The organism is Micromonospora sp. NPDC002717, assembly GCF_040295705.1.
In the GTDB taxonomy this organism is placed as follows: domain Bacteria; phylum Actinomycetota; class Actinomycetes; order Mycobacteriales; family Micromonosporaceae; genus Micromonospora.
This window is the reverse complement of the sequence record NZ_JBEOVW010000003.1, coordinates 169799-225075: the sequence shown is the minus strand read 5'-3', so window position 1 is coordinate 225075 and position 55277 is coordinate 169799. Positions and strand designations below refer to the sequence as shown.

The 55277-nt window shown below is 74.7% G+C and carries 47 protein-coding genes and 1 pseudogene (1 of these 48 cut by a window edge); 31 read left to right on the top strand and 17 right to left on the bottom strand.

What is annotated here, in order from left to right:
- Positions 1–168: 168 nt before the first annotated feature.
- The 4 genes from ABT006_RS07455 (at position 169) to ABT006_RS07440 (ending at position 5186) form a co-directional block, all read left to right on the top strand.
- Entirely contained in the window at positions 169–1284 is a 1116-nt protein-coding gene (locus tag ABT006_RS07455) for an ABC transporter ATP-binding protein (RefSeq protein ID WP_350703896.1), read from the top strand.
- Positions 1281–2288 carry an ABC transporter permease gene (locus tag ABT006_RS07450; protein WP_350703894.1) on the top strand — a complete coding sequence of 336 codons (1008 nt, stop codon included), beginning with the start codon at positions 1281–1283 and terminating at the stop codon, positions 2286–2288. The genes ABT006_RS07455 and ABT006_RS07450 overlap by 4 nt, the downstream gene beginning before the upstream one ends.
- A gap of 10 nt (positions 2289–2298) precedes the next feature.
- Positions 2299–3285 (top strand): ABC transporter permease, encoded by a 987-nt coding sequence (locus ABT006_RS07445; protein ID WP_350703892.1) that lies wholly within the window; start codon positions 2299–2301, stop codon positions 3283–3285.
- Between the two features lie 158 nt (positions 3286–3443).
- Positions 3444–5186: an ABC transporter substrate-binding protein gene (locus tag ABT006_RS07440; RefSeq protein WP_350703891.1), complete on the top strand. Its 1743-nt coding sequence runs from the start codon at positions 3444–3446 to the stop codon at positions 5184–5186.
- Positions 5187–5321: 135 nt separating this feature from the next.
- Here ABT006_RS07440 and ABT006_RS07435 read toward each other — a convergent pair whose 3' ends face one another.
- Positions 5322–7463, bottom strand: a complete 2142-nt coding sequence (locus ABT006_RS07435) for a S9 family peptidase (RefSeq protein ID WP_350703889.1) — start codon at positions 7461–7463, stop codon at positions 5322–5324.
- 86 nt (positions 7464–7549) lie between these two features.
- Here ABT006_RS07435 and mshB point away from each other — a divergent pair, with 86 nt between their 5' ends.
- The 3 genes from mshB to ABT006_RS07420 all read left to right on the top strand — a co-directional run bounded on the left by mshB (position 7550) and on the right by ABT006_RS07420 (position 9484).
- Complete coding sequence (gene mshB / locus ABT006_RS07430; RefSeq protein WP_350703887.1) at positions 7550–8476, top strand: N-acetyl-1-D-myo-inositol-2-amino-2-deoxy-alpha-D-glucopyranoside deacetylase; 927 nt, start codon at positions 7550–7552, stop codon at positions 8474–8476.
- 17 nt (positions 8477–8493) lie between these two features.
- Entirely contained in the window at positions 8494–8937 is a 444-nt protein-coding gene (locus ABT006_RS07425) for a hypothetical protein (protein WP_350704161.1), read from the top strand.
- Between the two features lie 79 nt (positions 8938–9016).
- Entirely contained in the window at positions 9017–9484 is a 468-nt protein-coding gene (locus ABT006_RS07420) for a hypothetical protein (protein ID WP_350703886.1), read from the top strand.
- A 184-nt stretch (positions 9485–9668) separates the two neighbouring features.
- Here the strand turns inward: ABT006_RS07420 and ABT006_RS07415 are convergent, their stop codons facing one another.
- Positions 9669–10619, bottom strand: coding sequence for a GNAT family N-acetyltransferase (locus tag ABT006_RS07415; protein WP_350703884.1), 951 nt, complete (start codon positions 10617–10619; stop codon positions 9669–9671).
- A 79-nt stretch (positions 10620–10698) separates the two neighbouring features.
- Here ABT006_RS07415 and fdxA point away from each other — a divergent pair, with 79 nt between their 5' ends.
- From fdxA to ABT006_RS07385, 6 genes are all read left to right on the top strand, one after another.
- The gene (gene fdxA, locus ABT006_RS07410; RefSeq protein ID WP_089005361.1) at positions 10699–11025 is read left to right on the top strand and encodes a ferredoxin; all 327 of its coding nucleotides are present in this window, start codon (positions 10699–10701) and stop codon (positions 11023–11025) included.
- The gene (gene dapC / locus ABT006_RS07405) at positions 11022–12128 is read left to right on the top strand and encodes a succinyldiaminopimelate transaminase (RefSeq protein ID WP_350704159.1); all 1107 of its coding nucleotides are present in this window, start codon (positions 11022–11024) and stop codon (positions 12126–12128) included. Before fdxA ends, dapC begins: the two co-directional genes overlap by 4 nt.
- Before the next feature lie 271 nt (positions 12129–12399).
- On the top strand, positions 12400–13011 hold the full coding sequence (locus ABT006_RS07400; RefSeq protein WP_350703882.1) for a hypothetical protein: 612 nt from the start codon (positions 12400–12402) through the stop codon (positions 13009–13011).
- Positions 13011–14036 carry a prephenate dehydrogenase gene (locus ABT006_RS07395; protein ID WP_350703881.1) on the top strand — a complete coding sequence of 342 codons (1026 nt, stop codon included), beginning with the start codon at positions 13011–13013 and terminating at the stop codon, positions 14034–14036. Before ABT006_RS07400 ends, ABT006_RS07395 begins: the two co-directional genes overlap by 1 nt.
- Before the next feature lie 142 nt (positions 14037–14178).
- Positions 14179–14823 (top strand): SIMPL domain-containing protein, encoded by a 645-nt coding sequence (locus tag ABT006_RS07390; protein ID WP_350703879.1) that lies wholly within the window; start codon positions 14179–14181, stop codon positions 14821–14823.
- Complete coding sequence (locus tag ABT006_RS07385) at positions 14823–15470, top strand: nucleoside/nucleotide kinase family protein (protein ID WP_350703877.1); 648 nt, start codon at positions 14823–14825, stop codon at positions 15468–15470. The genes ABT006_RS07390 and ABT006_RS07385 overlap by 1 nt, the downstream gene beginning before the upstream one ends.
- 31 nt (positions 15471–15501) lie before the next feature.
- Here the strand turns inward: ABT006_RS07385 and ABT006_RS07380 are convergent, their stop codons facing one another.
- Positions 15502–18129 carry a hypothetical protein gene (locus ABT006_RS07380; RefSeq protein WP_350703875.1) on the bottom strand — a complete coding sequence of 876 codons (2628 nt, stop codon included), beginning with the start codon at positions 18127–18129 and terminating at the stop codon, positions 15502–15504.
- A 103-nt stretch (positions 18130–18232) separates the two neighbouring features.
- The gene (locus ABT006_RS07375) at positions 18233–18790 is read right to left on the bottom strand and encodes a sugar O-acetyltransferase (RefSeq protein WP_350703873.1); all 558 of its coding nucleotides are present in this window, start codon (positions 18788–18790) and stop codon (positions 18233–18235) included.
- A gap of 96 nt (positions 18791–18886) precedes the next feature.
- On the opposite strand from ABT006_RS07375, the gene ABT006_RS07370 reads away from it, so the two are divergent.
- Positions 18887–22267, top strand: coding sequence for a S8 family serine peptidase (locus tag ABT006_RS07370; RefSeq protein ID WP_350703871.1), 3381 nt, complete (start codon positions 18887–18889; stop codon positions 22265–22267).
- A 50-nt stretch (positions 22268–22317) separates the two neighbouring features.
- Here ABT006_RS07370 and dapD read toward each other — a convergent pair whose 3' ends face one another.
- Complete coding sequence (gene dapD / locus ABT006_RS07365) at positions 22318–23274, bottom strand: 2,3,4,5-tetrahydropyridine-2,6-dicarboxylate N-succinyltransferase (protein WP_350703870.1); 957 nt, start codon at positions 23272–23274, stop codon at positions 22318–22320.
- A gap of 130 nt (positions 23275–23404) precedes the next feature.
- Here dapD and dapE point away from each other — a divergent pair, with 130 nt between their 5' ends.
- Positions 23405–24478 carry a succinyl-diaminopimelate desuccinylase gene (gene dapE, locus ABT006_RS07360; protein ID WP_350703868.1) on the top strand — a complete coding sequence of 358 codons (1074 nt, stop codon included), beginning with the start codon at positions 23405–23407 and terminating at the stop codon, positions 24476–24478.
- Positions 24479–24632: 154 nt separating this feature from the next.
- Here the strand turns inward: dapE and ABT006_RS07355 are convergent, their stop codons facing one another.
- Complete coding sequence (locus tag ABT006_RS07355; protein ID WP_350703867.1) at positions 24633–24797, bottom strand: hypothetical protein; 165 nt, start codon at positions 24795–24797, stop codon at positions 24633–24635.
- Positions 24798–24952: 155 nt separating this feature from the next.
- Here ABT006_RS07355 and ABT006_RS07350 point away from each other — a divergent pair.
- The 7 genes and pseudogenes from ABT006_RS07350 to ABT006_RS07320 all read left to right on the top strand — a co-directional run.
- Positions 24953–25792, top strand: a pseudogene (locus ABT006_RS07350) (LOG family protein); the annotation flags it as partial.
- 162 nt (positions 25793–25954) lie between these two features.
- Positions 25955–26500 (top strand): LOG family protein, encoded by a 546-nt coding sequence (locus tag ABT006_RS07345; RefSeq protein WP_350703865.1) that lies wholly within the window; start codon positions 25955–25957, stop codon positions 26498–26500.
- An 89-nt stretch (positions 26501–26589) separates the two neighbouring features.
- Complete coding sequence (locus tag ABT006_RS07340; RefSeq protein ID WP_350703864.1) at positions 26590–30141, top strand: ATP-dependent helicase; 3552 nt, start codon at positions 26590–26592, stop codon at positions 30139–30141.
- A 103-nt stretch (positions 30142–30244) separates the two neighbouring features.
- Positions 30245–33721, top strand: a complete 3477-nt coding sequence (locus ABT006_RS07335; RefSeq protein ID WP_350703862.1) for an ATP-dependent helicase — start codon at positions 30245–30247, stop codon at positions 33719–33721.
- A gap of 206 nt (positions 33722–33927) precedes the next feature.
- Positions 33928–34131, top strand: coding sequence for a cold-shock protein (locus ABT006_RS07330; RefSeq protein ID WP_067374184.1), 204 nt, complete (start codon positions 33928–33930; stop codon positions 34129–34131).
- A gap of 222 nt (positions 34132–34353) precedes the next feature.
- Entirely contained in the window at positions 34354–35703 is a 1350-nt protein-coding gene (locus ABT006_RS07325; protein ID WP_350703860.1) for a DEAD/DEAH box helicase, read from the top strand.
- A gap of 227 nt (positions 35704–35930) precedes the next feature.
- Positions 35931–36119, top strand: a complete 189-nt coding sequence (locus ABT006_RS07320; protein ID WP_350703858.1) for a hypothetical protein — start codon at positions 35931–35933, stop codon at positions 36117–36119.
- Between the two features lie 199 nt (positions 36120–36318).
- Here ABT006_RS07320 and ABT006_RS07315 read toward each other — a convergent pair whose 3' ends face one another.
- Genes ABT006_RS07315 through ABT006_RS07300 form a run of 4 tightly spaced genes read right to left on the bottom strand, consistent with a single transcriptional unit; the run spans position 36319 to position 39484 of the window.
- A complete protein-coding gene (locus ABT006_RS07315) occupies positions 36319–36768 on the bottom strand; it encodes an RrF2 family transcriptional regulator (protein ID WP_350703856.1) in 450 nt (149 codons plus the stop codon).
- Between the two features lies 1 nt (position 36769).
- Complete coding sequence (locus ABT006_RS07310; protein ID WP_350703854.1) at positions 36770–37654, bottom strand: ABC transporter permease; 885 nt, start codon at positions 37652–37654, stop codon at positions 36770–36772.
- Positions 37644–38423 carry an ABC transporter ATP-binding protein gene (locus tag ABT006_RS07305; RefSeq protein WP_350703852.1) on the bottom strand — a complete coding sequence of 260 codons (780 nt, stop codon included), beginning with the start codon at positions 38421–38423 and terminating at the stop codon, positions 37644–37646. The genes ABT006_RS07310 and ABT006_RS07305 overlap by 11 nt, the downstream gene beginning before the upstream one ends.
- Positions 38420–39484, bottom strand: a complete 1065-nt coding sequence (locus tag ABT006_RS07300) for an ABC transporter substrate-binding protein (RefSeq protein WP_350703850.1) — start codon at positions 39482–39484, stop codon at positions 38420–38422. Before ABT006_RS07300 ends, ABT006_RS07305 begins: the two co-directional genes overlap by 4 nt.
- Positions 39485–39747: 263 nt before the next feature.
- On the opposite strand from ABT006_RS07300, the gene ABT006_RS07295 reads away from it, so the two are divergent.
- From ABT006_RS07295 to nudC, 3 genes are read left to right on the top strand one after another with little or no spacing between them, the layout of a single operon-like run.
- Positions 39748–41058, top strand: a complete 1311-nt coding sequence (locus ABT006_RS07295; RefSeq protein WP_350703848.1) for a M16 family metallopeptidase — start codon at positions 39748–39750, stop codon at positions 41056–41058.
- A gap of 55 nt (positions 41059–41113) precedes the next feature.
- Positions 41114–42457, top strand: a complete 1344-nt coding sequence (locus ABT006_RS07290; RefSeq protein ID WP_350703846.1) for a M16 family metallopeptidase — start codon at positions 41114–41116, stop codon at positions 42455–42457.
- A complete protein-coding gene (nudC, locus tag ABT006_RS07285) occupies positions 42454–43392 on the top strand; it encodes an NAD(+) diphosphatase (protein WP_350703844.1) in 939 nt (312 codons plus the stop codon). The genes ABT006_RS07290 and nudC overlap by 4 nt, the downstream gene beginning before the upstream one ends.
- A 164-nt stretch (positions 43393–43556) precedes the next feature.
- Here nudC and ABT006_RS07280 read toward each other — a convergent pair whose 3' ends face one another.
- The 3 genes from ABT006_RS07280 to ABT006_RS07270 all read right to left on the bottom strand — a co-directional run bounded on the left by ABT006_RS07280 (position 43557) and on the right by ABT006_RS07270 (position 45333).
- A complete protein-coding gene (locus ABT006_RS07280; RefSeq protein ID WP_350704157.1) occupies positions 43557–43829 on the bottom strand; it encodes a hypothetical protein in 273 nt (90 codons plus the stop codon).
- A gap of 214 nt (positions 43830–44043) precedes the next feature.
- Positions 44044–44280 (bottom strand): DUF397 domain-containing protein, encoded by a 237-nt coding sequence (locus ABT006_RS07275; protein WP_350703842.1) that lies wholly within the window; start codon positions 44278–44280, stop codon positions 44044–44046.
- Positions 44281–44352: 72 nt separating this feature from the next.
- Positions 44353–45333: a helix-turn-helix domain-containing protein gene (locus tag ABT006_RS07270; RefSeq protein WP_350703840.1), complete on the bottom strand. Its 981-nt coding sequence runs from the start codon at positions 45331–45333 to the stop codon at positions 44353–44355.
- A 225-nt stretch (positions 45334–45558) separates the two neighbouring features.
- Between ABT006_RS07270 and ABT006_RS07265 the strand changes: the two genes are divergently transcribed.
- Complete coding sequence (locus ABT006_RS07265; RefSeq protein ID WP_350703839.1) at positions 45559–46872, top strand: MFS transporter; 1314 nt, start codon at positions 45559–45561, stop codon at positions 46870–46872.
- A gap of 105 nt (positions 46873–46977) precedes the next feature.
- Here the strand turns inward: ABT006_RS07265 and ABT006_RS07260 are convergent, their stop codons facing one another.
- A complete protein-coding gene (locus ABT006_RS07260) occupies positions 46978–47220 on the bottom strand; it encodes a mycoredoxin (protein WP_350703837.1) in 243 nt (80 codons plus the stop codon).
- 92 nt (positions 47221–47312) lie between these two features.
- Here ABT006_RS07260 and ABT006_RS07255 point away from each other — a divergent pair, with 92 nt between their 5' ends.
- The 3 genes from ABT006_RS07255 (at position 47313) to ABT006_RS07245 (ending at position 50354) form a co-directional block, all read left to right on the top strand.
- The gene (locus ABT006_RS07255) at positions 47313–49472 is read left to right on the top strand and encodes an ATP-dependent DNA helicase UvrD2 (protein WP_350703835.1); all 2160 of its coding nucleotides are present in this window, start codon (positions 47313–47315) and stop codon (positions 49470–49472) included.
- Between the two features lie 126 nt (positions 49473–49598).
- Positions 49599–49856, top strand: coding sequence for a hypothetical protein (locus ABT006_RS07250; RefSeq protein WP_350703833.1), 258 nt, complete (start codon positions 49599–49601; stop codon positions 49854–49856).
- A gap of 132 nt (positions 49857–49988) precedes the next feature.
- Positions 49989–50354, top strand: a complete 366-nt coding sequence (locus ABT006_RS07245; RefSeq protein ID WP_350682265.1) for a WhiB family transcriptional regulator — start codon at positions 49989–49991, stop codon at positions 50352–50354.
- Positions 50355–50704: 350 nt separating this feature from the next.
- Here the strand turns inward: ABT006_RS07245 and ABT006_RS07240 are convergent, their stop codons facing one another.
- From ABT006_RS07240 to ABT006_RS07230, 3 genes are all read right to left on the bottom strand, one after another.
- Complete coding sequence (locus tag ABT006_RS07240; protein WP_350703831.1) at positions 50705–52051, bottom strand: ABC1 kinase family protein; 1347 nt, start codon at positions 52049–52051, stop codon at positions 50705–50707.
- 170 nt (positions 52052–52221) lie between these two features.
- A complete protein-coding gene (locus ABT006_RS07235) occupies positions 52222–53271 on the bottom strand; it encodes a ubiquitin-activating E1 family protein (RefSeq protein WP_350703829.1) in 1050 nt (349 codons plus the stop codon).
- 285 nt (positions 53272–53556) lie between these two features.
- On the bottom strand, positions 53557–53724 hold the full coding sequence (locus ABT006_RS07230) for a DUF5679 domain-containing protein (protein WP_012014940.1): 168 nt from the start codon (positions 53722–53724) through the stop codon (positions 53557–53559).
- A 513-nt stretch (positions 53725–54237) separates the two neighbouring features.
- Here ABT006_RS07230 and ABT006_RS07225 point away from each other — a divergent pair.
- Positions 54238–54768 carry a M48 metallopeptidase family protein gene (locus ABT006_RS07225; RefSeq protein WP_350703827.1) on the top strand — a complete coding sequence of 177 codons (531 nt, stop codon included), beginning with the start codon at positions 54238–54240 and terminating at the stop codon, positions 54766–54768.
- Positions 54769–54881: 113 nt separating this feature from the next.
- Positions 54882–55277, top strand: the 5' portion of a protein-coding gene (locus ABT006_RS07220) for a hypothetical protein (RefSeq protein WP_350703826.1). The gene runs 219 nt beyond the window's last position; 396 of the gene's 615 nt are visible here — the first part of the coding sequence; it begins with the start codon at positions 54882–54884; its stop codon lies beyond the right edge, outside the window.

The following is a 55277-nucleotide window of genomic DNA, read 5'->3' as shown; positions in this document are numbered from 1 at the left end:
CGCGAGGAATGCAGCGGAGCGGAGTCCCGCAGTCGCGAACAAGGGTCGCTCGGTGAGCGCGAGGAATGCAGCGGAGCGGAGTCCCGCAGTCGCGAACAAGGGTCGCTCGGTGAGCGCGAGGAATGCAGCGGAGCGGAGTCCCGCAGTCGCGAACGAAGGTGGGACCCGATGAGTGTCGAGACGGTCGAGCCGCTGCTGCGGGTGCGCGGGCTGGCCAAGCACTTCCCGGTGCGCAGCGGGCTGCGGAGCACGGGCCTGGTGCGGGCCGTGGACGGGCTGGACTTCGACGTGCGCCCGGGCGAGACGCTCGGTCTGGTGGGGGAGTCCGGCTGCGGCAAGACGACGACCGGCCGGATGCTGGTCCGCCTGCTGGAGCCCAGCGCGGGGAGCATCGAGTTCGCCGGGCAGGACATCACCCACGCCGGCCGGCGTGAGCTGCGTCCGCTGCGGCAGGACCTTCAGATCATCTTCCAGGACCCGTACGCCTCGCTGAACCCCCGGCACACCGTCGGCCGGATCGTCGCGATGCCGTTGCAGGTCAACGGGATCGATCCGCCGGGCGGGATCAAGGCCCGGGTGCAGGAGCTGCTGGAGCTGGTCGGGCTGAACCCGGAGCACTACAACCGGTACCCGCACGAGTTCTCCGGCGGCCAGCGTCAGCGCATCGGCATCGCCCGCGCCCTGGCGCTGCGGCCGAAACTGATCGTCGCCGACGAGCCGGTCTCCGCCCTGGACGTGTCGATCCAGGCGCAGGTGGTCAACCTGCTCCGCGACCTGCAGCGCGACCTGGGCCTGGCGTTCGTCTTCATCGCGCACGACCTGGCCGTGGTGCGGCACTTCTGCCAGCGGGTCGCCGTCATGTACCTCGGCAAGATCGTCGAGATCGGCGACCGGGACGACATCTACGAGCGCCCGCAGCACCCGTACACCCGGGCGCTGCTCTCGGCGATCCCGGACGTCACCAAGCTCGGCCCGGCCGGCCGGATCCGGCTGGCCGGCGACGTGCCCACCCCGCTCAACCCGCCGTCGGGCTGCCGGTTCCGCACCCGTTGCTGGAAGGCGCAGGACATCTGCGCCACCGAGGAGCCGGCGCTGGTGTCCCGCGACGGCGGAGGCCAGGCCGCGGCCTGCCACTTCCCGGAGCGGGGGCCCGTCGAGGCCGCCCCGGCAGGGCAGCCGGCGACGTCGGCCGCCGAGCCGGCAGACGGCGCGGGCGGCGAGCCGGCGGACGCGGGCGGCGAGCCGGCGGGCACGGGTGCGGGCGTCGAGGAGGTGTCGAGATGAGCATGTCCCCGGTGGAGGGCGTGGCGCTGGCCGAGATCGACTCGGGTGGCGGCGCCGACGCGCCGAAGGAGAAGGGCTTCGTCGGCCGATCGCCCGGCCAACTCGCCATGCTCCGGCTGCGCCGCGACCGGACGGCGATGGTCAGCGGGGGGATGCTGGTCTTCTTCGTGCTGGTGGCGCTCGCCGCGCCGCTGATCGAGGCGTTCTACGGGATCAGCCCGCGCGACCAGTTCCAGGCCAAGCTGGACGGCTTCGGCATGCCGCTGGGCTACGCCGGTGGCGTGTCGGGGGACCACTTCTTCGGGCTGGAGCCCAACCTCGGTCGGGACATCTTCATCCGGCTGGTGTACGGCCTGCGTACCTCACTGCTGATCGCCTTCGCGGCGGCGGTGATCACGGCGGCCATCGGCATCGCGCTCGGCGCGCTCGCCGGCTACCTCGGCGGCTGGCTCGACGCGGTGATCAACTGGATCACCGACCTGACCCTGGCCATGCCGTTCCTGATCATCGCGCTGGCCCTGACCCCGACCCTGACGCTGCGCTTCTACGGAGAGCGGGACGCGGTCTCGCCCGCCTTCGGGGTCGGGGTGCTGATCGCCGTCTTCGCGATCTTCGGCTGGACCGGCACCGCCCGGCTGGTCCGCGGCCAGGTGATCGCGCTGCGCGAGCGGGAGTTCGTGGAGGCCGCCAAGGCCAGCGGCGCCGGGTTGGCGCACATGCTCTTCCGGCAACTGCTGCCGAACATCTGGGCGCCGATCCTGGTGTCGTTCTCGTTGGCGGTGCCGCAGTTCATCACCAGCGAGGCCGCACTGTCGTTCATCGGCGTCGGGCTGACCGAGGAGACGCCGAGCTTCGGTCGGATGATCTACCAGAGCCTGGACTACCTCCAGACCGACCCGGCGTTCGTCTTCTTCCCCGGCATCACGATCTTCGCGCTCGTGTTCGCGTTCAACCTCTTCGGCGACGCGCTGCGCGACGCGCTCGACCCGAAGTCGTCCCGGTAGGGGGCATCCGATGGCGCGCTTTCTGATCAAGCGGATCTTCTCCGCGGTGCTCACCCTGTTCGCGGTGAGCGTGCTGACCTTCCTGATGTTCTTCGCGCTGCCCCGCGACCCCGTCAGCGGCATGTGCCCGAAGAACTGCAACCCCGAGCGGCTGGAGCGGGTCCGTGAGGAGTTGGGCCTGCGTGACCCGCTGATCACCCAGTACGCCGGCTACATGAAGGGCATCTTCACCGGGCGGGACCTGGGCAGCGCCCAGGGCGGCCGGTGCGACGCGCCCTGCCTGGGCTGGTCGTACGTCAACAACGAGGCGGTGCTGGACACCATCGCCCGGGTGTTGCCGGTGACGCTGAGCATCGTGATCCCGGCGGCGATCCTCTGGCTGCTGCTCGGCGTCGGCCTCGGCATGGTCTCGGCGCTGCGCCGCGGCACCTGGCTCGACCGGGCCGCGATCGGCTTCTCGCTGACCGGCGCCTCGCTCCAGCTCTACTTCGTCGGCGCGGTGCTGCTGCTGGTCTTCGTCTACAACCTGCGCCTGCTGCCCGTGCCGAGCTACACGTCGATCTTCGACAATCCCCTGAAGTGGGCCAGCGGCCTGGCGCTCTCCTGGGTCGCGCTGGCCTTCCTCTTCTCCGCCATCTACGCCCGGCTGTCGAGGGCGCAGATGCTGGAGACGCTCTCCGAGGACTTCGTGCGCACCGCGCGGGCGAAGGGCCTGGCGAAACCGAAGGTGTACGGGCGGCACGCGCTGCGCGCCGCGATCACTCCGGTGGTCACCATCGCCGGCCTGGACGTCGGGGCTGCGCTGGGCGGCACGGTGATCACCGAGACCACCTTCGGCATCCAGGGGCTGGGGCGGACCGCCGTCGAGGCGGTGCGCGCCGGCGACCTGCCCACCATCATGGCGACCGTGCTCATCTCGGCGGTCTTCGTGGTGCTCGCCAACGTGCTGGTCGACCTGCTCTACGCCGCCATCGACCCCCGCGTACGGCTCGGGTGACCCGCCCGTCCCGGCCGGCGCGCCCGCCCCGGGCGTCCGCCGGTCGGACGGCGGTGAAATTTATCGACAACTGTTACACAACTCGTAGGTTTTCTTCTTTACGATCCTCGGGACGTCGGCGTTCACGCCCGGCGGCACCTGGGTGGAGGAGGTAGGAGATGCGACCACGCGTGGCGGCCGCCGCAGGCGGCGCGATCGCACTGGTTGTGGCATTGGGTGCGTGCTCGGAGAACACGGGCGAGGGCACCACGGTGGACACCAACCGGCAGCAGACCGGGGTCATCGCGACCGACCCGAAGGACTCCATGGGTCCGGCGGCCGAGGTGCCGGGCGCCCAGAAGGGCGGCACCTTCACCATCATCCGGGAGACCCCCATCTCCCACCTGGACCCGCAGCGGACGTACTCGTTCGCCGGCCTGATGACGTCGCCGCTGTTCTCCCGTTACCTGACCACGTGGAAGGACGACGGCAAGGGCGGCCTGGTTCTCGTCGGCGACCTGGCCGAGACGCCGGGCACCAACGTCAACAACGACTGCAAGGTCTGGGAATTCAAGATCAAGGACGGGGTCAAGTTCGAGGACGGCCGCCCGATCACCTCCAAGGAGATCGCGTACGGCATCGCCCGATCCTTCGACCCGGACCTGTCGGGCGGCCCCACCTACATCCAGGAGTGGCTGGCCGACAGCCCGCAGTTCGACACCAAGTGGGACTTCAAGAAGAACAAGACCTCGCTGCCCCCGGGCCTGAGCACCCCGGACGCGAAGACCCTGCGCTTCGAGTTCGCCAAGCCCCGCTGTGACCTGCCGTTCGCGGTCTCGCTGCCGACCACCGCGCCGCTGCCGGCCGACAAGGACACCGGCGTCAACCTGGACCACCAGCCGTTCTCGTCCGGCCCCTACAAGATCGCCAAGAACCAGGTCGGCGTGCAGATCACCCTGGACCGCAACCCGCACTGGGACCCGAACACCGACCCGGTGCGGCACCAGTACCCGGACCAGTTCGTCTGGAGCTTCGGCGCGACGGCCGACGCCGCGAACAACCGGGTGATCGCCGACAACGGCGCCGACCAGAGCGCCATCGCCTTCAACTACGTGCCCGCCTCGCTGGTCGCCAAGGTCGCCAACGACCCGGCGCTCAAGGAGCGGACCATCCTCTCCCCGACGCCGAGCTCCAACCAGCTCGTCATCAACAACCAGCGGGTCAAGGACCTGAAGGTCCGCCAGGCGCTGAACTACGCCATCGACCGCGAGGGCCTGATCAAGTCGGTCGGCGGGCAGACCGTCGCCTCGCCGATGACCACGCTGATGCCGCCGTCCACGATCGGCTTCAAGGCGTACGACGCCTACCCGGCCGGCGCCAACGGCAACGTCGACAAGGCCAAGGAACTGCTCGGCGGCCAGACGCCGGAGCTGGTCCTCGGCGTCGCGGACAACACGACCGAGCAGCAGATCGCCACCCAGCTCAAGGGCAACCTGGAGCGGGCCGGCTTCAAGATCACCGTCCGGAACATCCCGGACGACTCGAAGCTCGACGAGGTCAAGAAGAAGGACAACCCCTGGGACCTGTACATCGGTAACTGGGCGGCGGACTGGCCGAGCGGCGCCTCGATCCTGCCGGTGCTCTACGACGGCCGCACCATCAAGCCCGAGGGCAACAGCAACAGCGCGTTCTTCAACGACGCGACGATCAACGCCGAGTTCGACCGGATCCTGGCCCTGCCGCCGGGTGAGCAGGGCCCGGAGTGGGCCAAGCTCGACGAGCGGATCATGAAGGAGCACGCCCCGGTCGTGCCGCTCTTCGTCGACGTGGCCTACCTGGTGCACGGCTCCAAGGCCGGTGGGGTCTTCGTCTCCAGCGTCTTCGGCTACCCGGCCTTCGTGAACGCGTACGTCAAGCAGTAACCCTCAGGCACCAACACCACGGACGGGCCCCGGTCGACAGCGTTGTCGACCGGGGCCTCCGCGCGTCCGGCGTCGCCTGCCACGCCGCTGGCCCGCCGGCACCGGTCCGGCCGTCCCGGCCGGGTGGGGCGGCCGTCAGAGGTGTTGGCGGACGAAGTCCAGCTCCAGCCTGAGCAGGCGTTCCGCGGTGCCGCCGGCGGCCATGTGGGTGGCCCCGGTCAGCGGGAGCACCGAGTGCGGCCGGCCGCTCGCCAGCAGCGCCGCCGACAGGCGCAGGGTGTGCGCGGCCACCACGTTGTCGTCGACCAGGCCGTGCACCAGCAGCAGCGGCCGGGCCGACTCCGGATCGGCCACCGGCTCGCCGGCCAACTCCACCAGCGAGTGGTGCGCGTAGACGTCCGTGCCGTCCTCCGGCAGGCCCAGGTAGCGCTCCGTGTACGCGGTGTCGTACAGCGCCCAGTCGGTGACCGGCGCCCCGACGATGCCACACCGGAACAGCTCCGGGTGCCGCAGCACCGCCAGCCCCGCCAGCCAGCCGCCGAACGACCAGCCGCGCACGGCCACCCGGCCGAGATCGAGGTCGGGGTGCTTGCCGGCCAACGCGGTGAGCGCGTCCACCTGGTCGAGCAGCACGACGTCGGCCACCCGCCGGTGGATCGCCTTCTCGAAGGAGGGGGCCACGCCCGGGGTGCCGCGGTTGTCGACGGTGACCACCGCGAAGCCGGCGTCGGCCCACCACTGGCGCTCCAGCCAGGCCGAGCGGGCGGCGAGCACCTCCTGGTGCCCCGGGCCGCCGTAGACGTCCAGCAGCACCGGCAGCCGCCGCCCGGTGACGTAGTTGTCCGGGTAGAGCACCGCCGTCGGCAGCCGCCGGTCGGTGACCCGCTCCAGCAGCGGCAGCGGCGAGTACGGCGGGGTCGCGGCGAGCGAACGCAGCACGGCCACCTCACGCTCGCCCTGCCACACCGTCCACCGGGTGCCCGGGTGGTCGAGCGAGGCGCTGCCCACCACCAGCACGTCCCCGCCAACGGCGGCGGTGTGCCAGCCCGGGTCGGTGGTGATCCGGCGGGCGTCGACGCCGCCGCCGATCGTGGTGCGCACCCGGAACAGGTGCCGCTCGCTCGGCTCCCCGTCGCTCGCCTCCACCAGCAGGTCGGCCGGGCCGGTGCCGCCGGGCAGCCGCCCCACCACCCGTCGCACGTAGAGCGACGGCGGGGTGAGCAGGGTCCCGTCGGCGAAGAGGCAACGGGCGTCGTACCCGTCGTGGGCCAGTTCCCCGCCGACCAGCACCCGGCCGTCCGGCAGGTGCGCCGGGGTGCCGGGGATCGGCTCCACCCAGCGCGGGTCGGCCAGTTCGGCGTGCACCTGCGTCTCGCCGGTACGCGGGTCGACCGCGAGCACCAGGCCGTGCTGCTGGGAACGGCGCAGCACGGTGATCAGCGGCCCGCCGTCGGCCCAGTGCACCGCGGTCAGGTACGGGTAGGTCTCCCGGTCCCAGTGCACGTCGACCCAGCCGTCGTCGAGGTCGAGCAGGTGCAGGCTGACCTCGGCGTTCGGGCCGCCCGCCCGGGGGTACGCGACCGTGGTCGGCGGGCTCGCCGGGTCGGCCGGGTCGTGCAGGTGCCAGCGGTCCAGCCGGGACTCGTCCACCCGGGCGGCCAGCACGGAGCGCCCGTCGGGCGCCCACCAGTAGCCGCGGAACCGGTCGAACTCCTCCGCCGCGATGTGCTCGGCCAACCCCCAGGTCACCCCGGAGTCCTCACCGGCGAGCAGGCTGTCCGTGCCGTCGTGTTCGACCACCCGCAGCTGACCCCGGCGGACCCCCTCGGCGGCGTCGGTCACGTACGCCAGGCGCTGCCCGGTCGGGTCGGGCCGGGGGTCGAGCACCGGGCCGACGGTGGCCACCTCGACCACGTCGCCGTGCACCAGGTCGGCCCGGAACAGCCGCCCGGCCAGCGCGAAGACCGCCACCCGGCCGGCGGCGTCCAGCGCGTACGAGCCGATGCCGGAGGCGCTCAGCCGCAGCCGCTCGCGCAGCGCGCGCTCGCCGGGGCTGAGCGCGTCGACGTCCGCGTCCGCCCCGAGCAGCGCCGCCGGGTCGGCGACCAGCCGCTCCTCGCCGGTCGCCACGTCCAGCAGCCAGAGCGCGTCGGCCGGGTCCTCCGGGCCGGCCGAGCGCAGGAAGACCACCCGGGAGCCGTCGTCGGCCACGGCGACCGCGCGCGGCGCTCCGCGGCTGAACCGGCGGGTGCGGGCGGCCAGCTCCGGAAAGTCCACAGGCCAGATCGTAGATCGGCGCCGGGGGTGATGTGGCCGACCTGCGTGGACGCGTCACGGCCGGCGGAGGAGAACCGCCGGATAGAGTGACCACCGTGACGACGCTGCCCGACCGCCGCCTCCTGCTGGTCCACGCGCACCCCGACGACGAGTCCATCGGCACCGGCTCGACGATGGCGCACTACGCCGCCGCCGGTGCCCACGTCACCCTGGTGACCTGCACGCTCGGCGAGGAGGGCGAGATCCATGTGCCGGCGCTGGCCCAGCTCGCCGCCGCCGAGGCGGACCAGCTCGGCGGGTGGCGGATCGCCGAGCTGAACGCCGCGTGCGCCGCGCTCGGCGTCACCGACCACCGCTTCCTCGGCGGCGCCGGCCGCTACCGCGACTCCGGCATGATGGGGCTCGCCACCAACGAGCACCCCCGGGCCTTCTGGCAGGCCGACCTCGACGAGGCCGCCGGCCACCTGGTGGAGATCATGCGGGAGGTACGCCCGCAGGTCGTGGTCACCTACGACGGCAACGGCTTCTACGGGCACCCCGACCACATCCAGGCGCACCGGGTGACGATGCGCGCCGTCGAGCTGGCCCGCGCCGAGGGCATCGCCCCGGCCAAGGTCTACTGGACGGCCATGCCGCAGAGCGTCCTGGAAGCCGGGATGGAGCACTTCGGCGGCTCGTCGGACAACCCCTTCGCCGGCATCGACCAGGCCACCGAGCTGCCGTTCTGCACGCCGGACGCGCAGATCGCGGCGCGGATCGACGCCACCGACCAGCATGCGGCCAAGGAGGCGGCGATGCGCGCGCACGCCACCCAGATCCCCGACACCTCCTGGCTCTACTCGATCGCCGGCAACTTCGGCAGCGAGTTCATGGGCGTGGAGTACTACACCCTCGCGGTGGGCGAGAAGGGCCCGGGCAGCGGGCCGTACGGCTGGGAGGACGACCTCTTCGCCGGGCTCGACGTCGCCGACGGCCCGGACCGGTCCCCGGTCGGGGCGGCCGGCCTCCGGTGACGCTGCCCACCGCGCCGATGCCGGTCGTCCCCGAGGAGAGCGCCCCGCCACCGCCGCCCGGCCGGTCCCGGCTGCTGCTCGACCTGGCCCTGCGGGTGGCCGGTGGGCTGGTCGCCGTCCTCGGCGGGGTGCTGACCGCGGTGCTGGAGCTGCTGCTCGCCACGCTCCGGGTCGGCGGGCAGCTGATCGGCGTCTCGGTGGTCCTCGCCATCGCCGCCAACATCGCGCTGAGCTGGTTCGCCCACGAGGCGGTCGGCCGTCGCTGGGCGGTGGCGCTGCCCGCGCTGCCCTGGTTCGTCCTGATGGCGGTCGCGGCGGTCCGCACCACCGAGGGGGACCTGCTCGTCGCCGGCGACAACTGGGTCGGCCTGGCGATGATCGTGGCCGGCGCGATGACCTTCGCGGTGATGGGCTTCCGGCAGGTCCTGGCGCCGCCGCCGCCCGTCCGTCCGGGGGACTGACGACACCCAGGTTCCGGTGGTAGACATTCCTGCCAGGAAGCCCGCCGCGGAGGCGGGCGGGTACGGCGGGAGGCGTGCGATGAGGGAGCGGTGGCGCGCGATCGGGATACTCGCGGTCGCGCTGTTCGGGGTCAACGTGGTCGCCCGGCTGGTCATCCGGTTCGGCTTCGACGGCGACGACACCACCGCCGCCGACCGGGTGTCGCTCGGGATGTTCGCGGTGATCGGGCTGGTGCTGGCCGTGGTCGCCTTCCTCTGGGGCAAACGTCGGCCGGTCGCCGCCTGGGGGTCCGACATGGCCGCCGCGGTCGGCGTCGCGCTGCTGCTGACGGTGCTGGTCGGGCCGCTGCTGGTCGGGGAGAACCCGTTCGGCGGGGGCGCGGGCACGTTCTTCGCCCAGATCTGGCTCTACCTCGCGGCCACCGGCGTCGGGGTGCTGCTCGGCTACCTGCTGCTCACGGCGCTCGGCCTCGACCACCGCTCGCAGTCCCTCAAGCGGTACGCCGAGCTGAAGGCCACCAAGCCCCGCAAGGTCGTCCGTCGCTGACCTGCGCGCGGCTGCCGGTCCACGGGCGCGCGCCGGCCGCGCCGGGACCGGCCTGGGCGCTCGTGGCGACACCATGCCCTGTTCGGCCCTGTCGAGCTGCCCGCACAGATGGGGCACGGCACCCGCCCAGAGGGCGGGGCCGGAGGTCAGGCGCGACTCCGGCGCACACCGGAGCGCGGTGCGGTCAGCGCGGTGCGGTGCGGGTGAGGTAGGTGTGGTGGGTGGTGAAGCCCAGGGTCCGGTAGAGGGCCACCGCCGGGGTGTTGCGCTGCTCGACCTGGAGGAAGGCGCGCGAGGCGCCGGTCGCGGCGCCCCAGTCGGCGAGCGCGCGGATGACCCGGCCCGCCAGGCCCTGCCGCCTCGCCTCGGGCCGCACCTCGATCACGCTGAGCCCGAGCCAGCGCCCCGACCCGGTGACCGTGCCGCGGCCGACGGCGACCAGCGCGCCGTCGGCGTACACGTGGGCGAAGCGGACCTGGCCCACGGCGGTGAGCACGTGCCGGGCGGCGTCCGGCAGGCCGCCCTTGCTGCCCGCGACGACGGCGAGCCAGTCGTCCGACGGCGTGGCAGCCAGCTCGACCGGCGGTGACCCGGCGGCTGCTGGCGGCAGCCCCGTCAGCGGCACGGTCTGCACCAGCACGGGCGGGCCGCTGCCCCAGCCCCGCGCGTCCAGTTCGGCGCCGACCGGGGCGGCGAGCGGCAGCGGGGTGTTGACCAGCGCCGGTTGGCCGAGGTCGGCGTACCAGCGCTCCACCGCGTCGAGCGCGGCGGGCAGCGGCCGGTCCGGGTCGCCCACCGGCAGCGCCGAGTTGGCCCGGCCGGTCCAGCCGTCGGCGGCGCGCAGCAGCCAGTCCCCGAGCCGACCCCGGACGGCGGCGGGCCACGCCTCGTCGGCGGCCAGCTCCAACTCGATCACGGCCGCGGCGGTGGGCCGGCGGGTCGGCGGCACCCGCTTGGCCCGGTGCACCTCGGCCACCGGGACCCGGAGCCGGCCCTGCGTGGTGGCGAGAGTGAGATGGGTCTCGCTCAGCTCGACCAGCTCGCCGAGGGCGTCCGAGAAGAGGGGCCGGCCTTCGCGAATCCCCACAATCCGGCGAACCACGATCCGGTGTCCCACATCCTGCTGTCGGAGCACGATCGACCCCCTCCCCGGCGAGATACTAGGCTCTTACCGTCGCGGGTGATCGCGGCGTGTCTTGCGGAGGAGAAGACCGGTGACCTACATCATCGCCGAGCCGTGCGTGGATGTGCTCGACAAGGCATGCATCGAGGAGTGCCCGGTCGACTGCATTTACGAGGGCAACCGGATGCTCTACATCCACCCCGACGAGTGCGTCGACTGTGGTGCCTGTGAGCCCGTCTGCCCGGTCGAGGCGATCTTCTACGAGGACGACGTCCCGGAGCAGTGGAAGGACTACACCGGCGCCAACTACGAGTTCTTCGAGGACCTGGGCTCGCCCGGTGGCGCCTCGAAGATCGGCAAGGTGGAGAAGGACGCGTCCTTCGTCGCCGCGCAGCCGCCGCGCGGCGAGGGCCACTGAACCGCCCCGCGCCGGTCTCGTCGCGGCTGCCCGAGTTCACCTGGGACACCCTGGACGCCGCGGCCGCACTGGCCGCGGCGCACCCAGAGGGCCTGATCAACCTCTCCATGGGCACGCCGGTCGACCCGGTGCCCGAGGTGATCCGACGGGCGCTCGCCGAGGCGTCCGACGCCCCGGGCTACCCGCTGACCGCCGGCACGCCGGCGCTGCGCGAGGCGATCGCCGCCTGGGTAGCGCGGGCCTGCGGAGCGGGCGTCGACGGCCTCGGCGTGCTGCCGACGATCGGCTCCAAGGAACTCGTCGCCTGGCTGCCCACCCTGCTCGGGGTGGGCCCCGGTGACGTCGTCGTGGTGCCGTCGGTCGCCTACCCGACGTACGAGGACGGGGCCCGGCTCGCCGGCGCCACCGTCGTGCGCGCCGACTCGCTGACCGCGGTCGGCCCGACCCCCCGGGTGCGCCTGGTCTGGGTCAACTCGCCGGGCAACCCGACCGGGCGGGTGCTGCCGGCGGCCCACCTGCGCAAGGTGGTCGACTGGGCCCGGGAGCGCGGTGCGGTGGTCGCCAGCGACGAGTGCTACCTGCCCCTGGGCTGGTCCGCCGAGCCGGTCTCGGTGCTCTCGCCCGAGGTCTGCGGCGGGTCGTACGACGGCGTGCTGGCGGTGCACTCGCTCTCCAAGCGGTCCAACCTGGCCGGCTACCGGGCCGGGTTCGTCGCCGGCGACCCGGCGCTCGTGGCGGAGCTGCTCAAGGTCCGCAAGCACGCCGGCATGATCGTGCCCGCGCCCGTGCAGGCCGCGATGGTGGCCGCGCTGGGCGACGAGCGGCACGCCGACGAGCAGCGGGAGCGCTACCGGGCCCGGCGGGAGATCCTGCACGCCGCGTTCACCGGGGCCGGCTTCACGGTCGAGCACTCCGAGGCGGGCCTCTACCTCTGGCTGACCCGGGGCGAGGACTGCTGGGAGACGGTCGACTGGCTGGCCCGCCGGGGCATCCTGGCCGCCGCCGGCACCCTCTACGGCCCGGGCGGCCGGCAGCACGTCCGGGTGGCGCTGACCGAGTCCGACGCGCACGTGGCGGCGGTCGCCGGCCGGCTGCGTGGCTGACCCCGCGCGACTGCGGCGCCCCCGAAGCGCCCGCCGTACGACCGCGGCGCCCGCCGGGAGCGATGGGCTCGACGGGGTCGCCCGGGGTGCCCTCCGGGCGGTAGTCTGCCGCGGGCCTCGCATGTGATCTTGCGTCACGTCGCGGTCGTGCGCGCGCCCGGAGAGGTCGAGGTCGGGGGCGTGGCGATGGACGGCGGTGCGCGGGTGGCCGGGAGCGGTCGGCCGGCCAGCGAGGCCGGGGCGTCCCGGTCCGGCGCGAGGGCGGGCTGAGGTGCGCTACCTGCACCCGCTGCTGCGGGACCGGAACATCGACGGCGTGCGGCAGGCGTCCCTGGCGACGGCCGCCGTGATCTTCGGCGTGCTGAACGTCGCCGTGCTCCGGCAGGCCGAGCTGCGCGACAGCGGGGCCAAGATACTGGCCGTGCTGGTGTCCGCGCTCAGCCTGGCCCTCATCGGTGGCGTGGTGCAGCGGCTGTTCCTGCTGATCTGGGCCCACCCGGTGCTGGGCCGGTGGGTCTACGAGTCGTCGTCGGGCACCTGGGGGGTGGCCCACATCGGCCTGCGCGGCGGTGAGCTGACCTACTCCGTCCAGCTCTACCGGACCGAGCAGGACGCCATGGCGGCGGTCCGCCGCGAGCCCGGGTTCGTCGCCCGCTGCTTCGCCACCGTCTCGTCCGTCGGCGTCACGTACGACAAGGGCCAGCTCGAACTCATCTACAAGATCGGTGACGCGCACGAGGACTACGCCCCGCGCAGCGGCATGCTGACCCTCACGCCGCTCGGCGAGCGGGAGATGAAGGGGTACTGGAAAAGCGATATCCTCGGCGCCGAAGCGAGTCGGGGCGTCCTCGACATGTACCGACCGAAACGCCGAGGTGCCTGATGCGTGAGAGACCCGGCGGGCCGTTGCGGGCCGCCGTGGTGGGCACCGGCCTGATCGGCGGGTCGATCCTGGTGCGGCTGCACGAGGCGGGCGTGGACGTCGCCGGCTGGGATCCCGACGAGGCCACCCGGGCGGAGGGACGCCGGCGGGGGATCGCCTTCCCCGACGAACTGGTCGAGGCGGTGCGGGACCGTGGCCTGGTGTTCCTCTGCGGGCCACTGCCGACCCTGCCGGACGCCCTGGTCACCGTCGCCGCCCACACGCCCGAGGGCTGCGTGGTCACCGACGTGGGCAGCACCAAGGGCGGGTTGGCGGCCTTCGCCGTCGAGCGCGGCCTGACCGGCCGGTTCGTCCCCGGGCACCCGATGGCCGGCACGGAGCGGTTCGGGCTGACCGCCGCCGTGCCGGCGCTTTTCGAGGGAGCGGCCTGGGTGCTCTGCCCGGCGCCGGAGGGCATCGACGCGTTCCGGCTCCTGGCCGGCCTCGTCGTGGACGTCTTCGCGGCCCGGGTGGTGCCGATGTCCCCGTCCGTGCACGACGCGGTGGTGGCCCTGTCGTCCCACGTCCCCCACCTGCTGGCCGGCAGCCTCGCCGGGGCGGTGGCCCGGTCGGACGTCCGGGACGCCGTGCTCGGCCTCGCCGCGGGCAGCTTCCGGGACGGCACCCGGATCGCCGGTACGCCCGCGAAGCGGACCGCGGACATGTTGTTCCACAACCGCGAGCAGGTGGTCCGGCAGCTCGACCGGGTGCGCGCCTTCCTGGACGAGTTGTCGGCGGCATTGGTCCGCGACGACCTGGACGCGCTTGTCGAGGGCTACCGGCAGGCCCGCGACCTGCGGACGGCCCTGCTCGACCGGGACCTGCACGCGTCCCGGCGGGAGTTCCCGACGAGCGGGGACCACGCCGACGAGATCGCGTACCTGCTGGCGCTGGGCGAGGCGGGCGGGCACCTCACCGGCTGCCGCGTCGGCCCCGGCACCGTCGCCTACACCGGCCACCTCCCGGAACCCGCCGGCCCCGCCTGACCGGGCGGCCCGCAGCGTCCCCTGCGCCTGCAAACCGGTGCCGAGGACGCCTCGGCGCGCCGCGGCACGTCGGCCGGTGGTCGCCCGCGTCGCTTCCCGCGCGGGGCGGGCGGGCGGACGGGAGCGCGGTTAGGGTGAGGGCATGGTGGACGGGCCGGTGGTGGCGGTGCGCGGCGAGGCGTACCGGGAGGTCCCTCCCGAGATCGCCCGGTTCACGGTGACCGCCACGGCCCGCGACCGGGACCGGGAGGCCACCCTGACCCGGCTGGCCGAGCGGGCCGCCGCCGTCCGGGTGCTGCTCGACGGCTACGGCCCCGCGATCGACCGGCGGGAGACCGGCGAGCTGCGGGTCCGGCCGGAGACCCGGCGCTCCGGCGAGCGGGTGGTCGCGTACCACGGCAGCGTGGCGACCACCGTGACGGTCAGCGACTTCACCGCGCTCGGCGACCTGATGCTGCGCCTGGCCGACCAGGACCAGGTCGAGGTGGCCGGGCCGTGGTGGTCGCTGCGGCCGGACAGCCCGGCCCACCGGGAGGCCCGGCACGCCGCGATCGCCGACGCGCTGTTGCGCGCCCGCGAGTACGCGGAGGCGCTCGGCGCCCGGGTGACCGCCCTGATCGAGCTGGCCGACGCGGGCGCGGCGGAGCGGCCCATGATGAGCCGGATGGCGTACGGGACGGGCGGCGCCGAGGGCGGGCCGCCGGAGCTGGAGCTGGACCCGCAGCCGCAGACCGCGCAGGCGGCGGTGCAGGCGCGGTTCGCGATCAGCGAGCCGGTTCTCGGCTGATGACGACCGCCCGGGTCGTCGGGGTCGACGAGTTGGTCGCGCGGGCGCGCGCCCTCGCCGACGCCGGCCCGCGTCAGCTGCTCGGCATCGTGGGGGCGCCCGGCGCGGGCAAGTCCACGCTGGCGGAGCGGATCGTCGAGGCGGTCGGCCCCGCCGCCCGGCTGGTGCCGATGGACGGCTTCCACCTGGCCCAGGCCGAGCTGCACCGGTTGGGCCGGGCCGAGCGCAAGGGCGCCGTCGACACGTTCGACGCCAACGGCTACGTCTCGATGCTGCGGCGGCTGCGCCGGCTGGAGCCGACCGCCGTCTACGCGCCGGCGTTCCGGCGGGACCTGGAGGAGCCGGTGGCCGGGGCGATCGAGGTGCCGCCGTCGGTGCGGCTGGTGGTCACCGAGGGCAACTACCTGCTGCTGGGCGCGCCGCCCTGGGACGAGGTGCGGTCGTTGCTGCACGAGGCGTGGTTCCTCGACCTGGACGCCGAGCTGCGGCTGCGCCGGCTGACCGCCCGGCACCAGGCGTACGGGCGGTCGGCGGAGCAGGCCCGGGCGTGGGCGACGGGCAGCGACGAGGCCAACGCCGCCCTGGTGGCGGGCACCGCGCACGCCGCCGACCTGGTCGTCCGGCTCGACGAGCCGCCGCCGGCCTGACCCGCGCCCCGCCCACCGCCGCCGGTCGGGGTCAGCCGGTGCCGCGCCGGGGCGCCGGCACGCCCCGCCGCAGCAGCGAGGCCACCCGCGAGCGTTCCCGCTGGAACTCGGCCGCCTCCGGATAGCCGCTGTGGTTGCGGATCGGCGGGTCGGCCACCTCCCCGTCGCTGGGGTGCAGCGCCTCCGGGTCGCGTACGGCGACGTCGCGTTCCCCCGCCGTCACCTGCCAGCCGAGGGGGTCGGTGGCCCGCCAGAAGTTGGTCCAGCGGGCGCGCCCACCGGGGGGCGTCAGCGCGTCGGCCAGCACCGGCAGCCGGTCGGGCCCGAAGTACGCCGGGAAGACCCGCCCGTAGAGCCGGGTGAGCTGGCAGCCGTAGGAGAAGTACCAGATCCGCCGGCACGCCCGGGCGGGGAGCTGGAGGATCACCGCGGCGCAGATCACCGTGCCCTGGCTGTGCCCGGAGAGGATGATCCCGTCCACGGCCCGGGGGTCGTGCTCGTCCAGCGCCAGCAGCCCCGCCGCGCGGGTCTGCAACTCGGGCACGGCCCGCTCGGCGTAGCTGGGCGGGGCGAGCGGGTGCGCGGCCCGGGGCCAGAAGGTGCCGACGTCCCAGAGCACGCCGACCGAGCGGCGGACGAGGTCGTTCCGGTAGACCAGCAGACCCACGGCGCCGACGAGCACAGGCAGCCAGCCGAGCAGCCGGTCGCCCACGCCGGAGATCCACTCGACCACGGCGGCGCCGCCGGTCGCCGCCGTGGGGTGGGGCCGGACGCCGGAGAGCGCGGCGGCGTAGCCGAGGGTGACCAGCACCCCGGCTGCGGCGGCGTAGCGACCGACCAGCCGCACCGCGTGCTCGCCGACCAGCCGGTGCAGCGCCCGCCAGGCGCTCACCTGCCGGCAGCGCCGCAGGTCGTGGCCGGAGAGCCGGTGACCGGCGGGCACCAGCTCCGCGTACTCGTGGCGGCGCAGGCGGAGGAAGAGCAGGCCGGCCCGGGCGGCCGTGGCGACGAGCGTGAGCAGGGCGACGGCGAACGCGAGCCCGGCCCAGGTCACCGGGACCGGGGGCGCCACGGGGGAGACCGCGTCGGCCGTCGCGCCGCCGCCGAGCCGGCCGGTGACCCAGTAGAGCAGGCCGGCGCAGTAGGAGATGCAGAGCACCCAGCCGAAGCCGGCGATGAGCGCCGGGGCCCGGCCGCCCCAGGCCAGGTCGGTGTGGGGCTCCAGCGGCTGCCGCTCGGCCGGCGTCGGCACGCGCGGCAGCAGCAGGCCGGTCGCGGCGAGCGCGACGACCCCGACGGCGAGCATCCATACCTCCAACGGCGGGGGCGCGGGCGGGATCCCGGGCAGCCGGCCCGCGATCCAGGCGACGCCGAGGGCGAGCAGCAGGGCGGCCGCCGCCGGCGCGGCGAGCGCCCGCCGCCCCGACCGGCTCACCGACCCGATCGCGATCAGCAGCAGCAGTTGCCCGGTGCCGAACCAGGCGACGACGCGGTCGACGCCGGGCAGCGACCGGTCGGCCGGGCACGGCGGCGCGGCGGGCTGCCGGCCGCAGCCGGGCACCTGGCGCAGGTCGGCCAGCGGGGTGCCCGCGGGCCCGTCGGGCAGCAGCAGGATCAGCAGGGTGCCCGCCAGCCCGGCGCCGGTGAGCACGATGACCGCCACGCTCCAGCGGCCGAGCGGGGCGTGGCCGGCGCGCCGGGTCAGCCAGGGCCGCGCGAGCGCCACGACCGCGATCAGCACCGCGGCGGCGAGCGCGGCCACGGTGGGCCAGGCGACGGCGGCCCGGGCGCCGCGGGGCGGGTCCATCGTGAGGACCGCACCGAGTGGTACGGCGGCGGCCACGACGGCGCCGGTGCAGAGGTGCAGCACGGCCGCACGGCGCAGTTGCCCCTCCCCGGCCCAGAAGGTGGGGTGCTGGAGCGGGTTGCCCAGCGGGCCGGATGGCGGCTCGGGCGGCGGTGGCTCCGGCGTGGGCCGCGCGGGCTCCTCCGTCGGGGTTGCGTCGGGCGGCCGGGCGCCGGCGAGGGGGACCGGCTCGGCGGGCATCTGCGCCTCGTACTGGTAGGTCCGCCAGCTCACCAGGCCGAGCAGGGCCAGCACGCCGAGCGGTGCGAGCAGGCCGACGGCGAGGGGCCGCGCGCCCTCGCTCCACCAGCCCTGCCCGAGGAACTCCCACGGGCCGGGGATCCGGCGCAGGCAGTCCTCGTCGACGCACTGCCAGCCGACGAGGTCGACCCCGACGCCGGTGAAGGTGAGCGCGAGCGTGCCGGTGAGGCTCAGGCAGAACAGCCGGATCAACCAGGCGGTGACCCCCGACCTGCCGGCCGGGCGTTCGTCGTCCGGGTCCGCCGGGATGCCCGGCCGGGCGTGCAGCGCGACGTTGGCCAGGGTGAAGGGCAGCAGCAGCGTCCACAGCGCCCGCTCCACGTCACGCGCGGTCCGCCCGCCGGAGGTCAACTGCCCCCAGCTGTACGCCTCGACGACGACGGGGTCGTCCGGCCCGGCGGCGGGGGAGCGGTAGAAGCCGGTGACCGGGTCGCCCGCGACGCGCCAGGGTGGGGGCGGGTCGGCCCCCGGCGCGGGCCGCAGGCCGAGGATCTGGCCCGGGGGCGTGTTGGAGACCCCGTGCACGCGCAGTTCGAGCACCCGACCGATCATCCCCGCCTCCTGGTGACGACGTCACCACCCACAGTGCCGTGGGCGGGGTCGTCCGCGCCAGTCGCGGATGGACGTTTGTGCAGGTGGTGGGCTTGATCGGGGGTCAGTCGAGCTGGCGTACGACGCGAGCCGGATTACCCAGCGCGACGACGTTGGCCGGCAGGTCCTTCGTCACGACGGCACCCGCGCCGACGACGGTGTTCTCCCCGACGGTGACGCCGGCGAGCACGATCGCGCCGCCGCCGAGCCAGACGTTGTCGCCGATGGTGATCGGCTTGGCCGCCTCCCACTTGTCACGGCGCGGGCCGGGCTCGACGGGGTGGGTGGGGGTGAGCAGCTGCACGTTCGGTCCGATCTGGACGTCGGCGCCGATGGTGATCGGGGCGACGTCGAGGAAGACCGCGTTGAAGTTGACGAAGCTGCGCGGCCCGATCCGGATCTGCCAGCCGTAGTCGCAGTAGAAGGGCGGTCGTACCCAGGTCTCCTCGCCCACCTCGCCGAGCAGTTCGCGCAGGGCCGCGAGCCGGCCCTCGGGGTCGGCCACGGGACTGGTGTTGAAGCGTTCCATCAGTCGCGCGGCGCGGTCCAGGTCGGCGACGATCTCCGGCTCGTTGGCGATGTACGGCTCGCCGGCGAGCATGCGTTCCTTCATGGAGGTCACCGGTCGATCATCCCGGAAGGCGGTGTCTCCGTTGGCTGCTCCGTCATCATCGCGTCTTTATTCTGCATACCCGGTATGTAAACATGATGACTGTCAATGCGCGTCTCTCCACAGGTAGTAACGCCCGACGAGGAGGATCCGTTGCAGCGAAGAAGAAAACTGGCCGGTCTCGGTCTCGTGCTCGGTCTGGTGCTCGGCACCCCGGGGCTGGCCGTGGCCCAGGCGCCCGCCGGCCCCGCCGCCCGTCCTGACCCGACCGCCGGCCGGGGTGCCGTCGCCCCGGCGCCGCAGCCGGGCAGCCGTCCCACCACCGTCACCCTGATCACCGGGGACCGGGTCACCGTGACCGGCGCCGGGGCGAGCGTGCGTCCTGGGCCGGGGCGCGAGAAGATCCGCTTCCTGACCCGCCGCGAGCAGGGCCGGCTCAGTGTCGTGCCGCAGGACGCGGTGGCGCCGATCCAGGCGGGGCGGGTCGACCGGCGGCTGTTCGACGTCACCGGGCTGATCGAGGCCGGCTACGACGACGCCCGCCGCGACGACCTGCCGGTGCTGATCACCAGCGGGTCGGGCGCCGCCCGGCGTGCGGCGGCGCCCGCCGGGGTGACCGTCACCCGCGAGTTGCCCGCCGTCCGCGGGGTCGCCGCGACGGCGGCCAAGGACCGGGCCGGCGAGGTGTGGGCGGCGGTCACCGCCGCCGGGGCGCGGGTCGGCGCGGCAGGGGGTGTCGACCGGATCTGGCTCGACGGCCGGCGGCGGATCACCCTCGACCGCAGCGTGCCGCAGATCGGCGCGCCGGCCGCCCACCAGGCCGGTCTCACCGGCCGGGGCGTGCGGGTGGCGGTGCTGGACACCGGGCTGGACGCCACGCACCCGGACCTGGCCGGCCGGGTGGCGCAGGCGCGCAACTTCACCGAGGAGGCCGTGGCCGGCGACGTGGTCGGGCACGGCACCCACGTCGCCTCGATCATCGCCGGCAGCGGCGCCGCCTCCGGTGGCCGGCACCGGGGCGTGGCCCCCGACGCGACGCTGCTCGACGGCAAGGTCTGCGAGACGTACGGCTGCCCCGAGTCGGCGATCCTCGCCGGCATGCAGTGGGCCGCGGTCGAGCAGCGGGCCGACGTGGTCAACCTGAGTCTCGGCGGCTTCGACACGCCGGAGGTCGACCCGCTGGAGGAGGCCGTCAACGCGCTCACCGCGCAGACCGGTGCCCTCTTCGTGATCAGCGCCGGCAACGACGGCACCTTCGCCCCGGTCAGTTCCCCCGGCACCGCCGACGCCGCACTCTCCGTGGGTGCCGTCGACCGGGACGACACCCTCGCCGGCTTCTCCAGCCGCGGCCCCCGGGTCGGCGACGACGCGCTCAAGCCGGACATCACCGCCCCCGGCGTGGGGATCGTCGCGGCCCGCAGCCGGGACGGGGTGATCGGCGAGCCGGCCGGGGACGGGTACGTCGCCCTGTCCGGCACGTCCATGGCCGCGCCGCACGTCACCGGCGCGGTGGCGCTGCTCGCCCAGCAGCACACCGACTGGACTGCCGACCGGCTCAAGGCCACCCTGATGGCCTCGGCGAGACCCCGCCCGGAGCTGACCGCGTACGAGCAGGGCGCCGGGCGGGTCGACGTGGCCCGCGCGATCGGTCAGACGGTGACCAGCGACCCGGCCAGCGTCTCCTTCGGCCGGGCGCTCTGGCCCCACCACGACGACGCCCCGATCACCCGCACGGTGACCTGGCGCAACGACGGCCCGGCCGCGGTCACCCTGGACCTGGCCGTCGAGGTGACCCGCCCGGACGGCGAGCCGGCCCCCGCCGGCATGTTCACCCTCGGCGCCGACCGGGTCAGCGTGCCGGCCGGCGGCACGGCGAGCGCCACCGTCACCGCCGACACCCGGGTCGCCGGGCCGGACGGCCACTACACCGGCCGGGTCGTCGCCCGCTCCGGCGACACGGTGGCGGTCACCCCGCTGGCCGTGCACCGGGAGGTGGAGAGCTACGACGTGACGGTCCGCCACCTGGGCCGGGACGGCGCGGCCGTCGGCGAGCACGGCACCACGCTGGTCTCGCTGGACGAATTCGCCACGTACGACCTGTACGACCCGGACGGCACCGCCGAGCTGCGGCTGCCGAAGGGCCGGTACGGACTGAACAGCCTCGTGTTCGAGGTGGACGGCGAGCAGTTCGCCGGGGTCACGCAGATCGTCCAGCCGGAGCTGGTGGTCGCCGGGGACACCCGGGTCACCGTGGACGCCCGGCAGGGCAGGCCGATCCGGATGAGCGTCCCGCAGGGCTCGGCCACCACGGTGCTGGTCGACACCGGCGCGAACTTCCTCGTCGACGAGGGCAGCTACGGCTTCGGCCTGCTGGCCTTCGACTTCGACGGTCTCTTCAGCGCCGGTCTCGGCCGGTCGGTGTCGGGGGAGCGCTTCGTCGCCACGATCAGCAGCCAGTGGGCCGACCGGGAGGCCGCCAGCAGCCCCTACCTCTACGCCCTCAGCGAGGCGACGCCCGGCCGGATGCCGACCGGCTTCGTCCGGGACTACCGGGCGAAGGACCTGGCCACCGTCACCCACCGGTTCCGGACCGCGCCTTCCGGGCTGGTGACCGAGCGGATGGTCTTCCCGCACCTGGAGCCCGACGTCGGCGGCTGGGCGGTCATCCTGCCCACCGCGGCGCCGGGGCAGCGGGTCGAGCACTACAACACGCGGGGCGTGCGCTGGTCCTCGGAGCTGAACTTCGGGGTGCCGACCGAGGAGGGCTGGACCGACGTCAAGGCGGTGCTCGTCTCCGAGGAGCGGAGCCTGCGGGCCGGCCGGCACCACCGGGAGAGCTGGAACGGCGCGCCGTACGGGCCGTCCCTCCCGGGGGCCGGGATCACCCGCCAGGGCGACCGCATCGAGGTCGGCGTGCCGTTGCACAGTGACGCCGAGGGGCACCCGGGCGGCTCCGTCGCCGACACCGCCCGCACCGCCCTCTACCGCGACGGGGTGCTGGTCGGGGAGACCCCGGAACCGGCGTACGGCCGGTTCGAGGTGCCGCCCGGCGCGGCGGACTACCGGCTGGAGGTGCTGTCGAAGCGGAGCTTCACCGACCTCGCCACCGAGGTCGCGGCGACGTGGACGTTCCGGTCCCGGCACGTCGCCGGGGACGACCCGGCCGCGCTGCCGGTGTCGGCGATCCGCTTCGCGCCCCGGCTCGACCAGGACCACGCGGCGCCGGCCGGGCGCACCTTCGCCATCCCGGTGCAGGTGCAGCGGCAGCCGGGCGCACCGTCGGCCCGGGTGGCCGCGTTGACCGTCGACGTCTCCTACGACGGCGGGAAGACGTGGCAGCGGGCCCGGGTACGGCCCGGCGGGGACGGCTGGACGGCCACCGTCGAGCACCCGGCCGGCGCCGGACACGTCTCGCTGCGGGCCACCGCCCGGGACACCGCCGGCAACACGGTCACCCAGCGCGTCATCCAGGCGTACCGCCTGCGGTGAGGCGTACCCCTCCGGGTCCGCGGCCGACCGCGGGCCCGGAGGGGCGGCCGTCAGTCGTTGGCGTGCAGGGCGGCGTTCAGTTCGATGCCCCGGCCGGTGCGCTGCTTCGCCTCCAGCGCCCCGGTGACCGAGTTGCGCCAGAACAGCAGCCCGTCCACGCCGGAGAGCTCGCGGGCCTTGACCACCCGGCCGTCCGGCAGCGTGATCTTCGACGCGGCGGTGATGTAGCACCCGGCCTCGACCACGCAGTCGTCGCCGAGGGAGATCCCGACACCGGCGTTCGCGCCGATCAGGCTCCGCTCGCCGATGCGCACCTTCTCGGTGCCGCCGCCGGAGAGGGTGCCCATGATGGAGGCGCCGCCGCCGATGTCGGAGCCGTCGCCGACCAGCACGCCCTGCACGATCCGCCCCTCGACCATCGAGGTGCCGAGCGTGCCGGCGTTGAAGTTGACGAAGCCCTCGTGCATGACCGTGGTGCCGGCGGCGAGGTGCGCGCCGAGCCGCACCCGGTCGGCGTCCGCGATCCGGACACCGGAGGGCACCACGTAGTCGGTCATCCGGGGGAACTTGTCCACCCCGTGGACGGCCAGGTGGCGGCCGGCCGCCCGCTCGATGACCCGCAGCTCGTCCACCCGCTCCGGCGGGCACGGCCCGGCGGAGGTCCACGCGACGTTCGCCAGCTTGCCGAAGATGCCGTCGAGGTTCAGCTCGTTGGGACGCACCAGGCGGTGCGAGAGCAGGTGCAGCCGCAGGTACGCGTCGGCGGCGTCCTTGATCGGGTCGTCCAGCGAGCCGATCACGGTGACCACCTGGACGGTACGCAGCCCGGGCAGCACCCGGTCGCCGACCGCCCCCGGCGGCAGGTCCAGCACGTCCGCCTCGTCCTCGCCGGCGACCAGCGGCAGCTCGCCGAGCCCCAGCTTGCCGGTCGGGTACCAGGTGTCGAGCACCTGGTCGTCAGCGGTCACGGTGGCCAGGCCGATGCCCCAGGCGGATTCGGACGTCACTGATTCACCTCTCGTTCGTGGCTGCGGGTCGCCGGTTCCCCTCGCGCCCCCGCGCGGCCGCGTCCCACGCCGGTCGCCCGGGGAACGCTCGCTCCTCGCGCTCACCCGACCTGACGGTACCGTGCGAACCATGGAGAACCCGCTGACCCCCGAGGTCCTGGCCGATCCGGTGGCCCTGACCCGTGCGCTGGTCGACATAGAGTCCGTGTCCCTCGACGAGAAGGCCATCGCCGACTGCGTGGAGGAGGTGCTGCGGGGCGTGCCGCACCTGACCACCTACCGGCACGGCAACACGGTGATGGCGCGGACCGACCTGGGTCGGGACCAGCGGATCGTGCTCGCCGGCCACCTGGACACGGTGCCGCTGAACAACAACTTCCCGTCGAGCATGCGCGGCGACCTGATGTACGGCTGCGGCACCTCCGACATGAAGTCCGGGGTGGCGTACGCGCTGCACCTGGCGGTGACGCTGCCGGACCCGCGCTACGACGTGACGTACTTCTTCTACGAGGCCGAGGAGATCGAGTCGAAGTACAACGGCCTCTTCCTCGTCGCCGAGGCGCACCCGGAGTGGCTGGAGGCGGACTTCGCGGTGCTGCTGGAGCCGACGTACGGGATCGTCGAGGCGGGCTGCCAGGGCACCATGCGGGTGATCGTCACCACCACCGGCGTACGCGCCCACTCGGCCCGCTCGTGGCACGGAGTGAACGCGATCCACGCGGCGGGCGAGGTGCTCGACCGGCTGACCCGGTACGAGGCGCGGCGCGTCACCATCGACGGCTGCGACTACCGGGAGGGGATGAACGCGGTCCGCATCAACGGCGGCGTGGCCGGCAACGTGGTGCCGGACCGGTGCGAAGTCGAGGTCAACTACCGGTTCGCGCCGGACCGTACGCCGGCCGAGGCCGAGGCGCACGTGCGGGAGGTCTTCGCCGGCTTCGACGTGCGGGTCACCGACTCGGCCGCCGGTGCCCCGCCCGGGCTGGAGGCGGCCCCGGCCCGGGAGTTCCTCGCGGCGGTCGGTGCCGCCCCGATCGGCAAGCTGGGCTGGACGGACGTGGCCCGGTTCGCGGCGATGGGCATCCCGGCCCTGAACTTCGGCCCCGGCGACCCGAACCTGGCCCACCACCCGGACGAGCACGTCGAGATCAGCAAGATCCGGGACGGCGCCGCCACGCTGCACCGCTGGCTCGCCCCCGCCTGACGGCCTCCTGGGCGGTCGTCCCGGCGCCTGCCGGCCGCCCGCCCCCGGTGGCCGCCCCATGTGCGACCGGGAGGCCCGCGTCGGCCGGGCGGTGCCCGGTGACGCGAACCTCCCGGTCGCGGGTCGTCGGTGCGGTCGGACGGTGCTGGTGCGGTCAGACGGTGGCGGACGCGTCGGCGGTGGGCCGGGCGTCGGCCGGACCGCCCTGGTCGGCGGCGGACGGCTCCATCAGGCGGGCGCGGCGGCGCTCGGCCACCACGTCGCGGATCCGGCGCTGCATCTGTCGCCGGATCCGGATCATCTCGCTGTTGCTGATCACGCTGGCTCCTCCCCCGAAGGCGCGCGCCGGGGCATACCCGGTATGTGAATAGTAAGACGTACGGGCGACCGAATTAGTTGCCCATGATCCGGAACTAATTTCCGGGCTCGTCGCCCCGCGCACCCGGCGGGTGTCGCTCCACTACGGTTGCTCCCATGGGTCAGAGCAACGGGCGGGAGGCCGGCCGCGAGCCGGGACGGGAACGGCACCGGGGGGCCGTGACACTGCGTCGGCAGGCGATCCCGAGCAGCACCGCCGACCAGCGCCTGCTCGACTCGCGGGGGCGCGGCGACTGGAAGACCAAGGACGCCTGGCGGGCCCTGCGCATCCTCTCCGAGTTCGTGGAGGGCTTCGACACCCTCGCCGACCTGCCCCCGGCGGTGAGCGTCTTCGGCTCCGCCCGCAGCCGGCCGGAGAGCCCGGAGTGCCGGCTGGCCGAGGCGCTGGGCGGGGCCCTGGCCCGGGCAGGCTACGCGGTGATCACCGGCGGCGGGCCGGGCGTGATGGAGGCGGCCAACCGGGGTGCCAGCGAGGCGGGCGGGCTATCCGTCGGGCTCGGCATCGAGCTTCCCTTCGAGCAGGGCCTCAACGACTGGGTCGACCTGGCGATCGACTTCCGCTACTTCTTCGCCCGCAAGACGATGTTCGTCAAGTACGCGCAGGCGTTCGTCGTGCTGCCCGGCGGGTTCGGCACCATGGACGAGCTCTTCGAGGCGCTCACCCTGGTGCAGACGGGCAAGGTCACCCGGTTCCCGGTGGTGCTGATGGGCGCCGACTACTGGCGTGGCCTGCTCGACTGGTTGCGGGACACCATGGCCGCCGACGGCAAGATCGGGTCGATCGACCTGGAACTGATCTGCGTGACCGACGACGTCGACGCGGCGGTCCGGCACATCGTGGAGGCCGAGGCCGCGCTCTCCGCCGAGCAGGAGGCGGTCCGCGAGGAGGCCGTGGCCGTCGCCGCCGCCGAGCAGCAGGCCGCCGCCACGGCCGGGGCGGCGACCGGCGGCGGGTCGACCGGCGGCGCCGACGTGCCCGGCGGCGCCACGTCGGGTGGCGGTGCGTCGGGTGGCGGTGCGTCGGGTGGCGGTGCGTCGGCCGGGGCCGCGTCGGCCGGGCAGCGCCGGGCGGGCGACGCGAGCGGGGAGCGCTGAGGCGTGGCGGCGATCTGCGTGTTCTGCGCCTCCTCCCGTACGCTCGACCGCCGCTGGCTCGACCTCGCGGCCGAGACGGGCGCGGAGATCGCCCGGCGTGGGCACACGCTGGTCAGCGGGGGTGGGTGCGTCGGCATGATGGGCGCGTTGGCGGACGGCGCGCGGGCCGCCGGCGGGCGGACGATCGGGGTGATCCCGCAGTCGCTGGTCGACCTGGAGGTCGCCGACCTGGCGTCGGACGAGCTGCTCGTGACCGACTCGATGGCCAGTCGCAAGACTCTGATGATCGACAAGTCGGACGCGTTCCTCACGCTGCCCGGCGGCCTCGGCACCCTCGACGAGCTGTTCGAGGTCTGGACGACGGCGACGCTCGCCCTGCACGCCAAGCCGATGGTGCTGGTCGACACCGACGGCTTCTACCGCCCGATGCTCGACTGGCTGCGCGCCCTGGCCGACCAGACCTTCCTCAAGCCCGCCGGGCTCGACCTGCTCACCGTGACCGACACGGTCCCCGCCGCCCTGGACGCCCTCGAACTCCGCCTGACCTGAGCCACCCCCACCCTGCTCCGTTCCGCGCCGTGCGGGGCGGGGCGGGGTGGCGGGGTGGGGGTGTCGTACCGGCGTGGTGGGATGGGGGGATGCAGGCGTACCGGCTGGTGCGCCGGCCCGCCGAGGCGGCCCCGGGGGGCCACCGGTCCGGTGGGCCGGCCCGGGGGGACGGGCGGCCAGGTGGGCCGGCCGGCGGTGCCGCGCACCGGGGGACGGCGCGGCTGACCGACCCGCGCCAGGCGGAGGTCGTCGCGCACACCGACGGGCCGATGCTGGTGCTCGGCGGCCCCGGCACGGGCAAGACCAGCACCCTGGTCGAGGCGGTCGCCGCGCGGGTGGCCGAGGGCGTCGACCCGGAGCGGATCCTGGTGCTCACCTTCGGCCGCCGGGGCGCCACCGCGCTGCGCCAGCGGATCGAGGCCCGGGCCGCCGGGGGCGGGCACCGCGTGCTGCGCGAGCCGCTGGTGCGCACCTTCCCGGCGTACGCCTTCGGGCTGCTGCGCCGGGCCGCGGCCGAGCGGGGAGAGCCGTCCCCCCGGCTGCTCACCGGCCCCGAGCAGGATCTGATCATCCGCGAGCTGCTCGACGTGGTCGGCGAGGAACCGGGCGACGACCCGGTCGGCTGGCCGGAGGACCTGCGCCCCGCGCTGCGCACCCGGGCTTTCGCGGCACAACTGCGCGACCTGCTGATGCGCGCCGCCGAGCGCGGGGTCGGCCCCGTCGAGCTGGCCCGGCTGGGCGAGAAGCTCGGCCGCGCCGACTGGCCGGCCGCCGCGCGCTTCCTCCGGGAGTACGTGGCCGTGCTCGCCCTGCGCGACGTCAGCAACCGCGGCTCCGTCGCATACGACCCGGCCGAGCTGGTCCGGGCCGCCACCGGGATGCTGCTCGACGACCCCGAGCTGCTCGCGGCCGAGCGACGCCGGCTGGCGTACGTCTACGTCGACGAGCTGGCCGACACCGATCCCGCCCAGCAGGAACTGCTCGCGACGGTGGCCGGCGGCGGCAAGTCCCTCGTCGCGTTCGCCGACCCTGATTCGTCCACGTACGCCTTCCGCGGCGCGGACCCCGCCGTGGTGACCACGTTCCCGCACCGCTTCCGCACCGCCTCCGGGGCGCCCGCGGCGCAGGTGGTGCTGACCACCTCCTACCGGGCCGGCCCCCGGCTGCTCGCCGCGTCCGGCCGGCTGGCGCGGCGGCTGCGCGGTCCGGCGGCGCACCGCAGGCTGCACCCGCTGCCCGCCGCGCCACCGGGCTCGGTGGAGGTGCGCACCTTCCGCTCGGCCACCAGCGAGGCGGCCTGGCTGGCCCACGCCCTGCGCGAGGCGCACCTGCTCGGCGGCGTGCCGTGGTCGGAGATGGCCGTGCTGGTGCGGTCCACCGGGCGGCAGCTGCCCTCGCTGCAACGCGCGCTGCACGCCGCCGGGGTGCCCACCGTGGTGCACGGCGAGGACCTGCCGCTGCACCTGCAACCGGCGGTCGCGCCGCTGCTGCTCCTGTTGCGCTGCGCGCTGGAGCCCGAGCGGCTCGACGAGGAGGCCGCCGTCGCCCTGCTGCACTCGCCGCTCGGCGGCGCCGATCCGCTGGCCGAGCGGCGGCTGCGGCAGGGGCTGCGGGCCCTGGCGCTGGCCGCCGGCGACCGCCGGCCCTCGGGCGAGCTGATCGTCGAGGCGCTGCGCGACCCGGCCGAGCTGGCCGGTATCGAGCGGCGCTGGGCCGAGCCGGCGCAGACGGTGGCCGGCCTGCTGGCCGTCGCCCGGGAGACCGCCGCCCGGCCCGGCGCCACCGCGGAGGACGTGCTGTGGGCGGTCTGGCGGGCCAGCGGGTTGGCCGAGCTGTGGTCCGCCGCGATCGGCCGGGGCCAGACGGTGGCCGGCGAGGGGGACGTGGCCCGGCGCCGGCGCGCCGAGGCCGCCGACCGGGACCTCGATGCCGTGATGGTGCTCTTCGACGCGGCGGCCCGGTTCACGGACCGGCTGCCCGGCGCGCGCACCGAGGTCTTCCTCGACCACGTCCTCGGCCAGGACCTGCCGGCTGACACGATCGCCCCCACCGCCGACCGGGGTGAGGCGGTCCGGCTGCTCACCGCGCACGCCGCGAAGGGGCTGGAGTGGGACCTGGTGGCGGTCGCCGGGGTGCAGGAGGGCGTCTGGCCCGACCTGCGGCTGCGCGGCAGCCTGCTCGGCTCCGAGCGGCTGGTCGACGTGCTCGCCGGCCGGGCGGCCGGCGCCGGCACGGTGGCCACCCTGGTCGGGCAGACCTCGGCGCTGCTCGACGAGGAGCGGCGGCTGTTCCACGTGGCGGTCACCCGGGCCCGGCGTCGACTGCTGGTCAGCGCGGTCGCCTCCGCCGCTGTCGGCGGCGACGACCACGAGGAACAGCCGAGCCGTTTCCTCTACGAGCTGGGCCCGACCGACCCGCCCGCGCCGGACGACGGCTCCCCGCCCGGCCGGCCGGACCCGTCCGGGCCGACGCAGGCCGGTGACCCCGCGGCGCCGACTTCGGCCGAGCCGGCGCGGGCCGGTTCGACGTCGGGCGGGTCGAGCCCGGACCGGCCAGGAGCCGGGGCGGGGGCGGGCGACGGCCCGGTGACGGCGGCCGAGGAGGAACCGGACCGGCCGAGGACGCTGCCGGTGAGCCGGCCGCCCCGCGCGCTCACCCTGCCGGCGCTGGTCGCGGAGTTGCGTACGGCGGTCAGCGACCCGGACGCGCCCTACGCCCGGCGGCAGGCGGCGGCGGCCGAGTTGGCCCGCCTCGCGGCCGCCGGGGTGGCCGGCGCGCACCCGGACGACTGGTGGGGGCTGCGGCAGCTCTCCGACGACCGCCCGCTCGTCGGCGAGGGGGAGCCGGTCCGGGTCACCCCGTCGGGCATGGAGAGCGCGCTGCGGTGCAGCCTGCGCTGGCTGCTGGAGCGGCACGGCGGCAGCGCCCCGGCCAGCGCCGCCCAGGGGGTCGGCAACCTCGTGCACGCCGCCGCGATGCTCGCCGAGGACGCGAGCGTCGACCGGGGCGCCCTGCTGGACTACGTCGCCGCCCGGTTCGACGCGATCGAGCTGGCCGCCCGCTGGATGGTCGGGCCCGAGCGGGCCCGCGCCGAGGGGATGGTCGACAAGCTGCTGCGCTGGCTGGCGGCCAACCCGCGCCGGCTGCTCGCGATCGAGCACGAGTTCGCGGTGCGCCTCGACGACCCGCACCGGCCCGTCGAGCTGGTCGGCCGGGTGGACCGGCTGGAGGTCGACGCCGACGGCCGGCTGGTCGTGATCGACCTGAAGACCGGGAAGTCCACCGCGGTCACCGCGCACGACCTGGCCGAGCACCCGCAGCTCGGTGCGTACCAGGCGGCGGTCGAGGCGGGAGCGTTCGCCGAGTTCGGCGAGGAGTCCGGCGGGGCGGCGCTCGTGCAGCTCGGCACCGGGGCGAAGGACGCGAAGGAGCAGAGCCAGCCACCGGCCGGGGAGGGCCCGGAGGCCGGCTGGGCGACCGCGCTGGTGCGGCGCACCGCCGATACGATGGCCGCCGCCACGTTCGCCGCCGTCGCCAACTCGAAGTGCCGGGTCTGCCCGGTGCGGTCGAGCTGCCCTGTGTCCGGGCAGGGCCGCCAGGTGGTCGAGCCGCCGACCGCCCGCCGCCCCGACCAACCGTGAGCCTGAGGATGAGGTTGCGAGCCCGGCGGCCGCGAGCCAGGACGGCACCGTGAGTGTGAGGAGTGAGTTTGCGAGCCCCGCAGTCGCGAACTGAGGCGGAGCGGTGACCCAGCCCGCCCTGTTCGGCACGGCGACACCGGCGCCCCGGGTCGCCGACGCCGGCCCCCGGTACACGCCGGTGGAGCTGGCGAAGCTGCTGCGGCTGCCGGCGCCCACCCGGGAGCAGGCGGCCATCATCGCCGCGCCCGTGGAGCCCCTGCTGGTGGTCGCGGGCGCGGGCTCGGGCAAGACCGAGACGATGGCGGCCCGGGTGGTCTGGCTGGTCGCCAACTCGCACGTGCGGCCGGAGCAGGTGCTCGGGCTCACCTTCACCCGCAAGGCCGCCGGCGAGCTGGCGCACCGGGTGCGTACGCGGCTCGACCAGTTGGTGCGGCGGCTGGGGCGGCGGGGGCGGGACCCGCTCGACGACCCGCTGGCGGGGGAGCCGACCGTCTCCACCTACCACTCGTACGCGGGCCGGATCGTCACCGAGCACGGGCTGCGGGCCGGCTACGAGCCGTCCACCCGGCTGCTCACCGAGGCGTCCCGCTGGCAGCTCGTCGACCTGCTGGTGCGCAACTACGACGGCGACATGTCCGAGGTGGACCGGATGCCGAGCACGGTCACCGACGCCGTGCTGGCGCTCGCCGGCGAGCTGGACGAGCACCTGGTCGACCCGGACGAGCTGGCCGCCTGGACGGGCCGGTTCTTCGCCGAGGTGCAGGCCCGCCCCGGCCGGGTCTACGCCGACGTGCGCAAGGCCCTGGCCCTCCAGCAGACCCGGCTGAAGCTGCTCCCGCTGGTGCGCGCGTACGCCCGGCGGAAGGAGGACTTCGAGGCGATGGACTTCGCCGACCAGCTCGCCCGGGCGGCCCGGGTGGCCCGGGACCACCCGGGGGTCGGCGAGATCGAGCGGGACCGCTTCCGGGTGGTGCTGCTGGACGAGTACCAGGACACCAGCCACGCCCAGGTGGTGCTGCTCAACGCGCTGTTCGGCGGCGGGCACCCGGTGACCGCGGTCGGTGACCCGTGCCAGTCGATCTACGGCTGGCGGGGGGCGAGCGCCGGCACCCTGGACCGCTTCCCCACGGAGTTCGCCCGCGCCGACGGCGCGCCGGCCGAGGTGCTCGGCCTCACCACGAGCTGGCGCAACCGCCCCGAGATCCTCGGCGTCGCCAACGCCCTGGCCACCCCGCTGCGGGCCGCCGGCGCCCGGGTGCCGGAGCTGCACGCCGCGATGAGCGTCAAGGACCCGGTGCCGCACCGCAGCGCCCGCGGCGCCGCCGGCGGCACCGTCCACTGCGCCCTGCTCCCGACGTACGCCGACGAGGCCGACTGGATCGCCGACAGCGTGCTGCACGCCTGGCGCGGGGCGGCTGCCATGCCCGGGGCGCTGCCCGAGCACATCCCGGTGCCGCTGCGGCCGACGACGGCCGTGCTCGTGCGGCTGCGCAGTCAGATCCCCGCGATCGAGTCGGCACTGCGCGAGCGCGGGCTGCCCGTCGAGGTGGTCGGCCTGGGCGGCCTGCTGGACACCCCCGAGGTGCGCGACGTGGTGTGCACGCTGCGGGTGCTGGCGGACCCGACGGACGGGGCGGCCCTGCTGCGGCTGCTGACCGGGGCGCGCTGGCGGATCGGCCCGCGTGACCTGGTGGCTCTGCACCGGCGGGCGAAGGGCATCGCCGCCGCCCGGCGGAAGCTCGCCGACGACGGCAGCCCGGAGATCACCCCCGACCTGCTCGACGAGGCGACCCTGGTCGAGGCGCTGGCCGACCTCGGCCCGGCGCAGGCGTACTCGGCGGAGGGCTACGCGCGGCTGCGCGCGTACGCCCGGGAGCTGGGGCTGCTGCGCTACCGGCTGGACCAGTCCCTGCCGGAGCTGATCGCGGACATCGAGCGCACGATCGGCCTGGACGTGGAGGTGGCCGTACGCGCCGGCCGGGACGGCGCCGGGGACGCCGGCCTGGCCCGGGGCCACCTGGACGCGCTCGGCGACGTCGCCGCCCGGTTCGGCGGCGAGACGCCGGGCGCCACCCTGTCGGGCTTCCTGGCCTACCTCGCCGCCGCCGAGGACGAGGAGCGCGGCCTCAGCCCGGGCGAGGTGGAGGTGGTCGAGGGGGCGGTGCAGATCCTCACCGCGCACGCCGCGAAGGGCCTGGAGTGGGACGTGGTCGCGGTGGCCGGGCTGAGCCGGGGCGTGTGGCCGGGGCCGGTGCGCAACTCCGACCACTGGCTGGGCGGGCTCGGGGTGCTGCCGTTCCCGCTGCGCGGCGACGCCGACGGGCTGCCCGAGCTGGGCCTGGGCGGCACCGAGGACCAGCGCGGGGTGGCCCGGGCGCTGGAGGACTTCACCGACGCCTGGCGGGCGCACGACGAGCGGGAGGAGCGCCGGCTGGCGTACGTGGCGGTGACCCGGCCCCGCCGGCTGCTGCTCTGCTCCGGCCACTGGTGGGGGGAGGGGACCAAGCGGCCGCGCGGCCCGTCGGTGCTGCTGCGGGAGGTGCACGACGCCTGCCTGGACGGCCGCGCGGGGCACCTGGTCGACGAGTGGGCGCCGGAGCCGCCGGGCGACGCGGTCAACCCGACCACCGAGGTGGTGCTCCGCGCCGAGTGGCCGGCCGATCCGCTCGGCGCCCGCCGCCCGGCACTGGCCGAGGCAGCCGTCCTGGTCCGCCGCTTCCTCGCCGACGGCGACGCGGCGGGCCGCCCGCCGGCCGGCGGGCGGGGCGCGGCCGGCCCGGAACCCGGTGACGGGGCGGGCCCGGAACGGCCGGCCGACGGCGACGACGCCGCCGGGGCGGGAGCTGAGCCGCCGGCCGGCGACCCGGACCTCGCGCGGTGGCGGCGGGAGGCCGACCTGCTGCTCGCCGAGCGGGCCGAGCTGACCCGGCAGGCCGGCGCGGTCGAGGTGGCGCTGCCCGGGCAGCTCTCGGTGACCCAGCTGGTGGCGCTGCGCCGGGATCCGGCGGCGCTGGCCCGGGCGCTGCGCCGTCCGGTGCCCACCGAGCCGAGCCCGTACGCCCGCCGGGGCACCGCCTTCCACACATGGCTGGAGCAGCGGTTCGGCGCCGACCGGCTGCTCGACCTGGACGAGCTGCCGGGCGCGGCCGACGCGGACGCCGCGCCTGACGAGGCGCTCGCCGAACTCCAGGAGCGCTTCCTGGCCAGCGAGTGGGCCGACCGGGTGCCGGTCGAGGTGGAGGTGCCGTTCGCCACGGTGATCGCCGGGGTGGTGGTGCGGGGCCGGATGGACGCGGTCTTCGCCCGCCCCGGCGGGCGGTTCGACGTGGTCGACTGGAAGACCGGCCGGCAGCCGGCCGGACCCGCCGCCGAGGTGGCCGCGGTGCAGCTCGCGGTCTACCGGCTGGCCTGGGCGGAGCTGGCCGGGGTGCCGGTGGAGCGGGTCGGCGCGGCGTTCCACTACGTGCGCGACGACGTCACCGTGCGCCCGGCCGACCTGCTCGACGTCGACGGGCTCACCGCGCTGATCACCTCGGTGCCGGAAAACCCGGCAGACGATGGTCATCCGGCGAATCCGTGATAGGTTGGTCGGGTTGCAGTTATGGTTCCCAGAGACTCTGTGTGCGCCTGGAGGATTGTGGCCCCAGGCGCTCTTTGTTGTGTCCGGAGTTCTCCGGGCGGGGCGACCAGAAGCGACAGGCGAGTCAGGCAGTTCCGCCTGGCGCGCTCCTCTTCGGGCCCGCAACAGGTGCGGGCCCGACGTTCCGTCAAGGAGACGAGACAAAAATGGCTATTGGCACCGTCAAGTGGTTCAACGCTGACAAGGGCTTCGGCTTCATCACCCCGGACGGCGGCGGCGCCGACGTCTTCGCCCACTTCTCGGCCATCCAGACCTCCGGCTACCGGAGCCTGGACGAGAACCAGCGGGTCGAGTTCGAGGTGACCCAGGGCCAGAAGGGCCCGCAGGCGGAGAACATCCGCCCGCTCTGATCTTCGGATCTTCGCGTAACACCCACCGCGCCCTCCGGGCGTGGTGACGGGACCGGTCCGCCCCGCCGTCCACCTGCGTACGCAGGCGGCGGAACGCGGCGGCGGGCCGGCCCGTACCCCTTTCGGTTCGTGCTTGTGAGTCACCCGCGGCCTGGTCCGCCGGTGACAGCGCCGCCTTTGGCGCCCTCCCTCGACACGTGCCGCGTCGAGGAAGGCTTCCGCATGACCACCGTCGTACCGTCGTTCGCCCATACCGGGCTGGCCCCGGCGCTGCTCGCCGAGCTGGCCGCCCAGGGCATCACCGAGCCGTTCCCGATCCAGGCGGCGACGCTGCCGGACTCGCTCGCCGGCCGGGACGTGCTCGGCCGGGGCCGTACCGGCTCCGGCAAGACCCTCGCCTTCGGGCTCCCCGTGCTGTCGCGCACCGCCGGCCGCCGGGCCCGCCCGGGCCGGCCGCTGGCCCTGGTGCTGGTGCCGACCCGGGAGCTGGCTCAGCAGGTCACCACCGCACTCGACCCGTACGCCCGGGCCGTCGGGCTGCGCTGCGCCACCGTCGTCGGCGGCCTGTCGCTGCAGCGCCAGGCGGACGCCCTGCGCGCGGGCGCCGAACTGGTCGTGGCCACCCCCGGGCGGCTGCACGACCTGATCAACCGCGGCGACGCCCGGCTGGACCAGGTCGCGATCACCGTGCTCGACGAGGCCGACCAGATGGCCGACATGGGCTTCCTGCCGCAGGTGACGAAGCTGCTGGAGCAGGTCGCCCCGGACGGGCAGCGGATGCTCTTCTCGGCCACTCTGGACGGCGGCGTGGACAAGCTGGTCCGCCGCTTCCTCACCGACCCGGTCTCGCACTCGGTCGACCCGGGCACCGCCACCGTGACCGCGATGACCCACCACGTCCTGCACGTCGACGCGGCGGACAAGCCGGCCGCGCTGACCTGGATCGCCGCCCGCGAGGGACGCACCATCCTGTTCATGGGCACCAAGCACCGCGCCGACCGGGTCGCCCGCCAACTGTTGGCCAAGGGCGTACGCGCGGCCGCGCTGCACGGCGGCAAGTCGCAGCCGCAGCGCACCCGGATCCTGGAGCAGTTCCGCACGGGGCAGGTGACCGCGCTGGTCGCCACCGACGTGGCGGCCCGGGGCATCCACGTCGACGGGCTGGACCTGGTGGTCAACGTGGACCCGCCCACCGAGGCGAAGGACTACCTGCACCGCGGTGGGCGTACCGCCCGGGCGGGGGAGTCGGGCACGGTGGTCACCCTGGTCCTGCCCGAGCAGCGCCGGGACGTGTCCCGGCTGATGAGCACTGCCGGCATCCGCCCCGAGTCCGTCCAGGTACGCCCCGGCGACGAGGCACTGGCCCGGGTGACCGGCGCCCGTGAGCCGTCCGGGGTGCCGGTGACGATCGCGCCGCCCCCGCCGCAGGCCGCCGCCGCCACGTCGGCCGCCGGACGCTCGGGTGGCCGGGCCGGCGAGGGCGGGCGTGCCGGCGAGGGTGGCCGGTCTCCGCACCGCGCCTCGGGGCGGCCCCGCCGGCCGCGGCGGCCCCGGACGCCCCGCGCCTCCTGACGCCCGCCCGCCCTCGGCCCGGCCCGGTCGGTCTCGGGTGTGGGCAGGCACCCGTACCGGACCGGTCGTGACGGTCCGTGAACACCCGTTCCAGACCGGCGCCGGCTGAGTCGGGAATCAGCGGACGTTACGTCCGATCGGTGACTGTTCCGGTGGCCGGTGGTGGTGGAAGCTGGGGGCCGGGGGGAACGACCCGGGCGGGACCGCCCGGCGCGGGAGGGGTGATCATGGCGAGCGACGTCGGCACGGGCGCGGTGCGTGAACTGCTGCTGGTGCTCGCGGTCGCGCTCGCCGGGCTGCTGCTCGCCATGGTCGCGGTCTTCACGCCGTGGCACGCCACCCCGGACGGGGCCGCTCCGGCCGCTCCGGTCGAGCTGCACAGCCCGACCGGGGGGCCGACCACCATCGCCGGCTGACTCACCGCCGTCGCCGTGAGCCACCGCCGTCGCCCCGGGCCGCGCCGTCGCCCTGGGCCATTGCCGTCGCCCAGCGCCGCCCGCTGGGCCGCCAGCGCCGCCCGCTGGGCCGCCAGCGCCGCCCGCTGGGCCGCCAGCGCCGCCCGCTGGGCCGCCACCGTCCGAGCGCCGCGGCGGGGCCGCCGCCGGGAGCCGGCGGTCAGCGGGTGGGGGTCTGCCGCGTGTCAACCGCCGGGTGCTGCGTGCCCAGCAGGTCGGCGAGGGTGGTCCGGTCGACCACCAGGGCGACCGCCCCGTGCACGGCCAGCCAGACGTCCCGGAGGCCGGTCGCCGCGCCCCGGTAGCCGGCCTGTTCGGCCGGCAGCCCGCGGACCGTCGTCAGCGATCCGCCCACCGCGCGGAGCACGTCGCCGACGCTGATCTCGGCCGCGGGGCGGGCGAGGGTGTACCCGCCGTCCGTGCCGCGGTGGCTGTGCAGCAGGCCGGCCCGGCGCAGGTCGACCAGGATGCCCTGGAGGAAGCTCAGCGGGATGTCCTGGCGGCCGGCCAGGGCTGCGGCCTTGACCAGCCCGCCGCCGCCGACCGGGTCGGCGGCGGCGACGGCGAGCATGGCCTGGAGCGCGTAGTCGCTGCGCGCGGAGACGTACACGTCACTGACCGGCCTGGTCCAGCACGCCCCAGCGGCGCCGGATCGCCTTGTCGGCCGCCCCGAACGCGGCGTCGACCACCAGGCCCAGGACCAGGATCACGATCATGGTGGAGATCAGCCAGGGCGAGTCCGACAGCTCCCGGGAGTAGGTCAGCTGGGCGCCCAGCGAGGTCTGCGAGATGCCGACCACGATCAGCTCGCCGGCCATCAGGCTGCGCCAGGAGAACGCCCAGCCCTGCTTGAGGCCGGCCACGATGGCCGGCAGCGCGGCGGGCGCGATGACGTACCGGTACAGGTTCAGCCCCCGGGCGCCGAGGTTGCGGCCGGCGCGCAGCAGCAGCGGCGGCACGTAGTCCACACCGGCGATCACGCCGTTGGCGATGGACGGCGCGGCGCCGAGCACCACCACGAAGAAGATCGCCTTCTCGCTCAGCTCGAAGAGCAGGATCGCCAGCGGGAACCAGGCGATCGAGGGCATGGTCTGCAGTGCCGTGATCATCGAGCCGATCGCCGCCCGCAGGATCCGCGACCGGGCCACCGCGAGGCCGACCAGCAGGCCCACGGCGACCGAGAACACGTAGCCGACCGCCGCCCGGCGCAGCGTGGTGGCGAGTCCGTCCCAGAGCTGGACGCCGCTGACCTGCCGGAGCAGTTCCTGCCCGACGGCGGCCGGGCCGGGCAACGCGTACTCGGGCTTCCAGCCGGTCCAGACCACGACCTGCCACGCGCCGACGGCGATGCTGAGCGCGGCCAGCTTCGGCCAGGTCGCGGCCCAGAGCCGGGCGGCCCGCGGCCGGCTCTGCTCCCGGCCGGCCAGTTCCAGGGCGTCCAGCCCCGAGATCTCCGCGTCGGTACGCGGGACGGCGGCGAGGGTGTCACCGGCCATGGCGGCCCACCTCCGTACGCAGGCGGTCGGTGACCTCGGCGGCGACCGCGGCGACCTCGGGGGAGTCGATGCGTCGCGGCCGGGGCACGTCGACCGGGGTGGACCAGATGATCCGGCCGGGTCGGCTGGAGAGCAGGATGATCCGGTCGGCGAGCCGGGCCGCCTCGCGGACGTTGTGCGTCACGAAGAGCACGGTGAGCCGCCGCTCGGCCCAGATCCGTTCCAGCTCGTCGTGCAGGATGTCGCGGGTCATCGCGTCCAGCGCGCCGAACGGCTCGTCCATCAGCAGCACCGGCGTGTCCAGGGCGAGGGTGCGGGCCAGCGCCACCCGCTGGCGCATGCCGCCGGAGAGCTCGTGGGGGCGCTTGCGGCCGAAGTCGGCCAGGTGCACCGTGCCCAGCAGTTCGGCGACCCGTTCCCGGCGCGCGGCCCGGGGCAGCCCGCGCAGCCTGAGCGGCACCTCGACGTTGCCCTCGACGGTCAGCCAGGGGAAGAGGGCCGGCTCCTGGAACATCAACCCCGGCTCGACCCCCTCGCCGAGGGCGATCCGCCCGCCGCTGGGCCGGTCCAGGCCGGCCACGAGGTTGAGCAGCGTGCTCTTGCCGCAGCCGGAGGCTCCGACCAGGCAGACGAACTCGCCGGGCGCGACGTCGAGGGAGACCCCGTCCAGGGCGAGGACGGCGTTCGGCCCGCGCCCGTACACCTTGGTGACGCCGTGCAGCGCGACCGGGCCGGTCGCGCTGCGGGGCGCCGTCGTGGTCGACGTCATGGTTGCACGACCTCGGCCTTGCCCTGGCCCTTGAGCACCTCGTTGAGGTGCGTCAGGTCGTAGAGCCCGTCGAGGCTGACCGGCTGGGTCAGCCCGACCGCGACGGCGTGGTCGAGCCCGGTCTTCAGCGAGGAGGCGATGGGGTCGTTGGTGAACTCCAGCGTCGGCCAGGCCTGCTTGATCAGCTTGAGGTCCAGCGGCTTGCCGCTGATCTTGCCGATGTGGTCGGAGACGGCCTGCTGCGACTCGTCGGGCTTGCCGTTGACGAACTCGTTCGCCGCCACCTGCCCCTCGACCAGCTTCTTCACCACGTCGGGGTGGGCCTTGAGGAACTTGGTGCTGACGATCAGGTTGGTGATCACGAACTTGCCGTCCGGCCAGAGGTCGCGCTCGTCGACGAGCACCTTCCCGCCGGCGTTGACCAGCCGGGAGACGAACGGCTCGGGCACCCAGGCGCCGTCGATCGCCCCACTGCCGAACGTCTCCACCGTCTGGGCGTTCTCCTGCGGGACGATCTTGACGTCGCCGCCGCCCTCCTTGGTCGTCGTGAGGCCCTTCTCCTTGAGCCAGTGGCGGATCGCCACGTCCTGCGTGTTGCCGAGCTGCGGGGTGGCGATCTTCTTGCCCCGCAGTTGCTCGACCGACGTGATCTCCGGCTTCACCACGAGCGCGACGCCACCGGAGGCCGCGCCGGAGACGACCCGGACGGCCTCGCCCTTGGACTTCGAGAAGGCGTTCACGGTGGGGTTCGGGCCGATGTACGTGGCGTCGAGCGCGCCGGAGAAGATCGCCTCGATCGCGGCGGGGCCGGCGTTGAAGGTCTTCGTCTCCAGCGTGACGCCGGTGCCGAGCTTCTCGGCGAAGATGCCCTTCTCCACGCCGACCACCGCCGGCGCGTGGGTGATGTTGGGAAAGTAGCCGAGCCGCAGGGTCACCGGGCCGGAGCCGCCACCCGCGCTCTCGCTGTCGTCGCCGCAGGCGGCGGCGGTGCCCAGGGTCGCCGCGCCGACGACGGCGAGGGTGGCCAGGGAGACCAACCGACGCATGGGGAGCCGTCTCATCGTCCATCCAATCCGCAGTATTCCTACTTAGTTGGTAGGAAGAGTGGGTCAGGTGGTGGGCTGGCGTCAAGGGTCAACCACATGACGGGACTGGCGTCTCAGCAAAGGCGGCAATCTATACCCGTTGGATGGGTTTCGTGGCCGCCGGGCCCGGCGTCGCCGCCGGCTGCCGGGACCGGCGGGCGCGCCGGTTGGTACGCCGGCCGCGGCGGCTGGCCGAAGGTCGGCGATGGCGCGGGTGCCGACGCGCTAGGGTCGATCCCGTGGCGGCGCGGAGATCGAGAATTCCAGCGACGAAGTACCCGGTCGAGCGGTTCACCCTCGACAACGGCCTGCGGGTGGTCCTGACCCCCGACCGCAGCGCCCCGGTGATCGGGGTGGCGGTGGTCTACGACGTCGGCATCCGCTCGGAACCGGAGGGGCGCACCGGCTTCGCCCACCTCTTCGAGCACCTGATGTTCCAGGGCTCGGAGAACCTGGAGAAGCTGGCCCACTTCCGGCACGTGCAGGGGGCGGGCGGCACCTTCAACGGCTCGACCCACCTCGACTACACCGACTACTTCGAGACGCTGCCGAGCAACGCCTTGGAGCGGGCGCTGTTCCTGGAGGCCGACCGGATGCGTGGCCCGCGGCTGACCGAGGAGAACCTGCGCAACCAGGTCGACGTGGTCAAGGAGGAGATCCGGGTCAACGTGCTCAACCGGCCGTACGGGGGCTTCCCCTGGCTGACCCTGCCGCCGGTCATGTTCGACACGTTCCCGAACGCGCACGACGGCTACGGCTCCTTCGTCGACCTGGAATCGGCCACCGTCGCCGACGCCGCCGACTTCTTCCGCCGCTACTACGCCAGCGGCAACGCGGTGCTGGCCGTCAGCGGCGACATCGACGTCGCCGAGGCGACCGCGCTGGTCGAGCGGCACTTCGGCGACGTGCCGGCCCGGCCCGCGCCGGAGCGGCCCGACTTCGCCGAGCCCGACCTGACTGCGGAGCGGCGCACCTCGTACACCGACAGGCTGGCCCCGCTGCCGGCGGTGGCCGGCGCCTGGCGGGTGCCCGACCCGGTCACCGACTTCGCCGGCTACCTGCCGTACGTCGTGCTGGCCGAGGTGCTCACCGACGGCGACGCCTCCCGGCTGGTGGAGCGGCTGGTGCAGCGGGACCGGGCGGTGACCAGCCTCGGCGGTTACCTCGGCTTCATGGGCGACCCGTTCGACGTGCGGGACCCGACGGCGCTGCTGCTCCAGGCGCACCTGCCGCCCGGCGGGGACGTGGACAAGGTGCTGCGCACCATCGACGAGGAGCTGGACCGGCTGGCCACCGACGGTCTGACGGAGGGCGAGCTGGCCCGCACCCAGGCCCGGATGGCGACCCACCTGCTGCGCGACACCGACGCGGTGCTCGGCCGGGCGCTGCGGATGGCCGTGCTGGAGCAGCAGCGCGGCGAGCCGGGGCTGCTCAACGACCTGCCCCGGCTCGTGGGCGAGGTCACCGACGAGCAGGTCCGGGCCGCCGCGGCCACCCTGCGGCCCGAGCGCCGCGCGTCCATCGAGGTCATCGCCGGAGGCGCCCGATGAGCGCGAGGAGTGAGCCGGGTCTGCGAGCCCCGCAGTCGCGAACGGAGGAAGGCCGATGACGGCAACCGCACAGGCCGGGCCGCGGGAGCTGCCGCCGCTCGGCCCGAACCGCAGGCTCAAGCTGCCGAAGCAGGCCGAGCGCACGCTGGGCAACGGGCTGACCGTGATCGCCGTACGCCGGCCGGCGGTGCCCCTGGTCGAGCTGCGGCTCTGGATGCCCTTCGGTCGCAGCCACCTCGCCCGGGGCGCGATGCTCGCCCAGACCCTGCTCTCCGGCACCGAGGGCATGTCCAGCGTGCAGATCGCCGCCGAGCTGCAGAAGGTCGGCGGCGGGCTGTCCGCCGGGATCGACCCGGACCGGCTGATGCTCTCCGGCGCCGGCCTGGTCACCGGGCTGGACCGGATGCTGGAGATCCTCGCCGACGTGCTCACCGGCGCGACCTACCCGAACGAGGACGTGGCGACCGAGCGGGACCGGCTGGTCGACCGGATCCAGGTCGCGCAGAGCCAGCCCTCGCACCTGGCCCGCACTGCCCTGCTCAAGCGGGTCTACGGCACGCACCCGTACGCGGTGCAGACGCCGGACCCGGAGGCGGTCCGCGCGGTCCGGCCGGGGGTGTTGCGCACCCTGCACGCCCAGCGGGTGCACCCCGCCGACGCGGTGCTGGTGCTGGTCGGCGACGTGCAGCCGGAGCGGGCGCTGGACGCCGCCGAGAAGGCCCTGTCGGGGTGGAACGGCGCCGGGCACACCGCCGACCTGCCGCCCGCCCCGCCGCTGGAGCCCGGGCCGCTGCTGCTGGTCGACCGGCCGGGGTCGGTGCAGTCCTCGCTGCGCATCGCGCTGCCGGCGGTGCCCCGCACCCATCCCGACCACGCCGCGTTGCAACTGGCCAACCTGGTCTTCGGCGGCTACTTCTCCTCCCGCTGGGTGGAGAACATCCGCGAGGACAAGGGCTACACCTACGGCCCCCACTCGCTCGTCGAGCACTCGGTGGCCGGGTCGGTGCTGGTCGCCGCCGCCGAGGTGGCCACCGAGGTCACCGGGCCGGCGCTGCTGGAGACGACGTACGAGCTGGGCCGGCTGGCCAGCCTCCCGCCCCGGGAGGACGAGCTGGAACAGGCCCGCCAGTACGCGCTCGGCACCCTCCAGCTCGGCATGTCCACCCAGGCCGGGCTGGCCTCGCTGACCAGCGCGTACGCCGGCAACGGGCTGCGGCTGGAGTTCCTGGCCGAGCACGCCGCCCGGCTGGCGAAGGCCACCGTGGCCGACGTGGCCGAGGTGGCGGCCCGCTACCTCGCCCCGGCCCGTGCGGTGACCGTGGTGCTCGGCGACGCCGAGCGGATCGCACCCCAGCTCGCCGCGCTCACCCCGGTCGTCACCGAGCCGGCGCGGCCGTGAGCGGGGAGCCCACGCCGCCGCTGGCCCGCTCCACCCTGGACCGGGCGGCGCACCGGCGCACGGATCCGGGGTGGCTGGCGCAGGCGTGGGCCGGGGCGCGGGTGCTGGTGCTCGACTCCGGCGACGAGGGCCGGGCGCTCGTGCGCACCGACACGTCGCCGCCGGCGTTGGTGCTGCTGGATTCGGCCGACCTGCCGCCGGCGGCGTCCCCGATGTTCCTCGGCGTCGAGCCCGACGGCGTGCCGGTCTTCGCCGTGGACGCCCCGCTGCCGGCGGTGCCCGGCGCCCGGCCGGCGCACCTGCGCGAGGTCGGTCACCTGCTGGTCGACCGGGACGCCGGGCTGTTCACCACCGCGCTGGCGCTGGTCAACTGGCACCTGCGGCACCGTTACTCGTCGGCCACGGGGCATCCGACGGAGGTGGACGAGGCCGGCTGGTCCCGCGTCGACCGGGCCGGGGAGCGGATCTGGCCGCGTACCGACCCGGCGATGATCGTGCTGGTGCACGACGGCGTGCCGGGGCCGGGCGGGCGGTGCCTGCTCGGCAACAACGCCACCTGGCCGCAGACCCCCGGCGAGCGCCGCTTCTCCTGCCTGGCGGGCTACGTCGAGCCGGGGGAGTCGGCCGAGGCCGCCGTGCTGCGCGAGGTCCGCGAGGAGGTCGGTGTCCCGGTCGAGGACATCGCGTACGCGGGCAGCCAGGCGTGGCCGTTCCCCGGCTCGCTGATGCTGGGCTTCCTCGCCACGGCCGACCCGGAGCACCCGGTGCGGCTCGACCCGGCGGAGATCGCCTACGCCCGGTGGTTCACCCGCACCGAGATCGGGGCGGCCCTGGCGGGGCGGCCGGTGGATGTGGGCGGCGCCCGGCTGGTCCTGCCGCCGCGGTCGTCCATCGCACTGTTCCTGATCCACCGCTGGCTCGACGGCCACTGCTGAACCGGCACCTGCGGGGCCGGGCCGGTGACCGCGCGAACGTGCGGTCCCGGCCCGTGGCCGCCGTTGCCGCGACGGTCACGGGCCGGGAACACGGGCCGTCGTGGTCGGCTGGGCAAGGAACGCGGCGGGGGAGCCGGTCGGCCACGACGGACGTCTCGGAGGGGTCAGCTGCCCCGGTCGCTTCGTGTTCGCCAGCCGAGGGCCGGCTCGTCGAGCGGGAGCACCTTGACCCGCTGTTTTCCGGAGCGGACCGCGCCCACCGTGGACAGGGCCCGGGCCAGCAGCAGCGCGGCGTCCCGGTCCTCGGCGTGCACGATCTGTCGGCGTGGTTCGGGCGTGGTGGTCTCGTCCCGCAGGCGGCCGCCGCACGCCCAGGCGGCGACGATGTCCACGTCGGCGGCGGCGCGGATGTCGGTGCGAACGATCAGGAAACGCATGTGGGTCTCCGGATGAACCGCGACGGTGGGGAACGGGTGGAAGTTCCACGTCACTCTGTCGCCATGCTACGCCGCCCGAGGGTCTCAGCAAGTGAAACACGACGATCGGTGCGGAGCCTCGTCCGATCAGCGGATGCCTGGTCAACGCGGACGCGGGCCGGAAACGCGGCGGGGCCGCCGGCATCGTGCCGGCGGCCCCGCGACGGTCGGCGGATCAGTTCAGATCGAACTGTCCGTTCTTGGCGCCGGCGATGAAGCCCAGCCAGCCCGCCCGGTTGAACAGCAGCACCGGGCCGCCCTGGTCCTTGCTGTCCCGCAGGGCCACCGCGGCCGGCCCCGTCCCCAGTGGCGCGACCTCGACGCAGTTCGAGGTCTGGCTGCGCGTGCTCTTGCGCCACGGGGCGTCGGCGAGCCGCGCGCGGACGGACGGCGTGTTGCGGATCTGGTTCATGGTCTCACTCCTGAGGTGAACTGCACCGATGGAACGAGTGGCGTCGCACGACCCGACGGTGGCCCCCCGTGATCACCGTTCCGTCAGGCGCCCGGAGTGCCGGCGGCGTTGGGTCGGCGCCGTTGCCGACCCGTACGCCACCGTGGACGCGGTCGCCGTGCCGGGCAGCCGTCCCGTCGCCTCGATCAGCCAGGAGAGGGTGTCCGATGCGGAGAGCGCCGCCGTGCATAACCACTCGAACACCACTTTATAGCGATTTAGCGCGTTTACCTCGGTCGACATGACGTCGGTGAACCCCCCTTCGATGGCCAGCGTCTCCGGATCGAGGGGGTCCGCGAAGCGGTATACGGAGAACGCCGTCGGCGGGAGGTACCAGTTGGCGATCCGGGTGTCGCGGGGCAGCACGTGCAGCGTGATGTTCGGCAGCATCGCCAGCTCGCAGAGCTGCCCCAACTGCTCGCGCAGCACCTCGGGCGGCGCGGTCCGGACGCCGAGCGCCGCCTCCTCCAGCACCGCCGTGTAGCGGGGTGCGTCGGGCGTGCGGGTCAGCAGCGACTGGCGGGCCAGCCGGGCTTGCACCTCGGTGTCGATGTCCTCCCCGGCCTCCGGGTCGCCCGCCTCCTCGTCGACCTGGCGGGCCGAGGCGATCCGCACCGACGCGTAGCCCGGCGTCTGGAGCAGGCCCGGGACCAGGACCGGGTTGTACTCGGAGATCTCCGCGCAGCCCGCCTCCAGCTCGGCGAAGCTGCGCTGCTGCTGGGTCATCACCGGGTAGTTCTTCAGCCAACCGCGGATGTCGCCGGCCTCCTGGGTGATGCCGAGGAGTTCCTCGCGCAGCGCCCGCTCGGCGCCGTAGAGGTCGAGCAGGACGCGGACGTCGTCGGGATCCGGACGGCTGCGGCCGTTCTCCAGGCGGGACAACTTGGACGCGGAGGCCCAGCCGATCCGCTCGATGACCTGGTCCCCGGTGAGACCGCTGGCCTCGCGCAACCGGCGCAGTTCGGTGCCCAACCTGCGACGGCGCAGGATCGGGCTGGGTGAGGCAGGAGGCACGACGTCCTCTTTTCCGTGGACCGCCACAGACGCGACGGTAACTGTATGAAGTTCGCCCCCCACGGTCAGTATGGACGGCGCAACCCCCGCCGGAGGTCCCGGCGGGGGCGTGTCTCGCAGAAAAGAGGACCGTGGAAGGGCGTGGCGGCCGGTCCGACGCCGTCCCGACCCGGCCGTGCGACTCCCGACCGCGTCGAGACGCGCACCACCCCGCCGGAGGGACCCATGCGCACCGTCCTGCGCCGCCCGGATTTCCGCCTGCTCTTCGGCGGCCTGCTCGCCAGCATGGCCGCCGAGTCGATCCTGCTGCTCGCCCTCGCCATCTGGGTGAAGGACCTGACCGGGTCGGACGGGCTGGCCGGAGCCACCATCTTCGCGGTCATCGCGCCGATGACACTGGCCCCGCTGGTCGGATGGTTCGTCGACCGCTACCCGCGCCGCCCGTTCTTCGTGGCGGCGAACCTGGTGACGGCGGTGCTGCTCACCCCGCTGTTAGCCGTCCACGACCGGGCCGACGTGTGGATCATCTACGCGGTGGCGGCCCTGTACGGCCTGTCGTACATCACGCTCAGCGCCGCGCTCAGCGGCCTGATCCGGCAGCTCGTGCCGCTGGACCTGCTGGCCGAGGCCAACGGCGTGCTCCAGACCGTACGCCAGGGGCTGCGGCTGATCGGCCCGCTGGCCGGCGCCGGCCTCTACGCCGCCGTCGGCGGGTGGATGCTGGCCGCGATCGGGGTGGTCGGGTTCCTGTCCGCCGCAGCCGTGGTCGGGGCGCTGCGGACGACGGAGTCACCGCCCGCCGGGCCCGGGTCGCGCTGGCTCGCGGAGGTGGGCGCCGGGCTGCGACACCTGGCCCGGGAGCCGGCGCTGCGTCGGGCGCTGTTCGGCTACGGGCTGGGCTCGCTGGCGATGGGTTTCAGCGAGTCGTTGATCTTCGCGTACGTCGACCGGGGTCTCGGCCGGGACGCCGCGTTCGTCGGCGTGCTGGTCACCGTGCAGGGGGTCGGCGGGCTGGTCGGGGGGCTGCTCTCCCCGGCGGTGGTGCGCCGGGCGGGCGAGGTGGGCACGCTCGCCGCCGGGGTGGCGTTCTTCGGGCCGGCCTCGCTGGCGCTGACGTACCCGAACCTCTGGCTCGGCTTCGTCGCGGTGCTGCTGGCCGGGGTGTCGTTGCCGCTGACCATGGTCGGCCTGCACACGCTCATCCAGCGACGCACCCCGCCCGGGTTGCTCGGCCGGGTCGCGGCGGCCTCGGAGGCCGTGGTGAGCGGCCCGCAGGCGTTCTCCATCGGCGCCGGGGCGCTGCTCGTCGGGGCGCTGGACTACCGCCTGCTCTTCGCCCTGATCGGCCTGGCCACCCTGCTCGCCGGCGGCTACCTCTGGCACGGCCGCACCCTCAGCCCCCCGCCGGTGGCCCGGATCCCCGCCCCGCGACGCCCGGCCGACCGGCCCGGTCCCGCCGACGGGCTCGCCCCGGCCGACCGGCTCGCCCCCGCAGGGCAGGAGGTCGTCGGCACGGGCCGCCCGCGGCGGGGGCGGTGACGGCTCCCGGCGGGGTCGCCCCCGCGTCCGGCCGCCCGGGCCGCCGGACGCGACGAGCGGCCGGCCCGTCCGGGCCGGCCGCTCGTCGGCGGGTGGTGCGCCAGGTCAGGCGGACAGGCCGGCCAGGTGCTGCTTGACCTGCGTGATCGAGGGGTTGGTCAGGGCGCTGCCGTCGGCGAAGCGCAGCGTCGGGACGGTCTGGTTGCCGCCGTTGACGCTCATCACGAACTCCGCGGCCTTCGGGTCCTGCTCGATGTCGACCACCTCGTACCCGATGCCCTCCCGGTCGAGCTGCGACTTCAGCCGGTGGCAGTAGCCGCACCAGGGGGTGGAATACAGCGTCAGCATGGTCAGATCCTCCAACGGTCCGCCCGGCGGCTTGCCGATCAAGCCCAGGCTAACCGCTGCAACGCCCGGCGGAGCTGAGACAATTCCTCGCTGTGGTGGTTCACTCAGCGTCCGAACGCGTGCTCGCCGGTCTGGATCCGGAGCAGCGGTCGGCGGTGACCGCCCCCGCCGGCCCCGTCTGCATCCTGGCCGGCGCCGGCACCGGCAAGACCCGGGCCGTCACCTCCCGGATCGCCCACCGGGCGCTGTCCGGGGAGATCTCGGCCCGGCACGTGCTGGCGGTGACCTTCACCGCCCGGGCCGCCGCCGAGATGCGGAGCCGGCTCGCCGTGCTCGGCGTGCCGGGGGTGCAGGCGCGGACCTTCCACGCGGCGGCGCTGCGTCAGGTGCGCTACTTCGCGCCCCGGCTGCTGGAGGGGCGGGCCATGCCCGAGCTGCTGGACAGCAAGGTCCGGCTGGTCACCCTCGCCGCGGCCAAGGCCGGCCTGCGCGCCGACCGGGCGGCGGCCCGGGACCTGGCCGGTGAGATCGAGTGGGCCAAGTCGTCGCTGGTGGAGCCGGGTGAGTACGTCGTCGCGGCGGCGAAGGCGCTGCGGGACACCCCGCACGAGCCGGCGAAGGTCGCCGACGTCTTCGCCGCGTACGAGCGCCTCAAGCGGTCCAACGGCGTGATCGACTTCGAGGACATGCTGCGTGCCGCGGTCTGGGGGATCGAGGAGCACCGGGACGTCGCCGAGCAGGTCCGCGCCCAGTACCGGCACTTCGTGGTCGACGAGTACCAGGACGTCAACCCGCTCCAGCAGCGGCTGCTGGAGGCGTGGCTGGGCGGCCGGGACGACCTGACCGTGGTCGGCGACGCCAGCCAGACGATCTACTCGTTCACCGGGGCCACGTCGTCCTACCTGGTCGACTTCCCGCGCCGGTACCGCGGGGCGACGGTGGTCCGGCTGGTCCGCGACTACCGCTCCACCCCGCAGGTCGTCGGGCTGGCCAACGCGGTGATCTCGCAGGCGCGGGGCGCCGAGGCGCGGCTGCGGCTGGAGCTGGTCGGCCAGCGCCCGCCCGGCCCCGAACCGGAGCTGCGGATCTTCACCGACGAGCCGGCCGAGGCCAACGCGGTCGCCGCCCGCTGCCGCGCGCTGGTCGACGCCGGCACCCCGGCGAAGGAGATCGCCGTGCTGTTCCGGACCAACGCGCAGTCCGAGGCGTACGAGAAGGCGCTGACCGAGGCGCGGGTGCCGTACGTGGTGCAGGGGGCGGAGCGGTTCTTCGAGCGGGCCGAGGTCCGGCAGGCGATGGTCGCGCTGCGGGCCGCCACCCGCGCGATCCCGGGGGAGACCCCGCTGCCGGCCGCCGTGGTCGAGGCGCTCGCGGCGGTCGGCTGGGCCCCCGACGCCGCCCCGGCCGGTGGCGCCGCCCGCGAGCGGTGGGAGGCGCTCGCCGCGCTGGTCCAGCTCGCCGAGGAGTACGCGGCCACCCCGGAGGTGCTGCCGATCGGGCCGGCCGCCTCCGTCGAGCGCCCGGTCACCCTGGCCGACTTCAACGACGAGCTGGCCCGGCGGGCCGCCGCCCAGCACGTGCCGACCGTCGACGGGGTGACCCTGGCGTCGCTGCACTCGGCGAAGGGGCTGGAGTGGGACGCGGTCTTCCTGGTCGGCCTCTCCGAGGGCACCCTGCCCACCACGTACGCCAAGACCGTCGAGCAGGTCGAGGAGGAACGCCGGCTGCTCTACGTCGGCATCACCCGGGCGCGGGAGTGGCTGTGGCTGTCGTACGCCTCGGCCCGTTCGCCGGGTGGGCGGGCCCGGCGGCCGTCGCGGTTCCTGCCGCAGCTGGACCGCTCGGGCGGCACGGAGCGGGCCGGCGCCGGCCCGGGGCGGCGGCCGGAGCGGCGACGGACCCAGATCGTGTCCTGCCGGATCTGCGGCGCCACCCTGCTCGCCGGGCCGGACCGCAAGCTCGGCCGCTGCCCCACCTGCCCCTCCGACATCGACGACGAGCTGCACGAACGGCTGCGCGAGTGGCGCCAGCGGGTGGCCGGCGGGCAGCGGGTTCCGGCCTATGTGGTCTTCACCGACGCCACGCTGGTCGCGCTGGCCGAGCGGCGTCCCGCCCGGGCGGAGGAACTGATCGCGATCGCCGGAATCGGGCCGCGCAAGCTCGGCCTCTACGGGGAGGCGGTGCTGGCGCTGGTGGCGGGCGCGGCGGTCGACGACGTCTGCCCGGAGAAAAACTTCGAAATCTCGTCGTAAATTCGTTTGCCCTCGCCCCCGGGCGAGGAATAGCCTCATGGCACACCTCGCGAGCGGCGCCATTCGGGCTGCTCACGAGGGGTCGAGACCGTGTCGGCACGAGAGAACGTCAGGGAGGTGGCACCAATGGAGATCTTCTACATCAACGAGCGTCCGGCGGCGCTGCCCGCTGCCGTCGTTCCGCTGTCGGCTGTCCGGGTGGCCCACGCCGCCACGCGACCGTCGGTTCCGCAGGTGCACCAGGTCGAGGCTCAGGCCGAGCTGATCCTCGCTCCCGCGCCGACCGGAATCCAGGGGACCAGTGGCTTCACGGGCAAGGGCGTCGATGTCGCCAACAAGCGCATGGACGTTCGCGGAGTTCCACCTCGAGGTAGACCAGTCTGATCCATCAGACCACCGGCTCACCTCGAGGCCGCGGAACCCGCTACCGGGATCCGCGGCCTCAGTTTTTTTGCCCGTCAAGTACGTCGGAAGTGCGATCCACGAGATCGAAAACGAGAGAGAGGTGACCGGGCGATGAGTCTGGCGTTGGCCCCGCTCGACGTGAGCGTCGAGGTGGAGGCGAACCTGCCCTGCCGGAAGTTCGACCCCGACCTGTGGTTCTCCGACTCGCCCGCCGAGCTCGAGCTGGCCAAGTCGCTCTGCGGGGACTGCCCGCTGCGCGTCGAGTGCCTGGCCGGCGCGGTGGAGCGGGCCGAGCCCTGGGGCGTCTGGGGCGGCGAGATCTTCGAGCGTGGCGCGGTCGTCCCGCGCAAGCGGCCCCGTGGTCGCCCGCGCAAGGAGGACCTCGCCCGCGACGCGGCGCTCCGGGTCGAGGCCGAGGCGCGGCTGGCGGCCAGTGGGCTGTCCGAGTCGCGCAACGCGGTCCGGCTGGCAGCCTGACATGAACCCGATCCGTCCCACCCACGCCGGTCTCGCACCGGCGACGAGAGAGCTGACCACCATGCTGAACGTTCTTAACGGAGTCGCCGAAATGCAACTACTTCACGAAGCGTTGTCCCGGGCTCGAATGCGCCGGCCTCAGGCCGGTCGTACCACCACGAGCACTGAGGCAACCCGTTCCGCCCGTACCGTCGCCATGAGCAGCCGTAACCGATCGGCGCGCGACCTGGGCGTTCTCTAGATCCACACTGATGCCCGAGGGGCGGTGGCCGGTTCGGCCACCGCCCCTCGGCGCGTTCCGTGCGTCGTCCCCCGGCGCGTGTCGGGCGTTGTCGCGTCGCGGCGACCGGTCAGGGGACCGGGGCGAAGCCCGGCAGCCAGCGCTCCAGGATGCCCCGGTAGGGCGCCTTCGCCTCCAACTGGCAGAGCACGCCGATCGACCCGAGCGTCACCCGGTGGATGAGCAGGTACGACGGCGGCAGGTTGAGCTGCCGGCTCAGTTGGTACGCGGGGGAGCGGGGGCTGGCCAGCCGGGTCGCCTCGGCGCGCAGCCAGGCCCGGCTGAACCGGAACTCCTCGGCCGCGATGGGCTCCAGCATCGGGCGGAGGAAGTCGAGCACCGCCTGGGCGTCGATCTCCTCGGTCGAGGCGATGAAGCCCTCGGACCGCAGGCCCGCCACCACCTCGTCGGCGTCGCCCCGCAGGGCCAACGCGGCGATCCGGCCGATCGGCTCGGGAGTGCCCTCCGGCATCCGGGCGACCGCGCCGAAGTCGATCACGCCGAGCCGCCCGTCCGCCAGCAGCCGGAAGTTGCCCGGGTGCGGGTCGGCGTGCAGCAGCCCGGCCCGCTGCGGCGCGGACAGGTGCAGGATGGCCATCAACCGGCCGGCCTCGTCGCGCTGCTCCTCGGTGCCCTCGCGGATGATGTCCGCCAGCGGGGTGCCCTCGACCCACTCGGTGACCAGGACCCGGGGCGACGCGGAGACCACCGCCGGGACGTAGATCTCCGGGTCGTCGGCGTACGCGGCGGCGAAGGCGCGCTGCGACTCGGCCTCCAGCTCGTAGTCGAGTTCCTCGGTGATCCGTTCCCGCAGCTCGACCAGGAGCGGCTTGACGTCCAGCCCGGGCTGGATCGCCCGGAACATCCCGCCCAGCCGGGAGAGCTGCTTGAGGTCGGCGAGCAGGGCGTCGCCCGCGCCCGGGTACTGGATCTTCACGGCGACCTCGCGGCTGTGCGGCGCACCCGACGGGCCGTAGCCCGGCTCCCGCCACACCGCCCGGTGCACCTGGCCGATGCTGGCCGCGGCGGCCGGCGCGTCGTCGAACTCCACGAACCGGTCCCGCCAGTCCGGGCCGAGCTGCTCGGTGAGCACCTTGTGCACGCTGGCCGCCGGCAGCGGCGGCGCGGCCTCCTGGAGCTTGGTCAGCGCCTGCCGGTAGGGGGCGGCGATCTCCTCGGGCAGGGCGGCCTCGAAGACCGACAGCGCCTGGCCGAACTTCATGGCACCGCCCTTGAGCTGCCCCAGCACGCTGAACAGCTGCTCGGCGGTGCGCTGCTGGATCTCGGCGGAGATCACGTCGGAGGCGAGCCCGGTGACGCGCTTACCCATGCCCAGAACGGTCCGACCGGCGAAGCCGAGCGGCAGAGCGGCGAGCTTGGCGGTCCGGGACACGGCCCGGCGCGGGATGTCGGTCACCCGGTCATTGTTACCGACGCGGGGGGCCTGCGGCTGCTCTGCCGCCGGGCTGGGTGGATGGACCCCGCCCTTCGGGGGCCCGCCGACCGGGCCCGGGGGCCCGCGGGACGGCCGTCGCCGCGTCCCCGCGCGGGCCACCGGCGTCCGCCGGGGCGGGCCACCGGCGGCGGTCACCGGCGTCCCCGCGCGCAGACGCAGGAGGGGTGCGGGGGCCACACCCGGCGGCGGAACCGGCCGGGCCCGGCGATCTCCACCGCGCAGCCGAGCGTCTCCGGGGCGCTCCCGTCGAGCTGGGCGAGTGCCTCCGCCGCCGCGTACGCCGCGGCCGCGAGGAGCGTCGCGGTGGCGCACGCCTGCTCCGCGCCGCCGGCGAGCTGGGCGGCCAGCGCCGGCCAGTCCGGGTCGAGGTCCGTCCGGTGCAGGTCGAGGCAGTTCAGGCAGGGGCCGGCGGGCGGGCGGACGAGCGGGCCGACCACGGGCACGCCCTCCCGGAGGGCGACCAGCAGGTGCGGCTGGCGGCGCCGGGCGTGCGCGGCGGCGAGCAGGGCGGCCGGGCGGTCCGCGCCGAGCAGGATGACCAGGTCGGCCCGACCGGGCCGGAGCGGACCCGTGCCGGTGCCCGGGGCGGCGTGCTCGACGGCGGCGCGTACCGCCGGGGCCAGCGGGCGGCCGATCGCGGCGGCCGGGATCCCGGTGCCGACCAGGTCCGCCGGGCGGACCGGGCCGGTCAGGTCCGGGTGCACGTGCCCGACCCCGGCCTGGGCCAGGGCGAGCGCGATCGGGGCGCCGAGGCGGCCGGCCCCGCTGACCACGACCCGGGCCGCCAGCCGGCGGCGTAGCACCTGGGCGGGCGTGCCGGGCAGCCGGGCGGCGACCAGCGCCAGCGCCCCGGCCTCGGCGGCGAGCCGGGCCCGGGACGGCCCGGCCAGGTCCCTCGGCAGCAGCGTGTGCGCGGGTACGACCAGGCCCGCGGCCCGCAGCGCGTCGAGCAGGGTGCGGGCCGCGTCGGGCGCCACCTCGGCGGTGACGGCCTGCTCCAGCACCAGCCGCTCGCTGCGGGTGCCGTCGAGCAGGTCGAGCAGCCGGGCCGCCCGGGGATCGGCGATCTCCAGCAGGACGGCGCGGCCCGGCTCGACGCCGAGCTGGAGGGTGTGCCGGTCCCGCCAGAGGCGGGTGAGGCCGGGCAGCAGCGTGGGGCGGGGGAGCGGGGCTCGACGCATGACAACGAATCGTGACCGCGTCCGTGCTGTCCGTCGATCGTTGTCCACAGGTGCGCGGGTCCCTGTCCAGCGCTGTCCACAGGACATTCCGCGATATCCACAACCGGCCGGTAACCATGTCGGCGAGCCGACAGTAGCGACGGGTGGGGGGAGCGTGGTGGCGCGCGACCGGCGCCGGGCAGAGCTCGGGCCGGGCCGTTCGGGTGGTGGCCCGCGACCCGGACCGGGCGCGGGGACGCCGGAGGGGGTGGCCGGCGGCCACCCCCTCCGAAGCTCCCGTACGGGTCAGACCTTCGCCTTGCCCAGGATGCGGTTCACTGTTGTGCCGCACACCGGACACTTGCCCTTGGCCATGTTCATCCCGGTCTTCGAGACCTCGACGCGTCCCTCGAAGTCCCGCTTCTCCTTGCACTTGACGCAGTAACCGTTGTAGGTCTGGGCCTGGTCGGCCACGGTGCCCTCCTCGTCTCGTCCGCCGGCCGATGCCGTCCCGGCGGGTTGCCCGGCGGCGGGCCACGCGGGCGCCGGCGCTGGGTCGTTCTCCCGCAGCCACCGTCGTGACCGCTGGTGCGCGGACCCTACCCAGGTCTGGGCGGTTCCATGTCAGCTGTGCTTCGCCACTGTGAGCAAGTCGACGTCGAGAGTGTGCATGGCGAATTACGTCTGATAAGTCAGTTTGGCGGGGACACGCCGACCGAACCCGGTCGAAAGCCCCCGTGCGGGGGCCCCGAGCTGCGCCCGGCCGGGTGATCACCTACGGTTGTGGTGCGTCGGCGCCCGCCCGTCATCGGTCGCCACGAAGGGTGACGACGGCGATTCCCGGCCACCCGTTCAAAGTTTTTTCGGGACTCTGCCGACCAATCATCATTTTCCGGGCGCGTGTCGTCGTGTTGACTCTTGCGGACCCCTGGTCAGTACGCATTAGCTTTCCTTCGTGGCAGGAATCCGAGGCTGCGCGGTCTGCTGATGGCAGGGGCGCGCAAGCCGGTCGTCGAAGTGCGGCGCAGCCAGCGCCGGCGACGGACGGTGTCCGCGTACCGCGACGGTGAGCGGGTCGTCGTCCTCATTCCGGACCAGTTCTCCCGGGCCGAGGAGAGCGAGTGGGTCGACCGGATGCTCGCCCGGCTGGCCGCCCGGGAGGGGCGACTCGCCCGGTCCGACGCCGAACTGCTCGCCCGGGCCACCCGACTGATCAGGCTCTATCTGGCCGAGCACGGCGCGCAGGCGGTGCCGACGAGCGTCCGCTGGGTGACCAACCAGAACGGCCGCTGGGGGTCCTGCACCCCCGCCGACGGCACGATCCGCATCTCGCACCGGGTCCAGGACATGCCGGACTGGGTGATCGACTACGTGCTCCTGCACGAGCTCGCGCACCTCATCGTGCCCAGCCACAACGCCCGGTTCTGGGCGCTCGTCGCGCGCTACCCGAAGACCGAGCGGGCGCGCGGCTATCTGGAGGGCGTCGCCGCGGTCGCCGGCGCCCCGCTGGCCGACTGACACCCGACGCCCGCGCCGTCGCCGGGCCGACCTGCTCCGCCCGCGCCGTCGGTGCCCCGTCGGCCGGCTCCCGCGCCGTCGCTCGTCACCGGGCGACGGGCTAGTGTCGCGGGGTGGCCCGACGTGTGGTGGTGGCGTTGCTCGGACCGGTGACCTGGTCGCCGCCCGGCATCGACCCGGTGGACTGGCGGGCCGCGCTCGCCGAGGACGTGGTCGACCTGTTCGCCACGCTCAACGAGGTCGAGACGGCGGTCGCCGTCACGCCGGAGGATCGCTGGCTGGCCGACGCGGTGGTCTGGCCGGACACGGCCGTCCACGAGGTGCCCGAGCCGACCCCGAACGCCGTCTTCGCCGCCCTCGCCGGCACCGGGTACGACCAGGTGGCGGTGGTCGCCGGGGACGCCCCCGACGTGCCGGGCCTGACCATCGGCAAGCTGCTCCGCCCGCTCACCACCCGACCGGTGGCGGTCGCGCCGGTCGAGGGCGACGGACCGGGGCTGCTCGGCGTG

What these genes read in the sequence shown, in the direction of transcription:
- ABT006_RS07425 (WP_350704161.1), top strand. Translation starts at nt 8,494, where the DNA reads ATGCCGGTCGTCCCCGAGGAGAGCGCCCCGCCACCGCCGCCCGGCCGG.
- ABT006_RS07390 (WP_350703879.1), top strand. Translation starts at nt 14,179, where the DNA reads ATGGTGGACGGGCCGGTGGTGGCGGTGCGCGGCGAGGCGTACCGGGAG.
- ABT006_RS07440 (WP_350703891.1), top strand. Translation starts at nt 3,444, where the DNA reads ATGCGACCACGCGTGGCGGCCGCCGCAGGCGGCGCGATCGCACTGGTT.
- ABT006_RS07265 (WP_350703839.1), top strand. Translation starts at nt 45,559, where the DNA reads ATGCGCACCGTCCTGCGCCGCCCGGATTTCCGCCTGCTCTTCGGCGGC.
- ABT006_RS07300 (WP_350703850.1), bottom strand. Translation starts at nt 39,484, where the DNA reads ATGAGACGGCTCCCCATGCGTCGGTTGGTCTCCCTGGCCACCCTCGCC.
- ABT006_RS07235 (WP_350703829.1), bottom strand. Translation starts at nt 53,271, where the DNA reads ATGCGTCGAGCCCCGCTCCCCCGCCCCACGCTGCTGCCCGGCCTCACC.
- ABT006_RS07395 (WP_350703881.1), top strand. Translation starts at nt 13,011, where the DNA reads ATGCGTGAGAGACCCGGCGGGCCGTTGCGGGCCGCCGTGGTGGGCACC.
- ABT006_RS07225 (WP_350703827.1), top strand. Translation starts at nt 54,238, where the DNA reads ATGGCAGGGGCGCGCAAGCCGGTCGTCGAAGTGCGGCGCAGCCAGCGC.
- ABT006_RS07445 (WP_350703892.1), top strand. Translation starts at nt 2,299, where the DNA reads ATGGCGCGCTTTCTGATCAAGCGGATCTTCTCCGCGGTGCTCACCCTG.
- ABT006_RS07280 (WP_350704157.1), bottom strand. Translation starts at nt 43,829, where the DNA reads ATGCGTTTCCTGATCGTTCGCACCGACATCCGCGCCGCCGCCGACGTG.
- ABT006_RS07380 (WP_350703875.1), bottom strand. Translation starts at nt 18,129, where the DNA reads ATGATCGGTCGGGTGCTCGAACTGCGCGTGCACGGGGTCTCCAACACG.
- ABT006_RS07455 (WP_350703896.1), top strand. Translation starts at nt 169, where the DNA reads ATGAGTGTCGAGACGGTCGAGCCGCTGCTGCGGGTGCGCGGGCTGGCC.
- ABT006_RS07385 (WP_350703877.1), top strand. Translation starts at nt 14,823, where the DNA reads ATGACGACCGCCCGGGTCGTCGGGGTCGACGAGTTGGTCGCGCGGGCG.
- ABT006_RS07325 (WP_350703860.1), top strand. Translation starts at nt 34,354, where the DNA reads ATGACCACCGTCGTACCGTCGTTCGCCCATACCGGGCTGGCCCCGGCG.
- ABT006_RS07320 (WP_350703858.1), top strand. Translation starts at nt 35,931, where the DNA reads ATGGCGAGCGACGTCGGCACGGGCGCGGTGCGTGAACTGCTGCTGGTG.
- ABT006_RS07330 (WP_067374184.1), top strand. Translation starts at nt 33,928, where the DNA reads ATGGCTATTGGCACCGTCAAGTGGTTCAACGCTGACAAGGGCTTCGGC.
- dapE (WP_350703868.1), top strand. Translation starts at nt 23,405, where the DNA reads ATGGAGAACCCGCTGACCCCCGAGGTCCTGGCCGATCCGGTGGCCCTG.
- ABT006_RS07370 (WP_350703871.1), top strand. Translation starts at nt 18,887, where the DNA reads ATGCGCGTCTCTCCACAGGTAGTAACGCCCGACGAGGAGGATCCGTTG.
- ABT006_RS07340 (WP_350703864.1), top strand. Translation starts at nt 26,590, where the DNA reads ATGCAGGCGTACCGGCTGGTGCGCCGGCCCGCCGAGGCGGCCCCGGGG.
- ABT006_RS07250 (WP_350703833.1), top strand. Translation starts at nt 49,599, where the DNA reads ATGGAGATCTTCTACATCAACGAGCGTCCGGCGGCGCTGCCCGCTGCC.
- ABT006_RS07245 (WP_350682265.1), top strand. Translation starts at nt 49,989, where the DNA reads ATGAGTCTGGCGTTGGCCCCGCTCGACGTGAGCGTCGAGGTGGAGGCG.
- ABT006_RS07275 (WP_350703842.1), bottom strand. Translation starts at nt 44,280, where the DNA reads ATGAACCAGATCCGCAACACGCCGTCCGTCCGCGCGCGGCTCGCCGAC.
- ABT006_RS07450 (WP_350703894.1), top strand. Translation starts at nt 1,281, where the DNA reads ATGAGCATGTCCCCGGTGGAGGGCGTGGCGCTGGCCGAGATCGACTCG.
- ABT006_RS07260 (WP_350703837.1), bottom strand. Translation starts at nt 47,220, where the DNA reads ATGCTGACGCTGTATTCCACCCCCTGGTGCGGCTACTGCCACCGGCTG.
- ABT006_RS07310 (WP_350703854.1), bottom strand. Translation starts at nt 37,654, where the DNA reads ATGGCCGGTGACACCCTCGCCGCCGTCCCGCGTACCGACGCGGAGATC.
- ABT006_RS07420 (WP_350703886.1), top strand. Translation starts at nt 9,017, where the DNA reads ATGAGGGAGCGGTGGCGCGCGATCGGGATACTCGCGGTCGCGCTGTTC.
- ABT006_RS07305 (WP_350703852.1), bottom strand. Translation starts at nt 38,423, where the DNA reads ATGACGTCGACCACGACGGCGCCCCGCAGCGCGACCGGCCCGGTCGCG.
- ABT006_RS07290 (WP_350703846.1), top strand. Translation starts at nt 41,114, where the DNA reads ATGACGGCAACCGCACAGGCCGGGCCGCGGGAGCTGCCGCCGCTCGGC.